The organism is Pseudomonas sp. C2B4, from assembly GCF_013359695.1.
In the GTDB taxonomy this organism is placed as follows: Bacteria; Pseudomonadota; Gammaproteobacteria; order Pseudomonadales; family Pseudomonadaceae; genus Aquipseudomonas.
In genome coordinates this window covers 1-57,671 of record NZ_JABFMU010000025.1, presented here as the reverse complement: position 1 = coordinate 57,671, position 57,671 = coordinate 1, and the positions used below count along the sequence as shown (strand labels likewise).

Annotated in this window: 50 protein-coding genes and 1 pseudogene (1 of these 51 running past the window's edge); 29 read left to right on the top strand and 22 right to left on the bottom strand. The window is 60.6% G+C overall.

The genetic code is table 11. From position 1 onward, the window contains the following. The 11 genes from hutI to HNQ83_RS17075 form a co-directional block, all read left to right on the top strand. A protein-coding gene (hutI, locus tag HNQ83_RS17125) for an imidazolonepropionase (RefSeq protein ID WP_175390015.1) crosses the window boundary here: on the top strand, window positions 1-284 show its end. The gene continues 922 nt to the left of window position 1, outside the view; only the last 284 of its 1,206 coding nucleotides appear in the window; the start codon falls outside the window, past its left edge; its stop codon occupies window positions 282-284. A gap of 10 nt (window positions 285-294) precedes the next feature. Next, on the top strand, window positions 295-1,098 hold the full coding sequence (gene hutG / locus HNQ83_RS17120) for an N-formylglutamate deformylase (RefSeq protein WP_175390014.1): 804 nt from the start codon (window positions 295-297) through the stop codon (window positions 1,096-1,098). 280 nt (window positions 1,099-1,378) lie between these two features. Continuing rightward, on the top strand, window positions 1,379-2,326 hold the full coding sequence (gene choX, locus HNQ83_RS17115; RefSeq protein WP_175390033.1) for a choline ABC transporter substrate-binding protein: 948 nt from the start codon (window positions 1,379-1,381) through the stop codon (window positions 2,324-2,326). Window positions 2,327-2,440: 114 nt separating this feature from the next. Further along, the gene (locus HNQ83_RS17110) at window positions 2,441-3,358 is read left to right on the top strand and encodes an alpha/beta hydrolase (RefSeq protein ID WP_175390013.1); all 918 of its coding nucleotides are present in this window, start codon (window positions 2,441-2,443) and stop codon (window positions 3,356-3,358) included. Window positions 3,359-3,462: 104 nt separating this feature from the next. Next, window positions 3,463-4,434, top strand: a complete 972-nt coding sequence (gene pip, locus HNQ83_RS17105; RefSeq protein WP_175390012.1) for a prolyl aminopeptidase — start codon at window positions 3,463-3,465, stop codon at window positions 4,432-4,434. Beyond that, window positions 4,431-4,868 (top strand): D-aminoacyl-tRNA deacylase, encoded by a 438-nt coding sequence (gene dtd / locus HNQ83_RS17100; protein ID WP_103397253.1) that lies wholly within the window; start codon window positions 4,431-4,433, stop codon window positions 4,866-4,868. Before pip ends, dtd begins: the two co-directional genes overlap by 4 nt. A gap of 320 nt (window positions 4,869-5,188) precedes the next feature. Further along, complete coding sequence (locus HNQ83_RS17095; RefSeq protein WP_175390011.1) at window positions 5,189-7,009, top strand: glucan biosynthesis protein; 1,821 nt, start codon at window positions 5,189-5,191, stop codon at window positions 7,007-7,009. Beyond that, a complete protein-coding gene (gene mdoH / locus HNQ83_RS17090; RefSeq protein ID WP_175390010.1) occupies window positions 7,002-9,572 on the top strand; it encodes a glucans biosynthesis glucosyltransferase MdoH in 2,571 nt (856 codons plus the stop codon). Before HNQ83_RS17095 ends, mdoH begins: the two co-directional genes overlap by 8 nt. Before the next feature lie 306 nt (window positions 9,573-9,878). Next, complete coding sequence (locus tag HNQ83_RS17085) at window positions 9,879-10,676, top strand: transporter substrate-binding domain-containing protein (protein WP_175390009.1); 798 nt, start codon at window positions 9,879-9,881, stop codon at window positions 10,674-10,676. Window positions 10,677-10,813: 137 nt separating this feature from the next. Further along, window positions 10,814-11,773, top strand: coding sequence for an amino acid ABC transporter permease (locus tag HNQ83_RS17080; protein ID WP_175390008.1), 960 nt, complete (start codon window positions 10,814-10,816; stop codon window positions 11,771-11,773). Further along, complete coding sequence (locus tag HNQ83_RS17075) at window positions 11,766-12,500, top strand: ATP-binding cassette domain-containing protein (protein ID WP_175390007.1); 735 nt, start codon at window positions 11,766-11,768, stop codon at window positions 12,498-12,500. The genes HNQ83_RS17080 and HNQ83_RS17075 overlap by 8 nt, the downstream gene beginning before the upstream one ends. 129 nt (window positions 12,501-12,629) lie before the next feature. Here HNQ83_RS17075 and HNQ83_RS31655 read toward each other — a convergent pair whose 3' ends face one another. The 11 genes and pseudogenes from HNQ83_RS31655 to ubiE all read right to left on the bottom strand — a co-directional run bounded on the left by HNQ83_RS31655 (window position 12,630) and on the right by ubiE (window position 20,798). Then, window positions 12,630-13,343 (bottom strand): methyl-accepting chemotaxis protein, encoded by a 714-nt coding sequence (locus HNQ83_RS31655; protein WP_372241912.1) that lies wholly within the window; start codon window positions 13,341-13,343, stop codon window positions 12,630-12,632. Between the two features lie 141 nt (window positions 13,344-13,484). Further along, a pseudogene (locus tag HNQ83_RS31650) lies at window positions 13,485-14,546 on the bottom strand (methyl-accepting chemotaxis protein); the annotation flags it as partial. A 209-nt stretch (window positions 14,547-14,755) separates the two neighbouring features. Further along, a complete protein-coding gene (locus HNQ83_RS17065; protein WP_175390005.1) occupies window positions 14,756-15,463 on the bottom strand; it encodes a 16S rRNA (uracil(1498)-N(3))-methyltransferase in 708 nt (235 codons plus the stop codon). Next, entirely contained in the window at window positions 15,460-16,254 is a 795-nt protein-coding gene (gene tatC, locus HNQ83_RS17060; RefSeq protein ID WP_178132011.1) for a twin-arginine translocase subunit TatC, read from the bottom strand. The genes HNQ83_RS17065 and tatC overlap by 4 nt, the downstream gene beginning before the upstream one ends. Further along, complete coding sequence (tatB, locus tag HNQ83_RS17055; protein ID WP_175390004.1) at window positions 16,251-16,679, bottom strand: Sec-independent protein translocase protein TatB; 429 nt, start codon at window positions 16,677-16,679, stop codon at window positions 16,251-16,253. Before tatB ends, tatC begins: the two co-directional genes overlap by 4 nt. 10 nt (window positions 16,680-16,689) lie before the next feature. Next, window positions 16,690-16,959, bottom strand: a complete 270-nt coding sequence (locus HNQ83_RS17050; RefSeq protein WP_175390003.1) for a twin-arginine translocase TatA/TatE family subunit — start codon at window positions 16,957-16,959, stop codon at window positions 16,690-16,692. A 25-nt stretch (window positions 16,960-16,984) separates the two neighbouring features. After that, window positions 16,985-17,317, bottom strand: a complete 333-nt coding sequence (locus HNQ83_RS17045) for a phosphoribosyl-ATP diphosphatase (RefSeq protein WP_007952422.1) — start codon at window positions 17,315-17,317, stop codon at window positions 16,985-16,987. Then, window positions 17,310-17,711, bottom strand: a complete 402-nt coding sequence (gene hisI / locus HNQ83_RS17040) for a phosphoribosyl-AMP cyclohydrolase (RefSeq protein WP_007899278.1) — start codon at window positions 17,709-17,711, stop codon at window positions 17,310-17,312. Before hisI ends, HNQ83_RS17045 begins: the two co-directional genes overlap by 8 nt. Before the next feature lie 92 nt (window positions 17,712-17,803). Then, window positions 17,804-19,408 carry a ubiquinone biosynthesis regulatory protein kinase UbiB gene (ubiB, locus tag HNQ83_RS17035; protein WP_175390002.1) on the bottom strand — a complete coding sequence of 535 codons (1,605 nt, stop codon included), beginning with the start codon at window positions 19,406-19,408 and terminating at the stop codon, window positions 17,804-17,806. Beyond that, window positions 19,405-20,028, bottom strand: a complete 624-nt coding sequence (locus HNQ83_RS17030; protein ID WP_175390001.1) for an SCP2 domain-containing protein — start codon at window positions 20,026-20,028, stop codon at window positions 19,405-19,407. The genes ubiB and HNQ83_RS17030 overlap by 4 nt, the downstream gene beginning before the upstream one ends. Then, entirely contained in the window at window positions 20,028-20,798 is a 771-nt protein-coding gene (ubiE, locus tag HNQ83_RS17025; protein WP_007989286.1) for a bifunctional demethylmenaquinone methyltransferase/2-methoxy-6-polyprenyl-1,4-benzoquinol methylase UbiE, read from the bottom strand. The genes HNQ83_RS17030 and ubiE overlap by 1 nt, the downstream gene beginning before the upstream one ends. A gap of 166 nt (window positions 20,799-20,964) precedes the next feature. Here ubiE and HNQ83_RS17020 point away from each other — a divergent pair, with 166 nt between their 5' ends. The 3 genes from HNQ83_RS17020 to HNQ83_RS17010 all read left to right on the top strand — a co-directional run bounded on the left by HNQ83_RS17020 (window position 20,965) and on the right by HNQ83_RS17010 (window position 22,762). Next, complete coding sequence (locus HNQ83_RS17020) at window positions 20,965-21,240, top strand: polyhydroxyalkanoic acid system family protein (RefSeq protein WP_175390000.1); 276 nt, start codon at window positions 20,965-20,967, stop codon at window positions 21,238-21,240. Between the two features lie 243 nt (window positions 21,241-21,483). Continuing rightward, on the top strand, window positions 21,484-21,906 hold the full coding sequence (locus HNQ83_RS17015; protein ID WP_175389999.1) for a phasin family protein: 423 nt from the start codon (window positions 21,484-21,486) through the stop codon (window positions 21,904-21,906). Window positions 21,907-21,916: 10 nt separating this feature from the next. Then, window positions 21,917-22,762, top strand: coding sequence for a phasin family protein (locus tag HNQ83_RS17010; RefSeq protein ID WP_175389998.1), 846 nt, complete (start codon window positions 21,917-21,919; stop codon window positions 22,760-22,762). A gap of 193 nt (window positions 22,763-22,955) precedes the next feature. On the opposite strand, the gene HNQ83_RS17005 is transcribed toward HNQ83_RS17010, so the two are convergent. The 9 genes from HNQ83_RS17005 to argS form a co-directional block, all read right to left on the bottom strand. After that, on the bottom strand, window positions 22,956-23,576 hold the full coding sequence (locus HNQ83_RS17005) for a TetR/AcrR family transcriptional regulator (protein WP_175389997.1): 621 nt from the start codon (window positions 23,574-23,576) through the stop codon (window positions 22,956-22,958). Between the two features lie 60 nt (window positions 23,577-23,636). Then, entirely contained in the window at window positions 23,637-25,319 is a 1,683-nt protein-coding gene (gene phaC, locus HNQ83_RS17000) for a class II poly(R)-hydroxyalkanoic acid synthase (RefSeq protein ID WP_175389996.1), read from the bottom strand. 114 nt (window positions 25,320-25,433) lie between these two features. Then, window positions 25,434-26,288: a poly(3-hydroxyalkanoate) depolymerase gene (gene phaZ / locus HNQ83_RS16995; RefSeq protein ID WP_175389995.1), complete on the bottom strand. Its 855-nt coding sequence runs from the start codon at window positions 26,286-26,288 to the stop codon at window positions 25,434-25,436. A 222-nt stretch (window positions 26,289-26,510) separates the two neighbouring features. Beyond that, window positions 26,511-28,190 carry a class II poly(R)-hydroxyalkanoic acid synthase gene (gene phaC, locus HNQ83_RS16990; protein WP_175389994.1) on the bottom strand — a complete coding sequence of 560 codons (1,680 nt, stop codon included), beginning with the start codon at window positions 28,188-28,190 and terminating at the stop codon, window positions 26,511-26,513. A gap of 260 nt (window positions 28,191-28,450) precedes the next feature. Beyond that, complete coding sequence (locus HNQ83_RS16985) at window positions 28,451-28,828, bottom strand: gamma-butyrobetaine hydroxylase-like domain-containing protein (RefSeq protein WP_175389993.1); 378 nt, start codon at window positions 28,826-28,828, stop codon at window positions 28,451-28,453. A gap of 143 nt (window positions 28,829-28,971) precedes the next feature. After that, entirely contained in the window at window positions 28,972-30,309 is a 1,338-nt protein-coding gene (gene hslU, locus HNQ83_RS16980; RefSeq protein ID WP_175389992.1) for an HslU--HslV peptidase ATPase subunit, read from the bottom strand. A gap of 52 nt (window positions 30,310-30,361) precedes the next feature. Beyond that, entirely contained in the window at window positions 30,362-30,901 is a 540-nt protein-coding gene (hslV, locus tag HNQ83_RS16975; RefSeq protein ID WP_175389991.1) for an ATP-dependent protease subunit HslV, read from the bottom strand. Window positions 30,902-31,131: 230 nt separating this feature from the next. Further along, window positions 31,132-31,842 (bottom strand): SPOR domain-containing protein, encoded by a 711-nt coding sequence (locus HNQ83_RS16970; RefSeq protein ID WP_175389990.1) that lies wholly within the window; start codon window positions 31,840-31,842, stop codon window positions 31,132-31,134. A 1-nt stretch (window position 31,843) separates the two neighbouring features. Then, window positions 31,844-33,580, bottom strand: coding sequence for an arginine--tRNA ligase (gene argS / locus HNQ83_RS16965; protein ID WP_175389989.1), 1,737 nt, complete (start codon window positions 33,578-33,580; stop codon window positions 31,844-31,846). Between argS and HNQ83_RS31225 the strand changes: the two genes are divergently transcribed. Then, window positions 33,579-33,701: a hypothetical protein gene (locus HNQ83_RS31225; protein ID WP_256669033.1), complete on the top strand. Its 123-nt coding sequence runs from the start codon at window positions 33,579-33,581 to the stop codon at window positions 33,699-33,701. The two genes, argS and HNQ83_RS31225, sit on opposite strands and share 2 nt — an antisense overlap. Before the next feature lie 90 nt (window positions 33,702-33,791). Here HNQ83_RS31225 and HNQ83_RS16960 read toward each other — a convergent pair whose 3' ends face one another. Next, complete coding sequence (locus HNQ83_RS16960; protein WP_175389988.1) at window positions 33,792-36,011, bottom strand: primosomal protein N'; 2,220 nt, start codon at window positions 36,009-36,011, stop codon at window positions 33,792-33,794. Between the two features lie 289 nt (window positions 36,012-36,300). Here HNQ83_RS16960 and rpmE point away from each other — a divergent pair, with 289 nt between their 5' ends. The 3 genes from rpmE (at window position 36,301) to HNQ83_RS16945 (ending at window position 38,795) form a co-directional block, all read left to right on the top strand. Further along, window positions 36,301-36,519: a 50S ribosomal protein L31 gene (gene rpmE / locus HNQ83_RS16955; protein ID WP_008047849.1), complete on the top strand. Its 219-nt coding sequence runs from the start codon at window positions 36,301-36,303 to the stop codon at window positions 36,517-36,519. A 35-nt stretch (window positions 36,520-36,554) separates the two neighbouring features. After that, window positions 36,555-37,343: a thermonuclease family protein gene (locus tag HNQ83_RS16950; RefSeq protein WP_175389987.1), complete on the top strand. Its 789-nt coding sequence runs from the start codon at window positions 36,555-36,557 to the stop codon at window positions 37,341-37,343. Window positions 37,344-37,526: 183 nt separating this feature from the next. Next, complete coding sequence (locus tag HNQ83_RS16945; protein WP_175389986.1) at window positions 37,527-38,795, top strand: malic enzyme-like NAD(P)-binding protein; 1,269 nt, start codon at window positions 37,527-37,529, stop codon at window positions 38,793-38,795. Between the two features lie 267 nt (window positions 38,796-39,062). Here the strand turns inward: HNQ83_RS16945 and HNQ83_RS16940 are convergent, their stop codons facing one another. Then, window positions 39,063-41,501 carry a penicillin-binding protein 1A gene (locus HNQ83_RS16940; protein ID WP_372241911.1) on the bottom strand — a complete coding sequence of 813 codons (2,439 nt, stop codon included), beginning with the start codon at window positions 41,499-41,501 and terminating at the stop codon, window positions 39,063-39,065. A 217-nt stretch (window positions 41,502-41,718) separates the two neighbouring features. Between HNQ83_RS16940 and HNQ83_RS16935 the strand changes: the two genes are divergently transcribed. The 11 genes from HNQ83_RS16935 (at window position 41,719) to hemE (ending at window position 57,529) form a co-directional block, all read left to right on the top strand. Continuing rightward, window positions 41,719-42,780 (top strand): type IV pilus assembly protein PilM, encoded by a 1,062-nt coding sequence (locus tag HNQ83_RS16935; RefSeq protein ID WP_175389984.1) that lies wholly within the window; start codon window positions 41,719-41,721, stop codon window positions 42,778-42,780. Further along, the gene (locus HNQ83_RS16930) at window positions 42,780-43,346 is read left to right on the top strand and encodes a PilN domain-containing protein (RefSeq protein ID WP_175389983.1); all 567 of its coding nucleotides are present in this window, start codon (window positions 42,780-42,782) and stop codon (window positions 43,344-43,346) included. Before HNQ83_RS16935 ends, HNQ83_RS16930 begins: the two co-directional genes overlap by 1 nt. Continuing rightward, the gene (gene pilO / locus HNQ83_RS16925; RefSeq protein WP_175389982.1) at window positions 43,343-43,966 is read left to right on the top strand and encodes a type 4a pilus biogenesis protein PilO; all 624 of its coding nucleotides are present in this window, start codon (window positions 43,343-43,345) and stop codon (window positions 43,964-43,966) included. Before HNQ83_RS16930 ends, pilO begins: the two co-directional genes overlap by 4 nt. Further along, window positions 43,963-44,490 carry a pilus assembly protein PilP gene (locus tag HNQ83_RS16920; RefSeq protein ID WP_175389981.1) on the top strand — a complete coding sequence of 176 codons (528 nt, stop codon included), beginning with the start codon at window positions 43,963-43,965 and terminating at the stop codon, window positions 44,488-44,490. Before pilO ends, HNQ83_RS16920 begins: the two co-directional genes overlap by 4 nt. 13 nt (window positions 44,491-44,503) lie before the next feature. Continuing rightward, on the top strand, window positions 44,504-46,573 hold the full coding sequence (gene pilQ / locus HNQ83_RS16915; RefSeq protein WP_175389980.1) for a type IV pilus secretin PilQ family protein: 2,070 nt from the start codon (window positions 44,504-44,506) through the stop codon (window positions 46,571-46,573). Between the two features lie 4 nt (window positions 46,574-46,577). After that, on the top strand, window positions 46,578-47,096 hold the full coding sequence (gene aroK / locus HNQ83_RS16910; RefSeq protein ID WP_056725695.1) for a shikimate kinase AroK: 519 nt from the start codon (window positions 46,578-46,580) through the stop codon (window positions 47,094-47,096). Between the two features lie 151 nt (window positions 47,097-47,247). Next, a complete protein-coding gene (gene aroB / locus HNQ83_RS16905) occupies window positions 47,248-48,348 on the top strand; it encodes a 3-dehydroquinate synthase (protein ID WP_175389979.1) in 1,101 nt (366 codons plus the stop codon). Window positions 48,349-48,358: 10 nt separating this feature from the next. After that, window positions 48,359-49,975 (top strand): AAA family ATPase, encoded by a 1,617-nt coding sequence (locus HNQ83_RS16900; protein ID WP_175389978.1) that lies wholly within the window; start codon window positions 48,359-48,361, stop codon window positions 49,973-49,975. Window positions 49,976-50,323: 348 nt separating this feature from the next. Then, window positions 50,324-54,769: a glutamate synthase large subunit gene (gene gltB / locus HNQ83_RS16895; protein WP_175389977.1), complete on the top strand. Its 4,446-nt coding sequence runs from the start codon at window positions 50,324-50,326 to the stop codon at window positions 54,767-54,769. A gap of 32 nt (window positions 54,770-54,801) precedes the next feature. Next, window positions 54,802-56,220, top strand: coding sequence for an FAD-dependent oxidoreductase (locus HNQ83_RS16890; protein ID WP_175389976.1), 1,419 nt, complete (start codon window positions 54,802-54,804; stop codon window positions 56,218-56,220). Window positions 56,221-56,461: 241 nt separating this feature from the next. After that, complete coding sequence (hemE, locus tag HNQ83_RS16885) at window positions 56,462-57,529, top strand: uroporphyrinogen decarboxylase (protein WP_175389975.1); 1,068 nt, start codon at window positions 56,462-56,464, stop codon at window positions 57,527-57,529. The last annotated feature ends 142 nt before the right edge of the window (window positions 57,530-57,671 follow it).

The following is a 57,671-nucleotide window of genomic DNA, read 5'->3' as shown; positions in this document are numbered from 1 at the left end:
TCGCCAGCGACCTCAACCCCGGCACCTCGCCGGCGCTGTCACTGCGCCTGATGCTGAACATGGCCTGCACCTGTTTCCGCATGACCCCGGAAGAAGCCCTGGCCGGCGCGACGATTCATGCCGCGACAGCGCTGGGCATGGCCGACACCCACGGTTCGATCGAGGCCGGCAAGGTGGCGGATTTCGTTGCCTGGCAAATCGATCGTCCGGCCGACCTGTCTTACTGGCTGGGCGGTGACCTGGAAAAACGCGTCGTGCGTCACGGCGTTGAAACAAGCCTGTAGGAGAGCAGTTGTGGATAAGGTTCTGAACTTCAAACAAGGCCGCGTACCGCTGCTGATCAGCATGCCCCACGCCGGTGTGCGTCTGACGCCAGCGGTCGAAGCCGGATTGATCCCTGAGGCCAAGAGCCTGCCGGACACCGACTGGCACATCCCGCAGCTGTACGACTTCGCTGCCGAACTGGGCGCCAGCACCCTGGCCGCCGAGTATTCGCGGTTCGTCATTGACCTGAACCGTCCGTCCGACGACAAACCTTTGTACGTCGGTGCGACCACGGGCCTGTACCCGGCGACGCTGTTCGACGGCGTTCCGTTGTTCCGCGAAGGGCTGGAGCCTTCCAAGGAAGAGCGCGCGACCTATCTGGAACAGATCTGGACGCCATACCACAGCACCTTGCAGCAGGAACTGGCGCGCCTTAAAGCCGAGTTCGGCTACGCGCTGCTGTTCGATGCGCACTCGATCCGCTCGCTGATCCCGCACCTGTTCGACGGCAAGCTGCCGGATTTCAACCTCGGCACCTTCAACGGCGCCAGTTGCGATCCGCAGCTGGCTTCGCAACTGGAAGCGATCTGCGCAGGGCACCCGAACTACAGCCATGTGCTGAACGGACGCTTCAAGGGCGGCCATATCACCCGGCATTACGGCAATCCGGCGGAAAACATCCATGCCGTGCAACTGGAGTTGGGCCAGTGCACTTACATGGAAGAGTTCGAGCCGTTCCGTTATCGGGCGGATCTGGCGGAGCCAACGCGGGTGGTGCTCAGGGAGTTGCTGCAAGGTCTGCTGGCCTGGGGCGAAAAGCACTACAACCGCTAAAACCTGGCGCATACCCTTGTGGGAGCGAGCCTGCTCGCGAAGAGGCCTTCACATTCAGCATTGATGTTGCCTGCTGATACGCCTTCGCGAGCAGGCTCGCTCCCACAGCTATTTTGTTTGGCCACAGATTTGTGCGGGCTGACAGTCGCCTCCGTGCAAAACACGGTCGCCACAGGTCGCTTTTACCGCTCGTCTGCTGCGTAATGTTCCGGATACGGTGCACCAAGACACCGATCCGACAATAATCCGCTGCCGCACGAGAATGCCCTCCATGACAAGCATCAAAGGTCTGTTCGCCCGCTGTCTCACAATCTTCTGCGGTACTGCTCTGTTAAGCGCCAGCGTCCTGGCTGCTGACGACCCTTCCTGTAAAACCGTGCGCATGGGCGTGGTTAACTGGACCGACGTCATCGCCACCAGCGGCATGGCGGATGTGCTGCTCAATGGCCTCGGCTACGAAAGCAAGCAAACCAGCGCCGTGCAGCAAATCATCTTTGCCGGTATCCGCGACAAGCGCCTGGACATCTTCCTCGGTTACTGGAAACCGGCGATGGACAAAAACATCGCCCCGTTCCTGGCCGCCAATCAAGTGAAAGTCATGGAAAAGTCAAGCCTGGCGGACGCCCAGGCCACCCTCGCGGTCCCTGACTATGTGGCCGCTGCCGGCCTGAAAACCTTCGCCGACATCGTCAGGTTCAAGGATCAGCTCGGCGGCAAAATCTACGGCATCGAGCCGGGCAGCGGCGCCAACACCACGATCAAGACCATGATCGAAACCAATCATTTCGGCCTGAAGGATTTCAAACTGATCGAGTCCGGTGAGGCCGGCATGCTCGCCGCCGTGCAACGGGCCGTGAACCGCAAGGAGTTCGTGGTGTTCGTCGGCTGGACCCCGCACCCGATGAACATCAACATGAACATCGCCTACCTGACCGGCAGTGAAGACGTCTATGGACCGAACGAAGGCGCGGCGACCGTTTCCTCCGTGACGGCCCCCGACTACGCCGAACGTTGCCCGAACGTCTATCGCCTGCTGGAAAACCTGACCTTCACCGCCGCCCAGGAAAGTCAGTTGATGGTGCCGATCATGGAGCGCCAGACACCTCAGGATGTCGCCAGAAAATGGCTGCGCGAGCATCCGCAGGATGTGCAGCGCTGGCTGGCCGGTGTCAGCAGTTTTGATGGCAAGGACGGTGTGGCCACGGTACAGGCCAGTTTGAAAAACTGACGGCTGCCGCAAAGCCTGTGGGAGCGAGCCTTGTGGCGAGGGGATAAATCCCCTCGCCACAAGGCTCCCGCAGGTTTAGTCCACCCATATTTCCCCTGAACGGGCACCAGGCTCATGGCTTCCTACCCGCTTTCTATACAGATGCAGGCTTTCATCGAGAAAACCGTCAGCTTCAACAGCACCGACAGCAGCCTCTCGGGATTGCGCCAGGCCTACAGCGACATGTGCCGGGCTTTCACATCGCCACGTCCCGCCGAGCTATACGTGGTCGATTTCGAGTTGGCGGGAGTTCCCGTTCGCTCGTATCAGCCGCCGGTTGCGCTCGCGACCGACGGCGCGCCGTGCATCGTCTATCTGCACGGCGGTGGTTGGGTGGTGGGGGATCTGGATTCCCACGACTTTATCTGTGCTGAACTGGCCTCGACGCTTGGCGTGTTGGTGATTGCCGTTGATTACCGTCTGGCGCCGGAGCATCCATTCCCGGCGGCGTTCGATGATTGCCTGGCTGTCTGGCGGGCGTTACGCACCGGTCCGTTTCGGCTCGACCCCAAGCGCACACTGGTGGCGGGTGACAGTGCCGGCGGCAATCTGGCCGCAGCATTGTGTCTGGCGCTTCGCGATGCCGGCGAGCCTGTGCCTTGTGCACAGGTGCTGATCTATCCGGGACTCGGGGGTGATCGCCACTTGGCGTCGCGCAGCGAATGCGTTGACGCTCCGTTGCTCGGCAGCAGTGACGTGGACTGTTATCAGGCGTTGTATTTGCGTGGCACGGAAAAACCGGGCGCCTATGCGATGCCGTTGCTGGCCGCGAATTACAGTGGATTGCCGCCGGCATTGATTGCCGTGGCGCAGTTCGACCCGTTGCGCGATGACGGCGTGCAGTATGCCGAACGCCTCAACGCCGCTGGAGTGCCCGCGACGCTGTACTACGGCAATGGATTGGTTCATGGCTGTTTACGGGCGCGCAGGCAGGCTGCCGAGGTCGATGCGCTTTACGAAACGTTGATCGATTATCTGGCGGCAAAACTCTGACTCTGCAAGGGCATGCTCATTGACGTAAATCGGGTTTATGATGCCGGACGGCTGAATAATAGAAGTCCCCCCAGGGATGAACTCGACCCCTTACGGAGCGCGCAATGCAGACTTTGTACCCGCAGATCAAACCCTACGCCCGGCACGATCTGGCCGTCGACGAAACTCACACGCTGTATGTCGACGAAAGCGGTTCACCGCAAGGTTTGCCGGTGGTGTTCATTCACGGCGGCCCCGGCGCCGGGTGCGATGCGGCGAGCCGCTGCTACTTCGATCCCAATCTTTACCGCATCGTGACCTTCGACCAGCGTGGTTGCGGTCGCTCCACGCCCCACGCCAGCCTGGAAAACAACACCACCTGGGATCTGGTGGCCGACCTTGAGCGAATCCGCCAGCACCTGGGTATCGACAAGTGGGTGCTGTTCGGTGGCTCCTGGGGTTCAACCCTGGCGCTGGCTTACGCGCAAACCCATCCGGAGCGCGTGCACGGTTTGATCGTGCGCGGGATTTTTCTCTGCCGTCCGCAGGAAATCGAGTGGTTCTATCAGGCCGGTGCCAGCCGTCTGTTCCCCGACTACTGGCAGGACTACATCGCGCCGATCCCGCTGGACGAGCGCGACGACTTGCTCACGGCGTTCCACAAACGCCTGACCGGCAACGATCAAATCGCCCAGATGCATGCCGCCAAGGCCTGGTCCACGTGGGAAGGCCGGACCGCGACCCTGCGCCCGAACCCGCTGGTGGTCGATCGTTTCTCCGAGCCTCAGCGCGCGCTGTCGATCGCCCGAATCGAATGCCACTACTTCACCAACAATGCGTTCCTTGAACCTAACCAGCTGATTCGCGACATGGGCAAGATCGCCCATTTGCCCGGCGTGATCATCCATGGTCGCTATGACGTGATCTGCCCGCTGGACAATGCCTGGGAACTGCACCAGGCCTGGCCGAACAGCGAACTGCAAATCATCCGTGACGCTGGCCATGCCGCCGCCGAACCGGGGATTACCGATGCCCTGGTTCGCGCTGCCGATCGCATGGCACGGCGCCTGCTCGACCTGGCCCCCGACGAAGCATGAAGGGGCTGCTGCAGCGCGTGCGTGGCGCGCGAGTCGAGGTTGCGGGCGAGGTGGTAGGGGCGGTTGATCAGGGGTTGCTGGTGCTGGTGGCCGTTGAGCCCGATGACACTCGGGCCAGCGCCGACAAACTTCTCAATAAGCTGCTTAACTATCGGGTGTTCAGCGATGCCGAGGGCAAGATGAATCTGTCCCTGGCGGATGTGGGCGGCGGGTTACTGCTGGTCTCCCAGTTCACCCTGGCCGCAGACACCAAGAGCGGGTTGCGCCCGAGTTTCTCGACGGCGGCTCCCCCGGCCCTGGGTGAGGAGCTGTTCGACTATCTATTAAGCAAAGCGAAACAGGTGCATGGCACTGTGGCATCAGGTAGATTCGGCGCGGATATGCAGGTGCACCTGGTCAATGATGGCCCGGTAACCTTTCTGTTACAGACCTGAAAGCCCGTGAAACATCTTTTTACGGGTTTTTCGGCTGAAAACAGGCATTTTTCGCGATAAATACTTTGTTACCCCTGATGCGTTGTAACGCGGCCTACTAGATAATCGCGCGCTACGGGGATCAGCGTTCGTTGGTCCATTTTGACTTAGGTAGAGACTTGTCCTGAACCGTTTGGGGAATCATTTAGCCCCATCGGAGTCGGAACAATGCTCGCCAACTTGGCAAGAGTGGTCTGCAAGGCCGGTTTTTCGTACCGGGAACCTTACAGACCCTTCAACTGGCCGTTGGTTTTTTGATCTGTTTTCGGCGAGGGTTGCTCGTGATTGTTAGTCCCTGTAACGCACCAAAATTGTCTGCCAAACGGTTACGTAGCGCTCTGGTAGCAGGTTCGGCACTCCTGTGCCTGCTCAGCGCCGGCCAGCTTTGGGCATTCAACCTGGATGATGTATCGGCCAAGGCAAAAGAGCTGGCCGGGCAGAAGTACGAAGCGCCGCGCAGTAACCTGCCGAACGAATTTCGCGAGATGAAGTTCGCGGACTATCAGAAAATTCGTTTCCTGACGGAAAAGGCCGAGTGGGCGGATCAGAAAACCCCGTTCAAACTGTCGTTCTATCACCAGGGCATGCACTTCGATACGCCGGTGAAAATCAACGAAATCACCGCGAACACCGTCGAAGAGATCAAGTACGACCCGAGTCGTTTCGATTTCGGCGACCTCAAGTTCGACCCCAAGGCCACTGAGCAACTGGGCTACGCCGGTTTCCGCGTGCTGTACCCGGTCAACAAGGCCGACAAGCAAGACGAAATCATGACCATGCTCGGCGCGAGCTACTTCCGCGTTGTCGGCAAGGGGCACGTCTATGGTCTGTCCGCACGCGGCCTGGCGCTCGATACCGCCTTGCCGTCCGGCGAAGAATTCCCGCGCTTTCGCGAGTTCTGGATCGAACAGCCGAGACCAGGCGACAAACACCTGGTGATCTTCGCACTGCTGGATTCGCCACGGGCAACCGGCGCCTATCGTCTGACCCTGCGTCCGGGCAGCGACACCATTGTCGACGTCAAGGCGCAGATGTACCTGCGCGACAAGGTCGGCAAACTGGGCATCGCCCCGTTGACCAGCATGTTCCTGTTCGGTGCCAACCAGCCGTCGAAAGTCCTCAACTACCGTCGTGAGCTGCACGATTCCAGCGGCCTGGCGATCCATGCGGGCAATGGCGAGTGGATCTGGCGTCCGCTGAACAACCCGAAACACCTGGCCGTGAGCAACTTCTCCGTGGAGAACCCGCGCGGTTTCGGCTTGCTGCAGCGTGGCCGTGACTTCAGCCACTACGAAGACCTCGACGACCGCTACGACAAGCGTCCGAGCGCCTGGATCGAACCGAAAGGCGACTGGGGCAAGGGCACCGTCGATCTGGTCGAGATTCCGACCGCCGACGAAACCAACGACAATATCGTGGCTTTCTGGAGCCCGGAAAAGATGCCGGAGCCAGGCCAGCCGCTGGACTTCGCCTATCGCATGCACTGGACCATGGACGAAGCCGCGTTGCACGCGCCGGACAGCGCCTGGGTCAATCAGACCCTGAAATCCACGGGTGACGTCAAGCAGTCCAACCTGATTCGTCAGCCGGATGGCAGCGTTGCCTACCTGGTCGATTTCGAAGGCCCATCCCTGGCGGCATTGCCAGCGGATACCGATGTGCGCAGTCAGGTCAGCGTCGGCGACAACGCCGAACTGGTCGAGAACAGCGTGCGCTACAACCCTGAAACCAAGGGCTGGCGCCTGACCCTGCGCATGAAGATCAAGGACCCGAGCAAGTCCACCGAGATGCGTGCGGCACTGGTGCAGAACATCGTGCCTGCCGACCTGGCCAAGACGTCGATTCCAGCGTCCACTTCTTCCGTTGCCAAGGCCGACAAGGTCGCCGCCAAGCAAGCGGAAAAAGCGGACAAGGACGCGAAGGCCGCCGCCGAAGCCAACAAGGCTGAAGCCAAGCCGGTCGCAGATGCCAAGGACAAGGCGAACAACAATGACGCCAAGCAGCCAGCAGCTGCCGAAGCGGCCCCAGCCACACCGGTATCGGCACCGACTGAAGAAGTCCTGACCGAGACCTGGAGCTATCAGTTGCCTGCCGATGAGTAATTCTCAAGTACAGCCAGAGACGCTTTCCGAGTATCTGGCACATCTGCCGATGACCGACCAGCAGCGCGCGGAGCTCGCGGGCTGCAAGTCTTTCAGCGAACTGCATGAGCGTCTGTCGTCTTCGACGTTCGACGCGCCGACCGAGGCCGCCCAGGCTTCGGTGGGCAAGCGCCTGACACTCAGCACCGCCGAAGAATTGCAGGACGCCGAAATGCTGGCGCTCGACGCCAGCGGTCGGGTCTGTCTCAAGGCGACCCCACCGATTCGGCGGACCAAGGTCGTGCCGGAGCCATGGCGCACCAACATTCTGGTGCGCGGCTGGCGTCGCCTGACCGGTCGCACCAACCCGCCGAAGCCGCCGAAAGACGAGAACGTGCTGCCGGCGGCGCGCTGGCGTACGGTCGGCTCGATCCGCCGCTACATTCTGCTGGTGCTGATGCTCGGCCAGACCATCGTCGCCGGCTGGTACATGAAAGGCATCATGCCGTACCAGGGCTGGTCGTTCGTCGACCTCGAAGAGGTCCTGCATCAACCGCTGCTGCAAACCGCCACGCAAGTGCTGCCATATGCGTTGCAGACCAGCATCCTGATTCTGTTCGGGATTCTGTTCTGCTGGGTGTCGGCCGGTTTCTGGACGGCGCTGATGGGCTTCCTCGAGCTGCTCACCGGCCACGATAAATACCGCATTTCCGGTGCCAGCGCCGGTAACGAGCCGATTCCGAAAGACGCGCGCACCGCACTGGTGATGCCAATCTGCAACGAAGACGTGCCGCGGGTGTTTGCCGGTCTGCGGGCGACCTTCGAGTCGGTCGCGGCCACCGGTGACCTGGATCGTTTCGACTTCTTCGTCCTCAGCGACAGTAACGACGCCGACATCTGCGTCGCCGAGCAGCAGGCCTGGCTGGACGTCTGTCGCGAAGCCAAGGGCTTTGGCAAGATCTTCTATCGCCGCCGCCGTCGTCGCGTAAAACGCAAGAGCGGCAACCTCGACGACTTCTGCCGTCGCTGGGGCGGTGACTACAAGTACATGGTCGTCCTCGACGCCGACTCCGTAATGAGTGGCGAGTGCCTGACCAGCCTGGTGCGCCTGATGGAAGCCACACCGGACGCGGGGATCATCCAGACCGCGCCACGTGCCTCGGGCATGGACACCCTGTATGCGCGCATGCAGCAGTTCGCCACCCGTGTGTACGGTCCGCTGTTCACGGCGGGTCTGCACTTCTGGCAGTTGGGCGAATCGCACTACTGGGGCCACAACGCGATCATCCGCATGAAGCCGTTCATCGAGCACTGCGCCCTGGCGCCGCTGCCCGGTAAAGGCGCGTTCGCCGGCGCAATCCTCTCCCACGACTTCGTTGAAGCCGCGCTGATGCGCCGTGCCGGCTGGGGCGTGTGGATTGCCTACGACTTGCCGGGCAGCTATGAAGAACTGCCGCCGAACCTGCTGGACGAGCTCAAGCGTGACCGTCGCTGGTGCCACGGTAACCTGATGAACTTCCGCCTGTTCCTGGTCAAGGGCATGCACCCGGTGCACCGCGCCGTGTTCCTGACCGGCGTGATGTCCTACCTGTCGGCCCCGCTGTGGTTCTTCTTCCTCGTGCTGTCGACGGCGCTGCTGGCGGTCAACACGCTGATGGAGCCGCAATACTTCCTCGAGCCGCGCCAGCTCTATCCGTTGTGGCCACAATGGCACCCGGACAAGGCGATCGCGCTGTTCTCGACCACAATCGTGCTGCTGTTCCTGCCGAAGCTGTTGAGCATCATCCTGATCTGGGCCAAGGGCGCGAAAGAGTTCGGCGGCAAGTTCAAGGTGACGCTGTCGATGCTGCTGGAGATGCTGTTCTCCATGCTGCTGGCACCGGTGCGGATGATTTTCCACACCCGTTTCGTCCTCGCCGCGTTCCTCGGCTGGGCCGCGACCTGGAACTCGCCACAGCGTGACGACGACTCCACGCCATGGAGCGAAGCGGTCAAGCGCCACGGTCCGCAAACCTTGCTGGGCTTCTTCTGGGCCCTGCTGGTGATCTGGCTGAACCCGAGCTTCCTGTGGTGGCTGGTGCCGATCGTCGGTTCGTTGATGCTGTCGATCCCGGTGTCGGTGATTTCCAGCCGTGTCGGTCTGGGTCTCAAGTCCCGTGACGAGAGCCTGTTCCTGATCCCTGAGGAATACAATCCGCCACAGGCGTTGCTGGCAACCGACCAGTACACCCACGAAAACCGCTGGCACGCGCTGAACGACGGCTTCGTCCGTTCGGTGGTCGATCCACAGCAGAATGCCTTGGCATGCTCGCTGGCGACTTCCCGTCACCGCGAGGCCGAGCCGATCGAATGGCTGCGGATCGAGCGGGTACGGCACGCGATGAAGGTCGGACCTGAGGGGCTGACCAACAATGAGCGTGTGCAATTGCTGAGTGACCCGGTGGCATTGGCCCGCTTGCATGAGCAAGTCTGGAACGAAGGCCACCCTGAGTGGTTGGGCGCATGGCGCAAGTCGGTCAAGGCCGACCCCCATGCACCGTTGCTGCCGCTCAAGCCGCTGAGCGTACAGCCTCAGTTGGCATGATGAAAAACCCTGTAGGAGCGAGCTTGCTCGCGATGGACTCAAGAGCGCCGTGTCTAATGAGTAAACACGCGTAATCGTTAACGATCATCGCGAGCAAGCTCGCTCCTACATAGCCCCGCCAGCCAGCGGGGCTTTTTATTTGTTCCTGCCAACAAATCCCGCCTAAACCTTTGTGCAATCGAGCGAGTGCGTTAGCATCCGTCCCCGAATTGGTGCGCCCGGACAACTTTGTGTCCGTATCTATCGGTTTTCTCAGGAAAACGGTCGATTTCGCGCCGCAAATGCAATGGTTTTGGGGACTTGAAGATGAAGAAGTATCTGTCGATGCTGCTGGTCGGCGTCACGGCATTGGTTGCAGTCAGCGCGGCGCAGGCCGGTGCCATCGATGACGCGGTCAAGCGCGGCACGTTGAAAGTCGGCATGGATCCGACCTACATGCCGTTCGAAATGACCAACAAGCGTGGCGAGATCATCGGTTTCGAAGTCGACATCCTCAAGGCCATGACCAAGGCCATGGGCGTCAAGCTGGAATTGGTGTCCACCGGGTACGACGGCATCATCCCGGCCCTGTTGACCGACAAGTTCGACATGATCGGCAGCGGCATGACCCTGACCCAGGAACGCAACCTGCGCCTGAACTTCAGCGAACCCTTCATCGTGGTCGGCCAGACGCTGCTGATCCGCAAGGAGCTGGAAGGCACCATCAAGTCCTATAAAGACCTGAACACCGCCGACTACCGCATTACCTCCAAGCTCGGCACCACTGGCGAAATGGTTGCCAAAAAGCTGATTTCCAAAGCCAAGTACCACGGCTACGACAACGAGCAGGAAGCAGTGCTGGACGTGGTCAACGGCAAGGCTGACGCCTTCATCTACGACGCGCCTTACAACGTCGTTGCAGTGAACAAGGTCGGCAACGGCAAGCTGGTGTTCCTCGACAAGCCGTTCACCTACGAACCCCTGGCCTTTGGTCTGAAGAAGGGTGACTACGACAGCATCAACTTCATCAACAACTTCCTGCACCAGATCCACGAAGACGGCACCTACGATCGCATCCATGACAAGTGGTTCAAGAGCACCGAGTGGCTCAAGGACATGGAGTAAACACTCGGTCTGATAGACCGGGTTGCCCCATTCGCGAGCAGGCTCGCTCCCACATTTGATCTCGGTCCCATGTGGGAGCGAGCCTGCTCGCGAAGGCGGCCTCCTTCGCGACACAGAATTCGGAAACCTCAGAGCAAATGAAACATAAAACAGCCCAATGGCCCTGGCACGTATTGACCGTGCTGGTGCTGATCGGCCTGGCCGGCGCGCTGTACTACGCCACCTCGCTGATGTCCTACGAATGGCGTTGGAACCGCGTGCCGCAATACTTCGCCTACCACGCCGAAGAGTCCCAGCGCGCCGCCGACATCTCTACCGTCAGCGAACTGGTGCGCAAGGGCGACAAGGCTGAAGTCACCCTGCGCAACGAGACCGGTGACGAGCAACACCTGACCGTCGACGAAAACAGCCTGCAAGTCGCCCAGGGCGATGATGTGGCCGAGGGTGATGTCATCGGTGTGACCCGCCATTGGGCGGCGGGACCGTTGATGTGGGGACTTTGGACGACCTTGTGGCTGTCTGTGGTTTCAGGTGTGCTGGGTTTGTTGATCGGCCTCGCTACCGGCCTGTGCCGGCTGTCGAACAACCCGACCCTGCGTGACCTCTCGACCATCTACGTCGAGCTGGTGCGCGGTACGCCGCTGCTGGTGCAGATCTTCATTTTCTACTTCTTCATCGGCACGGTGATGAACCTGTCCCGGGAATTCGCCGGGATCGCCGCGCTGTCGCTGTTCACCGGTGCCTATGTGGCGGAAATTATCCGTTCCGGCGTGCAGTCGATCGCCCGTGGCCAGAACGAAGCCGCGCGCTCCCTGGGGTTGAGCGCAGGCCAGTCGATGCGTCACGTGGTGCTACCGCAAGCGTTCAAGCGCGTGCTGCCGCCGTTGGCCGGGCAGTTCATCAGCCTGGTGAAGGACACGTCGCTGGTGTCGGTGATCGCGATTACCGAACTGCTTAAAAGCGGTCGTGAAGTCATCACCACCTCGTTTTCGCCGTTCGAAATCCTGTTCTGCGTTGCAGGACTGTATTTGTTGATCAACCTGCCGTTGTCGAAAATCGCCGGCCGACTTGAGCGGAGGCTCGCGCAAAGTGATTGAAGTTCGCGATCTGGTAAAAGTCTTCGACACCCGCGGCCACGTGGTGCGCGCGGTGGATAACGTTTCCACCAACGTTGCCAAGGGCGAAGTGCTGGTGGTGATCGGTCCGTCCGGTTCCGGTAAATCGACCTTCTTGCGTTGCCTCAATGGCCTGGAAGCGTTCGACTCCGGCTCGGTGAGCATCGACGGGTTGCAACTGGCTGACCCGAAAACCGACGTCAACGCCTATCGCCGCGAAGTCGGCATGGTGTTCCAGCACTTCAACCTGTTCCCGCACATGACCGTGCTGGAGAACCTGTGCCTGGCGCAGAAAGTCGTGCGCAAGCGCGGCAAGAAAGAGCGCGAGGCCAAGGCGATGGCGCTGCTGGAAAAGGTCGGGATTGCGCAGAAGGCTCACGAATTTCCATCGCGCCTGTCCGGCGGCCAGCAACAGCGCGTGGCCATTGCCCGGGCGCTGGCGATGGAGCCGAAGGTCATGCTGTTCGACGAGCCGACTTCGGCACTCGACCCGGAAATGGTTGGTGAGGTGCTGGACGTGATGAAGAACCTGGCGCTGGAGGGCATGACCATGGTCTGTGTCACCCACGAAATGGGCTTTGCCCGGGAAGTGGCGGACCGGGTGCTGTTCTTCGACCACGGCAAGTTGCTGGAAGATGCTTCGCCGGCGGAGTTCTTCGATGCACCGAAGGATCCGCGGGCGCAGGCGTTTTTGCGGCAGGTTCTCTGACCTCAGCGCCTGAAGAATTGCCTTCGCGAGCAGGCTCGCTCCCACAGTTGATTGCTTACTCCTGTGGGAGCGGGCTTGCCCGCGAAGGCATCACCTCGGTCCCATGCGAACCGAGACCCTCGCATCACCTCAAACCCTGAACTTGCCCACCAGCATCTGCAAATGCGTCCCCAGCCGCGCCAGCTCAACACTGGACGCCGCTGTCTCTTCACTTGCTGCCGACGTCTGATCCGACACATCCCGCACATTAAGCACGCTACGGTTGATCTCTTCGGCCACGGCGCTTTGCTGCTCAGCCGCCGCCGCAATCTGCTGGTTCATGGCCTGGATGGCCGAGACGGTGCGGGTGATGCTTTCCAGCGAACCACCGGCGCGGCGGGTCAGCTCGACGCTGCTGTCGGTCAGGGTGCGGCTGTTGTCCATGATGGTCGCCACTTGCTGGGTGCCGTTTTGCAGGCCGACGATCAGCTCTTCGATTTCTTCGGTTGATTTCTGGGTGCGCTGGGCCAGGCTGCGGACCTCGTCGGCGACCACGGCAAATCCGCGTCCGGCTTCACCGGCGCGGGCGGCTTCGATGGCGGCGTTGAGCGCCAGCAGGTTGGTTTGCTGGGCCACGGACTTGATCACGTCGAGCACGCTGCCGATCTTGTCGCTTTCACGCTTGAGTTCGCCCATGGCTTCGGTGGAGTTACCCACTTCCTTGGCCAGGCGCTCGATCTGGGCGATGGCTTCGCCGACCACCTTGTCGCCTTCGCGGGCCTGCTGGTCGGCGGCGACGGCGGCTTCGGAGGCTTCCTCGGCATTGCGCGCGACTTCCTGCACGGTCGTCGTCATTTCGTTCATGGCGGTGGCCACCTGATCGGTCTCGACCTTCTGGCTGTTGACCCCGGCGCTGGTTTGCTCGGTGACGGCGGACAACTCTTCGGCGGCGCTGGCGATCTGGGTAACACCATCGCTGATCCCACCGATCAGTTCGCGCAAACCCTTAGTCATGCTCTGAATGGCGCGTTGCAGCTGGCCCAATTCGTCCTGACGCTTGGAAACCAGGTTGTGGGTCAGGTCGCCAGCGGCGATGCGCTCGGCCACTTTGAGAGTCTGGTTCAGGGGGACCACGATCTGCCGAGTGATGGCCCAGGCGGCAAACAGGCCAAATGCCAATGCGAGCAGGGTGGCCAGCAACAGCATGTTCTTGGCATGCGCCACGTCGGTATCGCGTACGACGGTTTGTGAGAGGGTCAGCTTCGTGCTGACGTCGAGCAGGATTTCGCCTTGGGCGGCCATGCGCTTGAGTGCGTCGGCGCTGGCGACCTGGGAGTCACGGTACTGGCTGACGGCGGCACGGTAGGCCTTGAGCGAGTCGGTGGCTTGCTGCAGGTTGGCGATGTGTTGTTCCGGCAGTTTCGACGGCAGGCTTTCGAGGTATTTCAGGGCGTTGTCGATGGCGTCCAGTGCAGGCTGCTCGGCCTCGGTCTTGCCGCTGTAGGTGTAGCCACGCACCTGGAAGCGCGCCTGCTGGATCAGTTTGCTCAGGTCGATCACGCTGTTGAACTGCGCAACACTGTCGCCTTGCAGCATCGATTTTTCGACTTCGGCCACTTTTGCCACGGCATTGTCGGCGGTGGCGCCGAGTTTACTGCGGGCGTCTTCACGGTTGGCGCCGGCCTGGGTCATGGCGGCGAACGCTTGCTTGTACTGGCTGACGGCGGCGAGTTGCTGGTCGATCATGGCCGCGTCGGCGGGTTGCTCGATCATCTGGCGAGCGGCTTGCAGGCCGGTGTCGAGCTTGCCCAGCAGTTCGTTGACGGCGGCGGGACCTTGCTCGCCGCGACGCATTTCATAGTCCAGGCGGGCGATGCGCAGGTCCTTGGTCAGGCTGTTGATATCGGAAATGAACCCCAGCTTATCGCCGCGACTCGTCACGTCACTCAGGCCGGTCCAGCCAGTGACGGTGATCAGCAGTGTCAGCAGCAACACGAGGCCGAAGCCGACGCCCAGTTTGCGATTGACGCTTACGTTCCCCAGTTTATCGGCCAGCCATTGGTACATGCTGCAACTCCCTTGGACCATTCATTGGTTTTATGGGGGGTATATCGGCAGGGGGGCGGGGTTCTGTAGGAGCTGTCCGATATACGGACTAGAGCGAATGATGACCTGTGGGAGCGGGCTTGCTCGCGAAAGCGGTGTTTCGGTCACATCAGTGTTGACTGACCCACCGCTTTCGCGAGCAAGCCCGCTCCCACAGGAATTTCGTATTGTTAGAAAAGGCGCGCCAGCAGCGCCGTAACGGCCGTTTCAACTCGCAGGATGCGCTCGCCCAGCTGCACCGGTTGCAGGCCGGACTTGCCGAGCAAATCGATTTCGTAAGGAATCCAGCCACCTTCGGGGCCGATGGCCAGGGTCACCGGTTCGCTCAGTGCGCGAGGGCAGGGCGGGTAGTTGCCGGGATGGCCAACCAGGCCAAGGGTGCCTTCGGTGATGGCAGGCAGACGGTCTTCGACGAACGGCTTGAAGCGCTTCTCGATGATGACCTCCGGCAGCACGCTGTCCCGGGCCTGTTCGAGGCCGAGGATCAACTGCTCGCGAATCGCTTCCGGCTCCAGGAACGGCGTTTGCCAGAAGCTCTTCTCGACGCGATAGCTGTTCACCAGGACGATGCGTGGCACACCCATGGCGGCCACCGTCTGAAACACCCTGCGCAGCATTTTGGGCCGTGGCAGGGCCAATACCAGGGTCAACGGCAGCTTGGCGGGCGGCGGCTGGTCGAGGGTGACGCGTAGCTCCGCTTCAGCGGTGTCCAGGCGCAACACCTCCGCCGAGCCCATCAGTCCGCCGATCCGGCCCACGCGCATGCTGTCACCGACTTCGCAGCGATGGACTTCCTGCATGTGGGTCAACCGGCGATCGCGCAGGATCACCCGGTCGGCCGCAATGAAGTCGGCCTCTTCGAGGAGCAGCAGGTTCACGCTTGGGTCGCTGGCGGCTGGTCGTTGTGATCGTCAGCCGGCTGGTCGTCCGGATGTTCACCGCGCTTGCTGATCAAGCCGCCAAACAGGATGCCGATTTCGAACAGCAGCCACATCGGTACGGCCAGCAGCGTCTGAGAAAAGATGTCCGGTGGCGTCAGGATCATGCCGACCACGAAGCAGCCGATGATCACGTAAGGGCGGATTTTCTTCAGGTATTTGACGTCGACCACACCAATCCAGACCAGCAGCACCACGGCCACCGGAATCTCGAACGCCACGCCGAAGGCGAAGAACAGTGTCATGACGAAGTCGAGGTAGCTGGTGATGTCGGTCATCATTTCCACGCCGGCCGGGGTCGCGGCGGCGAAGAACTTGAAGATCAGCGGGAATACCAGGAAGTAGGCGAACGCCATGCCGGCGTAGAACAGCACGATGCTCGATACCAGCAAGGGCACGGCGATGCGTTTTTCATGCTTGTACAGGCCCGGCGCGATGAAACCCCAGATCTGGTGCAGGATCACCGGGATCGCCAGGAACAGCGACACCATCATCGTCAGCTTCAACGGTGTCAGGAACGGCGACGAGACGTCGGTCGCGATCATCGTCGCTCCCGCGGGCAGATACTGGCGCAGCGGCGTGGAGACGAAGGTGTAGATCTGCTGGGTGAAGGCGAACAACCCGGCGAAGATGATGAACACCGCGGCTACGCAGCGCAGCAGTCGGGTACGCAACTCGGTGAGGTGCGAAACCAGCGGCATGTGCTGGTCGTTTTCTGGGAGATCGCTCATGGGGCTCGCGGCGGCAATGTTGGGTCTTGAGGGGCCGGCACGACAGGCGCAGCCGCAGGTGTAACGGGTTCAACCGGCGTCACTGCAGCAACAGGCGCCGGTGCGGCAGGTGCGGCTTCGGCGGCAGGCGCATGAATCGTCGGCGTCGCCACAGGCTCAACCGGTGTTGGCTCCTGCTGGGTCGGCGTGAAAATCTTCCGCGCCTCCTGTTCCAGCGACAGAATGTGCTCGTTGTGCAGCTGCCGACGAATCTCGTCGGCCCCGATTTCACGTTCAACTTCCTGTTTGATCGCATTGAAGCTGCGCTTCAGGCGCCCGACCCACAGGCCGGCGGTGCGAGCAGCATGCGGCAGGCGCTCGGGACCCAGCACCAGCAGGGCAACGAGGCCGACGAGCAGCAGTTCAGAGAAGCTGATACCAAACATTAGTCAGTGCTCACACGTCTTTGCGGATCGGCTCTTCGACTTTTTGCGCCTGCACGTCGATGGTGTGCGGCTGGTTCACGGACTGTGTGGCTTGTGGCTGAGCAGGCGGAACCGGGGTGGCCGTTGGATCGGCGGGTTTCTCGTCGTCGTTCATGGCCTTGCGGAAGCCCTTGATCGATTCGCCAACGTCGGTGCCGAGGTTTTTCAGTTTCTTGGTGCCGAACACCAGTACGACAACCACCAGGATGACGATCCAGTGTTTCCAGTCAAAAATGCCCATGGTGCTGCTCCTCTCTAATAGTTATTCAGGCGGACGGACGCGAGGCTTTCTCGACGTGTCCGGAGAGACCGAAACGACGGTCCAGTTCATCGAGTACAGCCTGTGGATGCTGCCCCAATTGGGCGAGCATGACCATGCTGTGGAACCACAAATCGGCGGTTTCGTAGATCACATCGCTGCAGTCGCCGCTGACGGCGGCATCCTTGGCGGCAATGATGGTTTCGACCGACTCTTCGCCGACTTTTTCCAGAATCTTGTTCAAGCCCTTGTGGTACAGGCTGGCGACATACGAGCTGTCGGCGGCGGCGCCTTTGCGCTCTTCCAGTACCTGGGCCAGACGGGTCAGTGTGTCACTCATGTGTGTGTCCTGCGGAGTAAATGGCATGCGGATCTTTCAGGACCGGATCGACGGTTTTCCAGTCGCCGTTCTCGAAAACGCGATAGAAGCAGCTTTGGCGGCCTGTATGGCAGGCGATGTCACCGATCTGCTCGACCATCAGGATGATGACGTCGGCGTCGCAATCCAGGCGCATCTCATGCAGGGTCTGCACGTGACCGGACTCTTCGCCCTTGCGCCACAACTTGCCACGGGACCGCGACCAGTAGATGGCGCGGTTCTCGGCAGCGGTCAGTTCCAGCGCTTCACGGTTCATCCAGGCCATCATCAGGACGCGCCCGGTCTTGTGATCCTGGGCAATTGCCGGCACCAGGCCATCGGCGTCCCACTTGATCTCGTCCAGCCAGTTTTTCATCTACGACTCCGAGGCGGCCCGCACTTCAATAGCCGTGGCCTAAATTACAAATCAGGGCGTTGAAACAGTGTGCCAGTCGTTCACACAACTGGCTATCGGCGCACGACCAGATACAAACCGACGGCCATCATGATGCCTGCTGGCCAATAGGCCAACTGGTTCAGCGGTCCTCCGGCGGCGAGGATGGCGCCACCCGCCAGGTGGGCGGTACCGAGCAGCCGAAGGAACCAGTCGTCGCGGCGTCGGTGCCAAGGTGGCAGTGGATCGCTGGCGTGGGGCTGAGACAGGCGTTCCAGCAGGTCACGGGTCATGTTGGCCAGGTGCGGAATCTGCTCGATCTGGCTCTGCACGTTGCCGAACAAGGCCTTGGGGCTGACACGCTCGCGCATCCAGCGCTCAAGGAAAGGCTGCGCGGTGTTCCACAGGTCGAGGTCGGGGTACAGCTGGCGACCCAGGCCTTCGATGTTCAACAGGGTTTTTTGCAGCAGCACGAGTTGTGGCTGAACTTCCATGTTGAAGCGGCGCGCGGTCTGGAACAGGCGCATCAGTACCTGACCGAAGGAAATATCTTTTAACGGTTTTTCGAAGATCGGCTCGCACACCGTGCGGATAGCCGCTTCGAATTCGTTGAGTTTGGTTTCCGCCGGCACCCAGCCCGAATCGATGTGCAACTGCGCCACGCGGCGGTAATCGCGCTTGAAGAAGGCGAACAGGTTGCGCGCCAGGTAATCCTGGTCTTCCGGGGTCAGGCTGCCGACGATGCCGCAGTCGATCGCAATGTATTGCGGGCTCCACGGCTGCACGGTGCTGACAAAAATGTTGCCGGGGTGCATGTCGGCGTGGAAGAAGCTGTCGCGGAACACCTGGGTGAAGAAGATCTCCACGCCGCGTTCGGCAAGCATTTTCATGTCGGTGCGCTGGTCGGCCAGGGTCGCGAGGTCGGTGACCTGGATGCCGTAGATGCGCTCCATCACCAGCACTTTCGGCCGGCACCAGTCCCAATAGACTTGCGGCACGTAGAGCAGCGGCGAACCCTCGAAGTTGCGCTTCAACTGGCTGGCGTTGGCCGCCTCGCGCAGCAGGTCAAGTTCGTCGTAGATGGTTTTTTCATAGTCGCTGACCACGTCCACCGGGTGCAGCAGGCGCGCATCGGCGGAGACTTTTTCCGCGGCGCGGGCCAGGATGAACAGCCACGCCAGGTCCTGTGCGATCACCGGCTTCAGGCCCGGCCGGATCACCTTGACCACCACTTCTTCACCGGTCTTCAGTTGCGCGGCGTGCACCTGCGCCACCGAGGCCGAGGCCAGCGGTTCAACGTCGAATCGGCTGAACACCTCGCTGATCTTCTTGCCGAGCTGCTCTTCGATCAGCTTGACCGACACTTGTGAGTCGAACGGCGGCACGCGGTCCTGCAGCAGCATCAACTCATCGGCGATGTCTTCGGGTAGCAGGTCACGACGGGTGGACAGAATCTGCCCGAACTTGATGAAGATCGGCCCCAGGTCCTGCAGTGCCAGGCGCAGTCTCGCGCCTCGGCTCAGATCCAGGGTCTTGCGCGGGAACCAGCGCCACGGCAAGGCGTATCGCAGCACCAGGAGAAACCAGGGCAGCGGCAGGGCGAACAGCAGGTCATCGAGGCGGTAGCGGATCACGACGCGCTGGATGCGCAACAGACGGCGGACGGCAAGCAGCTTCATGCGTTATCGCTTGGGTCGAGGGATCGGGAAAGGCGCTCGAATCGCGCCTCAAGACGTTCCAGATCGAGTTTGATCTGGTCCAGTTCACTGAATCGGGCTTCGGCTTCGCGCTGGCCGACGAGGCTGCGCGATTCTTCGGCCAGGTATTCGCCCAGATTCTGGCCCAGGCTGGCAAAGCCTTGCTGATACCAGCGGGCGCGGCTGCGCAGGTGACCACCCACCAGTTGCGTGGCGACGGGGCCGAGCCAGCGCGAGAGTTCATATTCCCAGTCCAGCTCAAGGTCCTGGAGGATGGCCGACAGTTCCAGCAGCACGCCGCTGTCGCCGTCGAGCTCGACTTCCGGTCCGTGCAGGACAGACGTCTTGTCCTTGCTCATCGCCAGTTTCAACAGGCTGGAGGCCGGCGCGCGCAAGGTGCAATCGGCGCCGGTTTCCCACTGGGAGGCGAGCATCAGGCCTTCATCGCTGGGCAGGATGAACAATTTCAGCGCCGGACTGCGGCAATCGACGGCAATGACTTTGCCGCTCAAATGCGCGAGACGCGGCAGCGCCGTGCTGTCGAGACGCAGCACCCGGTTCAGGCCGAGTTCAACGCTGGCGAGCAGACCGGCGAGCAGCATCAGGGCTTGATGCCGCGATGCAGGGCGACGATACCTGCGGTCATGTTGTGATAGGTCACGCGGTCGAAACCGGCCTCGACCATCATCGACTTCAGGGTTTCCTGATTCGGGTGCATGCGGATCGACTCGGCCAGGTAGCGATAGCTTTCCGAATCGTTGGTGATCAGCTTGCCCATCAACGGCATGAAGGCGAACGAGTAGGCATCGTAGGCCTTGGACATCAGCGCGTTGGTCGGCTTGGAGAACTCCAGCACCAGCAGGCGGCCGCCAGGCTTGAGCACGCGCAGCATCGAGCGCAGGGCATCTTCCTTGTGCGTCACGTTGCGCAGGCCGAAAGCGATGGTCACGCAGTCGAAGTGGTTGTCCGGGAAGGGCAGTTTTTCGGCGTCGGCCTGGACGAATTCAACGTTGCCGGCCACACCCAGGTCCAGCAGGCGGTCGCGACCGACCTTGAGCATGGATTCGTTGATGTCGGCCAGCACGACCTGACCGGTCGGGCCTACAAGATGCGAGAACTTGCGGGTCAGGTCGCCGGTGCCACCGGCGATGTCCAGCACGCGGTTGCCGGTGCGGACGCCCGACAGTTCGATTGCGAAACGCTTCCACAGACGGTGCATGCCGCCCGACAGGAGGTCGTTCATCAGGTCGTACTTGGCGGCTACCGAATGGAAAACTTCAGCGACTTTTTCCGCTTTCTGGCTTTCCGGAACGTTTTTGAAGCCGAAGTGAGTGGTGGGTTCGGCATCGCTGCCTTTGCGCTGATCAGTCATATCGCTGTCACCAAAAGAGAATGCGCGACATTCTAATCCCCAAGGGATGCTTTGTCTTGGCATGGCTGAAGGTAAGATGGATCACCCTCGGGACGTTTTGCCGCAGGCGGTCAGGATTCTCCGAGCAACATTCAAAGAGCGGCAGTCATAAAACAGGAGTCATTCGATGGCCCGTATTAGTGTTGAGCGTGCCCACGGCCTGGGTAAGGAAGCGGCGCGCGAGAAGGCCGACAAGCTGGCGCAGAAACTCCGCGACCAATATGGCCTGGAGCCGCAATGGTCCGGCGACACCCTGAACCTCAAGCGTTCGGGTGTGAAAGGTGCTGTGCATGTGAGCGATGATTCGATCCGCGTCGATGTGGAACTGGGCCTGATGATGTCGGCCATGAGCGGCATGATCAAAGCGGAGATCGAAAAGGCGCTCGACAAGGCCCTGGTCTGATTCCCGATTGAAATCACATCCCTTGTAGGAGTGAGCCTGCTCGCGATAGCGGTGGAACAGTCAGCATTGATGTCGACTGATACTCCGCAATCGCGAGCAGGCTCACTCCTACATTTTTATGTGGCGAATCCGAAGGTTTGTGTCAGTTGTTAGGGTGCCGTTTCTAATTTTTCTCCCTACTTTGTGCCAGAGCCCGACACTTACCCGGGCAGTTCCTCAAACCTTCTGCGCGTGAGGTGCACCATGGCCAAAGTTATTTTGAAGAAAAAAATCGACGCTTCGACCACTGCTCTGAGTGACGTCAAATCCTATGCCCGCAAGATCTGGCTGGCAGGCCTGGGTGCCTACGCCAAGGTTGGCCAAGAGGGCAGCGACTACTTTCAAGAGCTGATCAAGGCGGGTCAAGCTGTTGAAACCAAAGGCAAAAAAGTGGTTGCCGAGAAACTCGAAGCAGCCAATGCCGAGATCGATGAAGCCAAGAATGAAGTGAGCTCTTTCAAGGGCCGTGTCGAAGTTCAGCTCGACAAGGTCGAGAAGGCGTTCGACTCGCGTGTCGCAAGTGCCTTGAATCGTATCGGCATTCCGTCTAAACATGACGTTGAGACACTCTCTGTCAAGCTCGATGAGTTGACGGCATTGCTCGAACGCGTCGCGCGTAAATCTTAAGGAGAACGGGATGGCTGTTAAAAAGAACACCGAAAAAAGCAGCTCGTGGGCCGGGAAAATTGAAGAATATTCCCGCAAGATCTGGCTGGCTGGTTTAGGCGTGTACTCGAAGATCGACACTGACGGCAGCAAAGTCTTCGAGGCATTGGTCAAGGATGGCGAGAAAGCCGAGAAGGCCATTGGCAAGAAAGTCGACACTGCCAAGGACAGCGCCAAGGACTCCGCCTCTTCGGCCAAATCACGCATCAGCGGCGTGAAAGACCGCGCACTGGGCAAGTGGGACGAGCTGGAAGGGGCTTTCGACAAGCGCCTGAACAGCGCCATTTCGCGTCTGGGCGTGCCGAGCCGCAGTGAAGTCAAGGCGTTGCACAGCAAGGTCGACACACTGACCAAGCAAATCGAAAAACTGACCGGTGCCAAGGTTGCGCCTGTTGCGGCGAAAACCGCCGCAGCCAAGCCAGCTGCCAAACCGGCCGCCAAGACCGCAGCCAAGCCACTGGCCAAGGCTGCCGCCAAACCTGCTGCCAAGACTGCCGCTGCAAAACCTGCAGCTGCCAAGCCAGCGGCTAAACCTGTAGCAGCAAAAACTGCCGCTAAACCGGCTGCGAAGCCTGCTGCCAAGCCTGCCGCTAAAACGGCAGCGGCCAAGCCTGCAGCCAAACCCGCTGCCGCGAAGAAACCAGCAGTGAAAAAACCGGCCGCTGCAAAAGCCGCCGCACCGAAACCAGCAGTGGCAGCCGTCAAACCGGCAACACCTGCCGCCCCGGTCAGCCCGGCGAATTCCGCCGCTGCACCAGCCCCTGCTGTAACCCCGACTGCCGCGCCAGCTCCATCGACGCCAACCAGTCAGTCCTGATTCATCAGGGCTCAAAAAAACGCCCGGCCTGCCAAGGTCGGGCGTTTTTGTTTGTGCGTAGACTTGGCACCACCAGGGAACCACTGTGGGAGCGAGCCTGCTCGCGAATGCGGTATTCCATTCAGCATTGATGGCAACTGTCACACCGTTTTCGCGAGCAGGCTCGCTCCCACAGGATGTGTGGTGGTCAGGGTTATTCGTGTTCTTCCAGGTATTGAAGGGCCATCTTTTCCGTCGCCACCTTGATCGGTGGCAACAGGTGCGGCGCCACCAGCATCATGATCTGGTACACCACCAGCCGGACTTCACCTTCGCGATCGAGAATCCGCTGATAGTCCAGTGAGAACAGCAGGGTCATGGTGATTTGCTCCACCAGTTGCCCCAGGGCCTGGGTGTCGCTGACCAATTGCCCCTGCGCCTTCAATTGCGCCAACAACGACGCCAGCGTGCGCTTGAGCCCATTGAGCAGGTTGCGAATGCCCTTGGCGAGTTTCGGCAATCGCCCGGCCAGGTTGGACAGGTCCTGAAACAGAAAACGATAGTGAGCCAGGCGCTCGACGATCAGGTGCAGGAACAGCCAGTAATCCTCGGGGGCCAGTTCGACGTCCGCCGGTGGATCGAGCAGCGGCGCCAACTCGGCTTGAAAACGTTCGAACAGCCCGAGTATCAACGGCTCCTTGCCGTGGAAGTGGTAGTAGAGATTGCCCGGGCTGATGCCCATTTCGTTGGCAATTTCCATGGTGGAGACGTTCGGCTCGCCCTTCTGATTGAACAACTGCAGGGCACATTCGAGGATGCGGTCGCGGGTTTTCATCCAGTCTTCTTAATGTTCGGGTCATGCCACGGCCGACGGCGGCCGTGGGTCGTTTGAACGTCAGCGTACGCGCACGTAAGTGCCGGGCGCCGCCTCCATGGGTGGATAGTTCTGGTTGCCGAGGGCCGTGTGGGTTTCCTTTTGCGCGCCTGAGCGTTCCTGAATCCAGCTCAGCCATTGCGTCCACCAGCTGCCGTCGACCTGCTTGGCGTCGTAGTACCAGGCCCGTGGATCGCTGCTCAGTTTGGCGCCCTCGACGTAGTTGGCTTTCGGATTGCTCGGCGGGTTCAGAATGCTCTGCACGTGACCGCTATTGGACAGTACGAAGCGGCGATCGCCTCCCAGCAGCAGCGTCGATCGATACACCGCATCCCACGGCGTGATGTGATCGTTGATGCCGGCCACGCTGAAGCTGTCGACGGTGACCTTCTGCAAGTCGATCGGCGTGCCGCACACTTCGAGGCCACCGGGGTGGCTCAGCGGGTTGTGCTTGAAGAAGTCCAGCAAGTCGCCATGCAGGGCTGCCGGCAGGCGCGTGTTGTCGTTGTTCCAGTAGAGGATGTCGAATGCCGGCGGCTCCTTGCCCAGCAGGTAGTTGTTGACGAAGTAGCTCCAGATCAGGTCGTTGGGGCGCATCCAGGCAAAGACCTTGGCCATGTCCCGGCCATCGAGGACACCTTTTTGATAAGAGCGGCGCTTGGCGGCTTCCAGGGTCTGCTCGTCAGCGAAGAGAGTGGCGGGCGTGTCCAGTTGGCTGTCGAGCAGGCTGACCAGGTAGGTCGCACTCGACACCCGACGCAGCTGCCGCTTGGCTTGCAAGTGGCCTTGCAGCGCGGCAATGGTCAACCCGCCAGCGCAGGCGCCCATCAAGTTGACCTCGCGCGCACCGGTGATCGCCCGGCAAACATTCATGGCTTCTTCGACCGCTTCAACGTAGGTCGACAGGCCCCACTCACGGTGGCGCACATCCGGATTGCGCCAACTGATCACGAAGGTTTGCAGGCCATTCTTGAGCGCGAACTGAACGAAGCTGTTGTGGGGGCTCAGGTCGAAAATGTAGTACTTGTTGATCTGCGGTGGCACCACCAGCAGCGGCTTGGAGTACTGCTTTTCACTCATCGGCTTGTACTGGATCAGCTCCAGCAGTTCGTTGCGAAACACCACGGCACCTGTGGTGGTGGCGACGGTCTTGCCGACCTCGAACGCCTGCTTGGTGACTTGCCGGGGCAGGCCATCGTTGTGCAGGAAGTCGTCCACCAGATGGCTGATCCCGCGTACCAGACTATTACCGCCGGAGTTGAAGATTTCCTTGATGGCCAATGGATTGAGCAGGCTGTTGGACGGCGACACGGCATCGTTGAGCAATGCAAACGCGAAATGCGCGCGAGCACGGTCATCCGGGGTCATGTTGCTCTCGTCGATCCAGCTTTTGACTTGCTTCTGCCAGCTCAGGTAGGCCTGCAGGCTGCGACGATAAAACGGGTTGAGGCTCCAGGCCGGATCGGCGAAACGACTGTCCTGCGGATTGGTCGGGTGCAGGGTTTCACCCAGCAACACTCGACCCAATTGACCGCCCAGTTTCAAGGCGTGCCGGGCGCTGTGCACAGGATTGCGCAAACCATGGGCGGCAACGCTGCGCAGGGTTGAAAACAGATCCCGGCCGCGCAGGCCGGTAATCGCACTCTGTGCATTGATGAACGCGGCGGGAGTCGGTAGAGATTCCCTCGCTGGTTTGTCGCGCATGAGTCAACACTCCTTCGTCTTCAGGCCAAATACAAACACATCGAACCAGAACACCATAGACGCTGTAGCGGGTTGTTGCGCGGCGCGGCCTCCTGCCGACCGATGATGAGCCGATTAACCGCCCAATGGCGACGGATGCGGATGCATCACCGCTCGCTGCCGTTCCTCCTGGAGAAACTTCATGATGATCGGCGCCACCGCCTCGGCCCGGGTAATCAGAAACAGATGCCCGTCATCGATTATGTGCAGCTGGGCGTTGGGAATCCGCCACGCCAGCAAGCGCATGTTGACCAGCGGAATCAGCGGATCGTCATCGCCGGCCAGGACCAGGGTCGGCTGGTTGATCTTGTGCAACCAGTGAATGCTGGTCCAGCCGAGTCCGGCGAACAGCTGCCAGTAGTAACCAAGCTTGCCTGCCGAACGCACCTTGGCTGCGTGGTTCGCAGCCAGCGTCGGATCTCGACGGAACGAGCCGCCGTAGATCATCGGCGCAATGCGGATCACGTGCGAAGGCTGGATGTAGCGTCGCGGGCTGGCCATCATCCACAGCACTTTCGGCTTGCCCGGCACCATCACCGCGCCCGCCGCCGTGGCGGCCAGCACCAGCTTCTTGCAGCGCTCCGGATAGTCGTAGGCGAACTGCTGGGCCAGCGCGCCACCCCAGGACACACCGATCACATTGACCTGCCCGTAATCGAGGTAATCGAGCATGCGCGCCGTGAGTTTCGCCAGGCTCGGAAACCGATACGGGCGATTCGGCGTCGACGAACCGCCGACACCGGGCACGTCGAAAGCGATGACTTCCAGGTCCGGGTCCAGCGCCGCGACGAAGGGGAACACCAGCTCCAGGTTGGCGCCAATGCCGTTGAAAATCAGCAAGGGCGTCAAGTGAGGCTTGCCGGGACGCACCGCCGTACGGAGGGTCTGGCCATCCAGGTCGACAGTACGGAATATGAACGGTTGCGGCATGCTTCAAGCCCTGTTTATGAATTCATCCCCGACCCCTCCTGTAGGAGCGAGCTTGTGGCGAGGGGATTTATCCCCGTTCGGCTGCGCAGCAGTCGTAAAACCATTTCACTCGGTGTACCTGATACACCGCGATTCCAGGTTTTGGGGCGGCTTCGCCACCCAACGGGGATAAATCCCCTCACCACAAAAGCCCGCTCCCACAGTGGAGTGGGGGTGTGTCAGTTACCGCTCGTGGACGTAAGTACCCGGCGATGCTTCGCCCGCCGGATAAGCCTTGCTGCCAAGCTTCACAGGCGCTTTTTTCAGCTCGCCCGAACGCTGGGCCTGCCACGCCTGCCAATGCAACCACCAGGAATCAGTGTGCTTGGTGGCGTTTTCCTGCCACTCATCGGCACTGTCCGCCATTTCGGCACCGGTCATGTAGCGGGATTTCGGATTGCCCGGAGGGTTCAGGATGCTCTGGATATGTCCGCTGCTGGACAGCACGAATTCAACGTTGCCGCCGAACAGCTGCGCCGATTTGTAGCAGGACTTCCACGGGGTGATGTGGTCGTTGGTACCGGCCAGGGAAAAGATATCGGCCGTCACCTGCTTGAGGTCGATGGCGGTACCGCACACTTCCAGTGCATTCGGGCGAATCAGTGGGTTGTTTTTGAACATCTCGATCAGGTCGCCGTGGAACGCTGCCGGCAGCCGCGTGGTGTCGTTGTTCCAGAACAGGATGTCGAAAACCGGTGGCTCGTTGCCCAGCAAATAGTTGTTGACCCAGTAGTTCCAGATCAGGTCGTTGGGGCGCATCCAGGCGAAGACCTTGGCCATGTCCCGCCCTTCCAGCACACCGGCCTGGTACGAGTGGCGCTTGGCGGCTTCGAGGGTTTGCTCGTTGACGAACAGGGCGACGTCGCTTTCCAGGGTCGTGTCGAGCACGCTCACCAGCAGGGTGAGGGCGTTGACCTTGTTCTCGCCGATCGCGGCGTAGTGGCCCAGCAGAGCGGTGCAGGTGATGCCGCCGGAGCAGGCACCCAGCATGTTCACGTCTTTGCTGCCGGTGATGGCGGTGACCACGTCGACCGCTTCCTTGAGCGCCTCGATGTAGGTCGACAGGCCCCACTCGCGCTGCTCCTTGGTCGGGTTGCGCCAGCTGACGATGAAGGTCTGCACGTTATTGCGCAGGCAGAACCGCGCCAGGCTCTTGTCCGGGCTCAGGTCGAAAACATAGAACTTGTTGATCTGCGGCGGCACCACCAGCAGCGGGCGCTCGTGGACTTGCTCGGTGATTGGCTTGTACTGGATCAGCTCCAGCACGTCATTGCGGAACACCACCGCGCCTTCGGTCACGCCCAGGCTTTTGCCGACCTCGAATGCGCCCATGTTGACCTGGCTCGGCATGCCGCCGTTGTGCACCAGGTCCTTGGCCAGGTGCGAGAGCCCGTCGAGCAGGCTCTTGCCGCCGGTTTCGAAAAAGCGTTTGACGGCTGCCGGGTTGGCCGCCGTGTTGGTCGGGGCCATGGCTTCGGTCATGAGGTTGATCACGAAGTGCCCGCGGGCGACGTCGCTGGCCGCCAGGTTGCTCTCGTCGATCCAGTTGTGGAGCTCCTTGCGCCACGCCAGGTAGGTTTGCAAATAACGTTTGTAGAGCGGGTTCTGGCTCCAGGCCGGGTCGGCAAACCGACGATCATCGCTGGTCGGTTGCAGCTCGGATTTGCCGAACAGTACGTTCTTGAGTTCAAGGCCAAAATGCGCGACGTGTTTGGCGCTGTGCACAGGCTGTTTGATTGCCTGCCTGAGCACCATTCGAGCAGAAGCCAGTAGATCCTTTCCACGCAGCCCAACGACAGGATTCAGTCCCAAGGTGTTTTCCGAGGCCTGATACTTCAAGTCATCGTTATTCTTGTTACTCATCTACGACGCTCCATTGTCCTGACACGAGTACCCGGGTCCTGCTGCGCAAGTCACACAGCCAATTCCAGGTACTACTGCCCAGGTGACCGTTAATTCTGCATCGCTGCTTTTTCTTCGCAGAGAGCACTGCAGGGAACTTGCCAGCTCCATTGGTTACCCGAGTTTAATTTTTTTCGCAAGCAGGCCAATCACCGGCATCGAAGCGGAGCATTCAAACAGATGGAATTAGAAAATGCCTTCTAAAGAGCAAGAGGCTCAGGCTAGAGCATCAGCTTGACGACAGATTCGTTCGGGTCGCGGGTTTTACCGGCGGCTTTGAGCTCGGCCAGATAATCCTCCCAGAGTGCGTCATAACGTCGCCCCAGTTCATAGAGGTATTCCCAGGTGAACAGGCCGCTGTCGTGGCCGTCGTCGAAGGTCAATTTCAGTGCGTACTGACCGGCCGGTTCTACTTTGCTCAGGCCGACATTGATCTTGCCGAATTGCAGGATAGGTTTGCCGTGGCCCTGGACCTCGGCGGAAGGAGAGTGCACGCGCAGGAACTCGGCGGGCAGGGTGTATTCCTCGCCGGACGCGTACTTGAGCGTCAGGGTTTTCGAGGCTTTGTGCAGCTTGATGTCGGTGGGGAGTTGGGTCATGGCTGGGCGTCCGTTTTGTGTGGGACTTTGTGGGAGCGAGCCTGCTCGCGAAGGCGTCATAACATTCAACATAACCTTTGAATGTCAGACCGCTTTCGCGAGCAGGCTCGCTCCCACAGGTCCATCACCGCTGTAAGTATGGCTTACAGGATATAACGGGACAGGTCTTCGTTCTGCGCCAATTCACCCAGGTGGTTGTTGACGTAGTCGGCATCGATCTGGATCGCCTTGTCATCGTGGGCGCTGGCCAGGTCGCCGGCGCTGAACGATACCTCTTCGAGCAGGCGCTCAAGCAGGGTGTGCAGGCGACGCGCACCGATGTTTTCGGTTTTCTCGTTGACCTGCCATGCGATCTCCGCGATGCGTTTGATGCCGCTTGGCTGGAACTCGATGGTCAGGCCTTCGGTTTTCAGCAGCGCGCAATATTGCTCGGTGAGCGACGCGTGGGGTTCGCTGAGAATGCGTTCGAAGTCCTGTGGGGACAGAGCCTTGAGTTCAACGCGAATCGGCAGGCGACCTTGCAGCTCGGGCACCAGGTCGCTCGGCTTGCTCAGGTGGAACGCGCCGGAAGCGATGAACAGGATGTGGTCGGTCTTGACCATGCCCAGCTTGGTGTTGACGGTGCAGCCCTCGATCAGCGGCAGCAGGTCGCGCTGCACGCCTTCACGGGACACGTCGGCGCCACCGACATTGCCGCGCTTGGCGACCTTGTCGATTTCGTCGATGAACACGATGCCGTGCTGCTCGACCGCTTCCAGTGCCTTGGCCTTCAACTCTTCATCGTTGACCAGGCGGCTGGCTTCTTCGTCGCGCACCAGCTTCAGCGCTTCCTTGACCTTGAGCTTGCGGCTCTTGCGTTTGCCCTTGCCCATGTTGGCGAACAGGCTCTGCAACTGGTTGGTCATCTCTTCCATGCCGGGTGGCGCGGAGATATCGACGCCGGACATTTCGGCGACTTCGATTTCGATTTCCTTGTCGTCCAGCTGGCCTTCACGCAGGCGTTTGCGGAACAGCTGGCGGGTGTTGGAGTCGGACGTCGGAGCGTCGTCGTTGCTGAAACCCATGCGTGCAGGAGGCAGCAGCGCGTCGAGGATGCGCTCTTCGGCGGCGTCTTCGGCGCGGTGGCGAACCTTGGTGATTTCCTGTTCGCGCAGCAGCTTGATGGCGGCATCGGCCAGATCACGAATGATTGATTCGACGTCACGGCCGACATAGCCGACTTCGGTGAACTTGGTCGCTTCGACCTTGATGAACGGGGCGTTGGCCAGTTTGGCCAGGCGACGGGCGATCTCGGTTTTACCGACACCGGTCGGGCCGATCATCAGGATGTTTTTCGGGGTGACTTCAACGCGCAGTTCTTCAGGCAGCTGCATCCGGCGCCAGCGATTGCGCAGGGCAATGGCGACGGCGCGCTTGGCATCGTCCTGGCCGATGATATGGCGATTGAGTTCGTGGACGATTTCACGGGGAGTCATGGACATAATATTTGACGGACCTTAAACAAATGAGTCGTGGCATGCAGCCGAAACAGACTTACTCGTCGCCTTTGGCGCAGTCCTGCTCCTCAATGGTCTGGGTGTGGTTGGTGAATACGCAGATGTCGCCAGCGATGCCGAGGGCGGTCTCGACGATTTCCCGGGCCGACAGGTCGGTTTTTTGCAGCAGTGCGCTGGCGGCAGCCTGGGCATAGGCGCCACCGGAGCCCATGGCGATCAGGCCGTGCTCAGGTTCGACCACGTCGCCATTGCCGGTGATGATCAGGGAGGCATCCTTGTTGGCAACCGCGAGCATGGCTTCGAGGCGGCTCAACGTGCGGTCGGTGCGCCATTCTTTAGCGAGTTCCACGGCGGCACGAACCAGATGGCCCTGGTGTTTCTCCAGCTGACCCTCGAAACGTTCGAAAAGGGTAAAGGCGTCAGCCGTGGCGCCGGCAAAACCGGCAAGGACTTCGCCGTGGTACAGGCGACGAACTTTCTTGGCGTTGCCTTTCATCACGGTATTGCCGAGAGAAACCTGGCCGTCGCCGCCCATGACGACTTTGCCTTGGCGGCGAACTGAAACGATGGTGGTCAAGGGAAGAGTCTCCACGCAGCGGGGCGAAAGTGCCTTATGCCGATACATATGGGGGTGGTGGAGAGGATTTCAACTGTGCGGCGTGACGGGGGACGAGCGGTGTTCTTGCGGAGGAGGTTGCGGTGTCTGTGCTGACGCCTTCGCGAGCAGGCTCGCTCTCACAGGGGTGACGCCAATCCTGTGGGAGCGAGCCTGCTCGCGAAGAACGATAACGCGGAGGTCTTGGTGAATCAGCGGCTCTGGCGTTGTTGTAACAACAGATTGCTGAACCCGGCCCCGGACAGTTGTTTCTGCGCGGTGGTCAATTGTTCGCGATTGCTGAACGGACCGACCAATACCCGATACCAGGTCTCGTCCTTCACCGTGCCGGATTCAACCGCCACCGCCTGGCCGAGCAGGATGATCTGCGCGCGTACCTTGTCCGCGTCAGACTCCTTGCGGAAAGAACCGGCCTGCAGGAAGAACTTGGTCACCGGTGCGGCCTTGGTGACGGGCGGCGCGGGCGGTGGCGTGATGCCAGCCAGGGCGGCCTGGGCGCGAGCCGTGTCGATCTTTGCCGCTTCCGCCGGGGTTACCGGTGTGGTTGGAACGGCCGGCACCTGTGGCGTCGGCAACGTTTTTTCCGGCACGGCATCCGGCGGCACGATGACTTCCGATTCCGGCAGCAGGGTGTAGAAGTCGTACTTCGGCTTTACCGGTTGCGTCGGGCTCGGCGGGGTCTTGTTGGCCTCGGCGATCTTGGTGGCTTTCTGTTGCTGCTCGACCTTCTCGCGCTTGACCGTGTCGCTGCCCTTGCCTGGCTCCAGCTTCATCAGGAATACGATGAAGGCACCGACCGTCAGGCCGATGGCCATCCACAACCAACCCGGGATCGGTTGCTTCGCTGGAGCTTGGTAACGGCTGGCGCCACGCTTGGGTGCAGGTTTTTTCTTGGCAGCCAACTTACATGCGCTCCAGAGTTTCCAGACCCAAGAGTTCCAGGCCTTGCTTGAGGGTGCGTCCGGTCAGCGCGGCGAGGCGCAGACGGCTCTGCATTTGTTCCGGGGTGTCGGCGGCGAGGATCGGGCAGTTCTCGTAGAAGCTGGAGAACAGGCCGGCGACGTCGTACAGGTAAGTGCAGAGGATGTGCGGCGTACCTTTCTCGGACACGTTGTTCAGCACTTCGCCAAATTGCGCGAGTTTCGCCGCCAGTTCGTGTTCGTGCGGCGCTTCGAGAACGATCTGGCCTTCGACTTCGCTGAAGTCCTTGCCCAGTTTGCGGAACACGCCGGCCACGCGGGTGTAGGCGTACAGCAGGTACGGCGCGGTATTGCCTTCGAAATTCAGCATCAGGTCGAAGTTGAAGCTGTAGTCGCTGGTGCGGTGCTTGGACAGGTCGGCGTACTTCACCGCGCCGATGCCCACGACCTTGGCGATGTTGCGCAGGTCGGCTTCGGCCAGTTCCGGGTTCTTGTCTTTCACCAGGGTGTAGGCGCGTTCCTGGGCCTCGGTCAGCAGGTCGATCAGCTTCACGGTGCCACCGTCACGGGTCTTGAACGGACGGCCATCGGCGCCGTTCATGGTGCCGAAGCCCATGTGTTCCATTTCCATCGGGTGCGTCACGAAGCCGGCCTTGCGGGCAACTGCGAAGACTTGCTGGAAGTGCAGGGCCTGGCGCTGGTCAACAAAGTACAACGCACGATCGGCCTTGAGCTTGCCACTGCGGTAGCGCACGGCGGCCAGGTCGGTGGTGGCGTAGAGGTAGCCGCCGTCCGCCTTGACGATGATCACTGGCAACGGATCGCCGTCGGCGTTCTTGAACTCGTCGAGGAACACGCATTGGGCGCCGTTGCTTTCGACCAGCATGCCGGCGGCTTTCAAATCGTTGACCACGTTGATCAGGTCGTCGTTGTAGGCGCTTTCGCCCATCACGTCGGCCATGGTCAGCTTGACGTTCAACAGCTCGTAGATTTTCTGGCAGTGGGACAGCGAGATGTCCTTGAACTTGGTCCACAGCGCCAGGCAGTCAGGGTCGCCAGCCTGCAACTTGACCACCAGGCCACGGGCGCGGTCGGCGAATTCTTCGGATTCGTCGAAGCGTTGCTTGGCGGCGCGGTAGAAGTTTTCCAGGTCCGACAGCTCGTCGCTGGTGATCGGGTTTTCCTGCAGGTAAGCCATCAGCATGCCGAATTGGGTGCCCCAGTCGCCGACGTGGTTCTGACGAATCACGGTATCGCCGAGGAATTCCAGCACGCGAGCCACGCCGTCGCCGATGATGGTCGAGCGCAAGTGGCCGACGTGCATCTCCTTGGCCAGGTTCGGAGCCGACAGGTCGACCACGGTGCGCTGTACCGGGCCGGCCTTGCGCACGCCGATGTGGGCGTCGGCCAGGGCGGCGTCCAGGCGCGCGGCCAGGGCGTCGGTGTTCTGGAAGAAGTTCAGGAAGCCAGGGCCGGCGATTTCGGTCTTGGAGACGTTTTCGTCAGCCGGCAGTGCGGCAATGATTTTTTCCGCCAGGTCGCGGGGCTTCATGCCGGCCGGCTTGGCCAGCATCATGGCGATGTTGCTGGCGAAGTCGCCATTCTTCTTGTCGCGGGAGTTTTCCACCTGGATCGCCGGCGACAGGCCTTCAGGCAACACACCTTCGTTGACGAGTTGGGTGATGGCTTGTTGGATCAGCTGGCGAATGGTGTCTTTCATGGTCTTCTCTTTCGACCGCAGGCGCGGCGGGCGCTTCGATGCGCTGGTGGAAAAACTGGGCATTATCCGTTGCCGAGGCGGGCTTGCCAACTATAGCGGGCAGGTTATGGATATGTGGTGACAAATCGAGCCTCTTCGCGAGCAGGCTCGCTCCCACATTGGAATGTCGGCATTTGTGGGAGCGAGCCCGCTCGCGAAGGCAATCTTCAAATCAATACAAATCGACCGGATCGACATCCAAAGACCAACGCACCGCCCGCCCGCTCGGCATTTGTTCCAGCACCAGCAACCAACTGGCCAGCAATCGGTGCAGCGACGCCCGAGCGGTTGCCTGCAGCAACAATTGCGCCCGGTAGCGCCCGGCCCGGCGTTCCATTGGCGCTGGCACTGGCCCGAGCAACTCGATCCCGGTTAAACCCTGTTCGGCCAGCAAACGCTCGGCCTCGCTGCACGCCTCATCGAGAAAGCCTTCAGCCTGACCCGGTTTGTGCGCTTCGGCCCTCAACAGCGCCAAGTGGGCAAATGGCGGCAGGCCCGCCGCACGACGTTCACTCAAGGCCTGTTCGGCAAACGCGAAATAGCCCTGCTCGGTCAATTGCACCAGCAGCGGATGGTCGGCCAGGTGCGTCTGGATGATCACTTTGCCGGGCTCTTCCGCCCGACCGGCGCGTCCGGCGACCTGAACAATCAATTGCGCCATCCGCTCGCTGGCGCGGAAGTCACCGGAGAACAACCCGCCGTCGGCATCGAGGATCGATACCAGCGTCACCCGTGGAAAGTGGTGGCCCTTGGCGAGCATTTGCGTGCCCACCAGGATGCACGGTTGGCCCTTTTGAATGGTGGCGAACAGCTGATTCATCGCGTCCTTGCGCGAGGTGCTGTCGCGGTCGACCCGCAGTACCGGGTAGTCCGGGAACAGAATCCCCAAGCGCTCTTCGGCCCGCTCGGTGCCAGCTCCCACCGGGCGCAAATCGACCTTGTTGCACTTCGGGCACTGGCGTGGAACACGTTCGACGTAGCCGCAATGGTGGCAGCGCAGTTCGCCATATCGTTGATGCACGGTCATGCGCGCATCGCAGCGCTGGCACTCGGACATCCAGCCGCAGTCATGGCAAAGCAGGGTAGGGGCGAAGCCGCGGCGATTGAGGAACACCAGGACTTGCTGGCCGGCAGCCAGGGTCTGGCCGATGGCTTGTTGCATCGGTCCGGAAATACCGCTGTCCAGTGGACGGCTTTTTACGTCCAGGCGCAGGAAGCGCGGTTGCTTGGCGCCACCCGCGCGTTCATTCAGTCGTAATAGGCCGTAGCGGCCGGTGTAGGCGTTTTGCAGGCTTTCCAGTGACGGCGTGGCCGAGCCGAGCACAATCGGGATGTTTTCCTGCCGGGCGCGCACCAGTGCCAGATCGCGAGCGTGGTAGCGCAGGCCTTCCTGCTGCTTATAAGAACCGTCGTGTTCTTCATCGATAATGATCAGCCCCGGGTTTTTCATCGGCGTGAACAGTGCCGAGCGGGTGCCGATAATGATGTCGGCCTCGCCGTCACGGGCGGCGAGCCAGGCGTCGAGGCGCTCGCGATCGTTGACCGCCGAATGGATCAAAGCGATGCGTGCATTGAAGCGTTGCTCGAAGCGCGCCAGGGTTTGCGGGCCCAGGTTGATTTCCGGGATCAGCACCAATGCCTGTTTGCCGGCCTCCAGAGTTTCGCGAATCAGTTGCAAATACACTTCGGTCTTGCCGCTGCCGGTCACGCCGGCCAGCAGGAACGCGTGATAGCAGTCGAAACCGGCGCGAATCGCTTCATACGCGGCGCGTTGCTCCGTGTTGAGCGGCAGCTCCGGTTGGGCGAGCCAGTGCTCGTGTCGGGCGCCTGGAGCATGCTTGCGGACTTCGACTTGCACCAGGTCCTTGGCCAGCAGCAGATCGAGGCTGTCCTTGCTCAGCATCAGTTTGCTCAGCAACTGATGGGCGACGCCGTGGGGGTGCTGGGCCAGCGTCGCGAGGGCTTCACGCTGGCGCGGGGCGCGGGCGATACGCGGGTCGTCGAGGCTGGCGCCGGGGGCCGCGGACCAGAAGCGTTCCTGGCGTGCTTCGGCCAGTTCGCCCTGGCGTAGCAGTACTGGCAGAGCCCAGCTCAGGGTGTCACCAAGGCTGTGCTGGTAATACTGGGATGTCCACAGGCACAGCTTGAACAGCGTGGGTGGCAGCGGTGGCGTGGCGTCCAGTAGTGCCAACGCCGGTTTGAGTTTCTCCGCTGGCACTTCGCTGGTATCGGTGACTTCGACCAGAATCCCGATCATCTCCCGGCGCCCGAATGGCACCCGCAGACGCATGCCGGGGTGCAGTTGCGCGCGCAACACGCCGGCTGGCGCGCGGTAGTCGAACAGGCGGCGCAGGGGCGAAGGCAGGGCGAGGCGCAAAATGGCGTCGGGCACGCGGGGGATTCTCGATCAGCGGACAATAGAAGCAGGGATTGAGCACATGACCTGTGGGAGCGAGCCTGCTCGCGAAATCGGTGTGTCAGACTAAAAAATGCTGACTGGCACTCCGTCTTCGCGAGCAGGCTCGCTCCCACAGGGGGGTACATTGGCCGGGAGCCTAGCAGACGGTCGGTCTCAGTGACAGCTTGCGTGAATGGGATTGTCTGGTAGAATCCGCGGCCTAATTACGTGCGGTATTCAACAATAGTGTTGGGTGGCGGCACGCTAGCCTGAGGAAGACACCATGAAAGCTGATATCCATCCAGAATACCCAGCAGTTGCTGTTACCTGCAGCTGCGGCAACAAGTTCGAAACCCGTTCGACCTTCGGCAAAGCCCTGGCGATCGACGTTTGCAACGAATGCCACCCGTTCTACACCGGTAAGCAAAAGACTCTGGACACTGGCGGCCGCGTTCAGCGCTTCGCCGACCGTTTCGGTGCTTTCGGCGCGAAAAAGGCCTAAGGCCTGTCAACTTGGGAAGCCGTTCCGGTTTTTCCATGCTGATGAAAAAGGCGTCCCTTGCGGGCGCCTTTTTTGTGTCCGTGATTTGGCTTTCCACTGCCCAGGCCCTCTGTCCGGTACCGGGAGGCCTGGCATCCGTCGAGGTTCAGCGGGTGGTGGATGGCGATACGCTGCGCCTGAGCGATGGCCGCAGTGTACGCATGATCGGCTTGAATACGCCGGAGCTGGGCAAGAAAGGGCGCTCCGACGAACCCTTTGCCGTGGCCGCCCGTAAACGTCTCGAAGCCTTGGTGGCGGCGAGCGATGGGCAGGTCGGCTTGCTGCCCGGCAAAGAAAGCAAAGACCGCTATGGGCGGACCCTGGCCCATGTCTATGGCGCGGACGGCGCCAATCTTGAGGCGCAAATGCTCGCCGAAGGCCTCGGCTTTCTGGTGGCGGTCCCTCCGAATGTCGATCTGTTGGGCTGTCAGCAGGCTGCGGAGCGCAGTGCCCGGCAGTCCGGGCGCGGCGTGTGGCGCCAGTCACCTGTACTGAAAGCGGATCAGATCAGTACGGCCGGTTTTGCTGTGCTCAGCGGTCGTGTGAGCAAGGTTCAACGCAATCGCGGCGGGGTTTGGATCGAATTGCAGGATTCGGTTGTATTGCGCGTTGCACCCAATGTGCTCGCCCGTTTCGATTCGGCCTTACTCGAAAACCTCAAGGGCAGGCAAATCGAGGCGCGTGGCTGGGTGCTGGATCGTTCGCGCCGTGGCGGACTCAAGGACGGTCAGGCGCGCTGGATGTTGCCGCTCACGGATCCGGCAATGCTCGAAGTGGCGCCCTGATAAAAAGTTGTAGACATTTTTTCGTTAGATTGTGAACAGTCGTATCCCTTGTGTTTCGCGGCTCTTGGCCCAAAGTCGTAGGGCAGGGCGCTTGACAGGGATGACCGGCCAGTCTTGTGGGGATTTTGCGAGGCGCGTATCCTCGCTGACCAGTCTGTCCAACAGTAAAAGCGGAATGCCCACATGTCTGATTTGAAAACTGCCGCTCTCGAATATCACGCCAATCCTCGTCCAGGGAAGCTGAGCGTCGAGCTCACCAAGGCCACCGCTACTGCCCGCGACCTGTCGCTGGCCTACAGCCCCGGCGTAGCCGAACCCGTACGCGAAATCGCCCGCGACCCGGAACTGGCCTACAAATACACCGGCAAAGGCAACCTGGTTGCAGTCATTTCCGATGGCACCGCGATTCTCGGCCTGGGTAACCTCGGCCCATTGGCTTCCAAGCCAGTGATGGAAGGCAAGGGCGTGCTGTTCAAGCGCTTCGCAGGCATCGACGTATTCGACATCGAAGTTGACTCCGAAAGCCCGCAAGCCTTCATCGACACCGTCAAGCGCATCTCCATCACCTTCGGTGGCATCAACCTGGAAGACATCAAGGCACCTGAGTGCTTTGAGATCGAACGTGCCCTGATCGAACAGTGCGACATTCCAGTGTTCCACGATGACCAGCACGGCACCGCCATCGTGACCGCGGCCGGCATGATCAACGCCCTGGAAATCGCCGGCAAAACCCTGCCGGAAGCCAAGATCGTCTGCCTGGGCGCCGGTGCGGCCGCCATCTCCTGCATGAAGTTGCTGGTGAGCATGGGTGCCAACATCGAAAACATCTACATGGTCGACCGTACCGGTGTGATTCACTCCGGCCGTGACGACCTGAACCAGTACAAGGCTGTCTTCGCTCACGCGACTGACAAGCGCACTCTGGCTGACGCCCTGAAGGGTGCAGACGTGTTCGTTGGCCTGTCCGGCCCGAACCTGCTGAGCGCTGAAGGCCTGCTGTCGATGGCGGCTAACCCGATCGTCTTCGCCTGCTCGAACCCGGATCCGGAAATCTCCCCGGAACTGGCGCACGCTACCCGTAGCGACGTGATTATGGCCACCGGTCGTTCCGACTACCCGAACCAGGTCAACAACGTGCTGGGCTTCCCGTTCATCTTCCGTGGTGCCTTGGACGTTCGCGCCAAGCGCATCAACGAAGAAATGAAAGTGGCTGCGGCCAATGCCCTGCGTGAGCTGGCCAAGCTGCCAGTGCCTCAGGAAGTGTGCGACGCCTACGGCGGCATCAAGCTGGAATTCGGTCGTGAGTACATCATTCCGAAGCCAATGGATGCCCGTCTGATCACCCTGATCTCCGACGCAGTGGCCAAGGCCGCCATCGAGACCGGTGTGGCGACCCTGCCGTATCCGAAGAACTACCCGCTGAAAAGCGTGGATGACGTGTTCAACGGCTAAGTCGTTGTAGCGCTTCAACCAAAAACCCTGGCTCGTATTGAGTCAGGGTTTTTTATTGTCTGCAGATTAGGCGGTGTCTGTCCGGCCGTCTTCGCGAGCAGGCTCGCTCCCACAAGGGTGGTGGTGTGCACGGGATTTCCTGAGCAACAGAGAAACCTGTGGGAGCGGGCTTGCCCGCGAAGGGGACTGATCAATCACCGCAAAAAAACGGCAGGCACAAAAAAGCCCTGCAACTCTCTCGAGGGCAGGGCCATTTTTCGACTCCGATCAGAACAAATCGATCGGTGCCGCTTCGTCCGCCGGCAGCGGGCTGCCGGGTGCGTTGCCGTTGCCCAGTTCATTCACCGACGGTGGTGTGTCTTCGGCCTTGAACAGCTCGAAATAAGCCCCTGGCGTGCCTGGGGTCGCGGCGCGGCCGCTGATCGGGTCGACGCGCAGGCTCAGGATGCCTTCCGGTTCTGGCTGCGTGTGAGGCGGCAGGCCTTTGAGCGCGGCGCCCATGTAGTTCATCCAGATCGGTAGCGCGACCGTGCCGCCGAACTCCTTGCGGCCGAGGCTTTCGGGCTGGTCGAATCCGGTCCAGACAGTGGTCACGTAGTCAGCGTTGTAGCCGGAGAACCAGGCGTCCTTCGATTCGTTGGTCGTACCGGTCTTGCCGGCGATGTCGCTGCGGCCCAGGGCCAGGGCGCGACGACCGGTGCCGAGTTTGATCACATCCTCGAGCATGCTGTTGAGGATGTAGGTGGTGCGGCCATCGACGATGCGTTCAGCCACCGCGGGTGCCTGAGGTGTCGGTTGGGCGCTCAGTGTATCGCCTGGCGTCGCGTTGACCGTAAAGGCCTCGGCTGCGGGCGCAGCGATACCGTCGCTGGCGGCGCCACCCTTCGGAACGCTCGCCGGATTGGCGACAAACAGCGTATCGCCATTGCGGCTTTCGACCTTGTCGATGATGTACGGGGTGATCTTGTAGCCGCCGTTGGCGAAGGTACTCCAGCCCGTGGCGATTTCCATTGGGGTCAGGGTTGCGGTACCCAGCGCCAGGGACAGGTTGCGCGGCAGGTCCTGCTTGTTGAAGCCGAACTTGCTGATGTAGTCGATGGTGCGGTCGACACCCAACGCTTGCAGCAGGCGGATCGACACAAGGTTGCGCGACTTGTACAGCGCTTCGCGCAGGCGGATCGGGCCGAGGAAGGTGTTGGTGTCGTTCTTCGGGCGCCAGACCTTGTCCAGGTACTCGTCGACGAACACGATCGGCGCGTCATTGACCAGGCTGGCGGCGGTGTAACCGTTATCCAGCGCGGCGCTGTAGACGAAAGGCTTGAAGCTCGAACCTGGCTGGCGCTTGGCCTGCAATGCGCGGTTGTAGTTGCTCTGTTCGAAGGCAAAGCCGCCGACCAGCGAGCGGATCGCGCCGTTTTGCGGGTCGAGGGACACCAGTGCACCCTGGGCTTGGGGAATCTGGCTGAATTTTAATGAATTGTCCGGCTGGCGCTGAACGCGAATCAGGTCGCCGACCTGAGCCACGTCCGATGGCTGCTTCGGATTGGCGCCCATGCTGTTGGTGTTCAGGAACGGGCGAGCCCATTTCATGGTGTCCCAGCCCACATGCTCGCTGCCAGTGCGGGTCAGGACCTGCAGGCCGTTCTTGTCGACCTGGGTGACGATGGCCGGCTCAAGACTGCTGATGGTGCGCTGCTTGGTCAGTTCGGTCGCCCACGCCTCGCGGGTCTTGCCCGGCAGGCGCGACTCTGGCCCGCGATAGCCGTGACGCTGGTCGTAAGTCATCAGGCCTTCGTGGAGGGCGGTATTGGCCATCTCCTGAAGGTTGCTCGGCACCGTGGTGGTGACGCGGAAACCTTCGGTGTAGGCGTCGCTGCCATAGCGACCGACCATCTCGGCTCGGGCCATTTCGGCGATGTACGGGGCGTTCACTTCCGGCGTCGGCACGTGGTAGCTGGCGTTCAGCGGCTCGTTGATTGCGGCGGTGTAGTCGGCTTCGGTGATTTTGCCGAGTTTGTACATGCGTCCAAGGATCCAGTCGCGGCGCTCCTTGCTGCGTGCCGGGTTAGCGAGCGGGTTGAAGCGCGACGGGGCCTTTGGCAGGCCGGCAATCATCGCCATCTGCGCCAGGCTGACGTCACGAATCGACTTGCCATAGTAAACCTGTGCTGCCGCCTCGATGCCGTAGGCACGGTTGCCCAGATAGATCTTGTTGACGTACAGCTCAAGGATTTCGTCCTTGGTCAGCTGTCGTTCGATCTGCAGTGCCAGGAGGATTTCGGTGGTTTTGCGCGAGAAGCTGCGTTCGCTGGTCAGGAAGAAGTTCTTGGCCACCTGCATGGTGATCGTGCTGCCGCCGGACTGGATATGCCCGCTTTTGACCAGTTGGGTGGCGGCGCGCATCAGGCTGCTGGGGTCGACGCCATAGTGATTGGCGAAGTTATCGTCTTCAGCACTTAGTAACGCATTGATGAAATTGGGGGGAATGTCGGCGAAACGGATAGGAGTACGGCGCATTTCGCCAAATTCTGCGATCAACTTGTTGTCGCTGCTGTAGACCCGCAACGGAATCTGCAACTGGATGCTTCTCAGTGCCTCCACGGACGGTAATCCGGGGCTAAGGTAAAGAAACGCCCCGCTCAGACCCAGAAGCAGTCCGCAGAAAACCGCGACGATGGACCAACCGAGAAATTTCAGCAGACGAATCAAGGCTTTTGGATATCCAGGGTAAAAATTGAATGAGGCATCAGGGTTCAGGTTAAAGGCGAACGACCCGCGCTTGAGAAAAAGCGGAAAAAAACGCTGGGCATTATAAGCATTTTTCCGTCGCAGGCGTCATTGGCGGCTGCTGTCAAGACGGGTGGAGGGAACGCAACACACATTACAGAGTCCGTAACTCACGGATAGTCATAGGGAATTGATAGTGCCAGGACTCTTCAATAAAAAAGCCAATACGCTTTTAGGTATCGACATTAGCTCCACCTCGGTGAAACTCCTGGAGTTGAGCCGCCAGGGCGACCGCTACAGGGTTGAGGCCTACGCGGTCGAGCCGCTGCCCGCCAGCGCCGTTATCGAAAAAAATATCGTCGAGCTCGAAGGTGTGGGCCAGGCCCTCTCTCGGGTGCTGATCAAGGCCAGGACCAGCCTCAAGAACGTTGCCGTTGCCGTGGCCGGATCAGCCGTGATCACCAAGACCATCGAGATGGATGCCGGCCTTTCTGACGACGAGATGGAAAGCCAGCTGAAGGTCGAAGCCGATCAATACATCCCTTATCCGCTGGATGAAGTCGCCATCGATTTCGAAGTCCAGGGCGAGTCGGCGCGCAATCCCGAGCGGGTCAATGTGTTGCTCGCGGCCTGTCGCAAGGAAAATGTCGAGGTTCGTGAAGCGGCCCTGGCCCTGGCCGGCCTGACGGCTCGTGTGGTCGATGTGGAAGCCTATGCCCTGGAGCGATCCTTTGGCTTGCTGGCGAATCAGTTGGCGGTCTCCCGGGAGCGATTGGTGGCAGTGGTCGACATCGGTGCGACCATGACCACCCTGAGCGTGCTGCTGGGCGGGCGGATCATCTACACCCGTGAACAATTGTTCGGCGGTCGCCAATTGACCGAGGAGATTCAGCGTCGATACGGCCTGACCCTCGAGCAGGCGGGGCTGTCGAAGAAGCAGGGCGGTTTGCCTGCCGATTACACCAGCGAAGTGTTGCAGCCGTTTCGCGAGGCGCTGGTTCATCAGGTCTCGCGTTCGTTGCAGTTTTTCTTTGCCTCGGGTCAGTACCACTCGGTCGATCACATTTTGCTGGCAGGCGGCACGGCCTCTGTCCCCGGGCTGGATCGGTTGATCGAACAGCAGTTGGGTACGCCGACGCAGGTGGCCAATCCGTTTTCCGAAATGACCCTGAGTCACAAGGTCAACGCCGCGGCGCTGACCAGCGATGCGCCGGCCCTGATGATCGCCTGCGGTCTCGCCCTCAGGAGTTTCGACTGATGGCGCGGATCAATCTTCTACCCTGGCGCGAAGAGCTGCGCGAGCAGCGTCGCAAGCGCTATTTGCTGATTCTGCTCGGTGTACTGCTGGGTGCGGCGGGCGCGGTGCTGATCGCCAATCAGGCGATCGATAATGCATTAGCCCGGCAGGTTGCGCGTAACGATTACATCGGCAAGCAGATCGCCGTCGTCGACGAGCGGATCAAGCAGATCAGCGATCTCAAGGCTCGTCGCCAGCAATTGGTCGAGCGCATGCGCATCATCCAGGACTTGCAAGGCAATCGACCGATCAGCGGGCGAATTTTTGACCAGTTGGCACGGACCCTGCCCGATGGGGTGTATTTCACGGAAGTGAAAATGGCCGGCAAGACCTTATCCATTACCGGTGCGGCAGAATCCAATAATCGTGTTTCCGACCTGATGCGCAATCTGGAAGCATCGGACTGGTTCGATGCGCCCAGCCTGACGGAAGTCAAGGCAACCACCGCCGGCCAGCTGGACCAGGCCAACGTCTTTCAGTTGACCGTTCGTCAGGCTCAGCCTGCCGCCGTGGAGGACGGAAAATGAGCCTGTCCGCATGGATCGAAGGACTGCGCGGGATCGACATCAACGAGCTGGACACCCACAACATCGGTTCATGGCCGCCTGCGATCAAGGTGTTGGTGGGCGCATTGGTCATGCTGCTGGTGCTGGCGCTCGGTTACAGCTTTTCCACGAGCGAGCTTGAGAGCCAGCTACAGCTCAAGCGCGAGGAAGAGTCGCCCCTCAAGGAACAGTTCGCCACCAAGGCGCATATGGCGGCGAATCTGGAGCTTTACTCCCAGCAGATGAGGGAGATGGAAAACTCCTTTGGCGTGCTGTTGCGGCAACTGCCCAGTGATACCGAAGTGCCTGGCCTGCTGGAAGACATCACCCGAACCGGCCTGGGCAGCGGCCTGGAGTTTGAGGAAATCAAGCTGTTGCCCGAGGTTGCCCAGCCGTTCTACATCGAGCTGCCGATCCAGATTACCGTCACCGGCACCTATCACGACCTGGCCACTTTCGTCAGTGGCGTGGCCGGACTGCCGCGCATTGTCACCCTGCATGATTTCGACCTGGCGCCGGTCAATCCCGACGGCGGACCCAAATTGCGCATGAGCATCCTGGCCAGGACCTATCGCTACAACGACAAGGGGCTGCATCCATGAGCCCGATTCGTGTTGTTTTCACGGTCGTGGCGTTGGCTGTCCTTGCGGGATGTGGTGGCAGTGATGACTTCAGTGATCTGGACGCCTACATGAACGAAATGCGCCTGCGTGCGCCGGGCAGGATTGAACCAACGCCGACATTCCGGTCTTACCCGACATTCACCTACAACGCCGCCAACCTGCGCAGTCCGTTTTCGCAGCAGGTCAGGGTTGACCTGGCGGGTCAGAAGCACGGCTCGCGCAACGTCAAACCCGATCCCTCACGGGTCAAGCAGTACCTCGAAGGTTTCAACATCGAGCAGTTTGAAATGGTCGGCACGATCTCCAATGCATCGGGCTCCTTTGCGCTGTTGCGCGGGGTAGGCGGGGTGCATCGGCTGAAAGTCGGAGATTACCTGGGGCGCAACGACGGACGGATCGTCGCCATCAATGCCTCGCAAGTCGATGTGATCGAAATTGTCCCTGATGGCGAAGGTGCCTGGCTGGAGCGACCGCGGACCATCCCCTTGAAAGAACACTCATAGTGGAACCCGAAAAATGAACAGGATTTTCTCCACCCTCGGAATGTCGCTATGGATAGCGCTGCTGTCGCCGATGGTACTAGCGGCCAACCTCAAGGCGCTGGATGTCGCCGCGCTACCTGGGGACCGCGTCGAGTTGAAGCTGGCGTTCGATGAGCAACCACCGACGCCTCATGGGTACACGACGGAGTCCCCTGCGCGGATCGCGCTGGATCTGCCCGGTGTCGTCAATCAACTGGCGAGCAAGACTCGCGACCTCGGTAACGGCAATGCCCGAAGTGCGACAGTGGTCGAAGCCGAGGGGCGCACGCGGCTGATCATCAATCTGACCCAGTTGAGCCCCTACGACACGCGTGTCGAAGGCAACAACCTGTTTGTGGTGGTGGGACAAGGCGCGAAAACCACGGTATCCAGGCCATCCACCGCCGTTGTGCCGACCCCCGCTCGCGCGCCTGCGCCAACCGCGAAGGCCATTCGGGCGGTGGATTTTCAGCGTGGCACGCAGGGCGAAGGCAATGTTGTGATCGACTTGTCGGATCCGTCCATCGCGCCAGACATTCAGGAGCGCGAGGGCAAGATCGTCCTGAATTTCGCCAAAACCCGATTGCCCGAGCCGCTGCGCGTGCGCCTGGATGTCAAGGATTTCGCCACGCCGGTGCAGTTCGTCAATGCCAATGCCACGGGTGACAGGACCACGATCACGATCGAACCCAGCGGTGCCTTCGATTACTCCACTTATCAGACCGACAACAAACTGACCGTCAGTATCCGTCCGATGACTGTCGACGACCTGCAGAAACGTAACGCCGAGCGCTATGCCTACAGGGGTGAAAAGCTCTCGCTGAATTTCCAGGACATCGATGTGCGTTCGGTGCTGCAACTGATCGCCGATTTCACCAATCTCAATCTGGTGGCCAGTGACACAGTCCAGGGTGGAATCACGTTGCGACTGCAAAATGTGCCGTGGGATCAGGCGTTGGACCTGGTGTTGAAAACCAAGGGGCTGGACAAGCGCAAGGTTGGTAACGTCCTGCTGGTGGCCCCTGCCGATGAAATCGCCGCCCGCGAACGCCAGGAACTGGAGTCGCAGAAGCAGATCGCCGACCTGGCGCCGTTGCGACGGGAGTTGTTGCAGGTCAATTACGCCAAGGCGGCTGATATCGCCAAACTGTTCCAGTCGGTGACCAGCGCCGAGGCGAAAGTCGACGAACGGGGTTCGATCACCGTTGATGAGCGTACTAACAACATCATTGCCTACCAGACCCAGGACCGGCTCGACGAATTGCGGCGAATCGTGGCGCAACTGGATATCCCGGTGCGCCAGGTGATGATCGAGGCGCGGATTGTCGAAGCCAACGTCGATTACGACAAGAGCCTTGGCGTGCGCTGGGGCGGTTCGATCCAGAACAAGGGCAACTGGAACACCTCGGGCGTCAGCAACGGCGCCAACGGGTCGTCGACCATCGGCACGCCGGGAAGCACCAGTACCAATGCGCCGTTCGTCGACCTGGGCGCTGCGGGCAACACTTCAGGGATCGGCATCGCGTTCATCACCGATAACGTCTTGCTGGACCTGGAGCTGACTGCCATGGAGAAAACCGGCAACGGCGAAATCGTCTCGCAACCCAAGGTGGTCACCTCCGACAAGGAAACCGCGAAAATCCTCAAGGGCACGGAAATTCCCTATCAGGAAGCCAGCTCCAGTGGCGCTACCTCGGTGTCGTTCAAGGAGGCTTCGCTGTCGCTGGAGGTGACGCCGCAGATCACCCCGGACAACCGGATCATCATGGAGGTCAAGGTCACCAAGGACGAACCGGACTACCTCAACAAGGTGCAGGATGTGCCGCCCATCAAGAAAAATGAGGTCAACGCCAAGGTCCTGGTCAACGATGGCGAGACCATCGTAATCGGTGGTGTTTTCTCAAATACTCAAAGCAAGGTTGTAGATAAGGTGCCATTTCTTGGCGATGTGCCGTATCTTGGCCGCCTTTTCCGGCGTGACGTGGTTTCGGAGAAAAAATCCGAGCTGTTGGTGTTTCTCACTCCGCGTATCATGAATAACCAGGCGATTGCTGTGAGTCGTTGATTCTGTGCGAAATTTGATTCTTGTAGGACCGATGGGGGCTGGAAAAAGCACCATCGGCCGGTTGCTGGCCAAAGAGCTGCGCTTGCCATTCAAAGATTCCGATAAGGAAATTGAATTACGCACGGGCGCCAATATCCCATGGATCTTCGACAAGGAAGGCGAACCGGGCTTTCGTGATCGCGAGCAGGCAATGATTGCCGAGCTGTGCGATTACGATGGCGTGGTACTGGCGACCGGTGGTGGTGCTGTCATGCGCGAAGCCAATCGTCGGGCACTGCATGCCGGTGGGCGGGTGGTCTATCTGCATGCCTCTGTCGAGCAGCAGGTTGGCCGTACGTCCCGCGACCGCAACCGGCCCTTGTTGCGCACTGCCGATCCGGCCAAGACCCTTCGGGATCTGCTGGCGATCCGTGATCCGCTGTATCGGGAAATCGCCGATCTGGTGGTGGAAACCGATGAGCGGCCGCCGCGTATGGTCGTGCTCGATATTCTCGAACGCTTGCAGCAGCTGCCTCCCCGTTAATGCACAGCGCGAAATGCGCTATCCTCGGCGTCCTGCCACGACTGCTCAAGGTTGTGGCGAACGGCTAAGGAACGGCGTCACACCAGCAGAGGCCGTGGACATTCGTTAACTTTAGGCAGGATGCCTGATTCCATCTTCACTGTGGGGACACATGCAGACACTCAAGGTCGATCTAGGCGAGCGCAGCTACCCGATTCATATTGGCGAAGGTTTGTTGGATCAGCCTGAGCTGCTGGCTCCGCATATTCGCGGACGGCAAGTGGCGATTATTTCCAACGAAACCGTAGCGCCGCTCTATCTCGAACGTCTGACCCGCAGCCTCGCGCAGTTCTCGGTGATTTCCGTGGTACTGCCCGACGGCGAAGCCTTCAAGACCTGGGAAACCCTGCAACTGATTTTCGATGGTTTGCTGACCGCACGGCATGACCGCCGCACCACAGTGATCGCCCTCGGTGGCGGCGTCATTGGTGACATGGCTGGTTTTGCGGCGGCCTGCTACCAGCGCGGCGTCGATTTCATTCAGGTCCCGACCACCTTGCTGTCGCAAGTCGACTCGTCGGTGGGTGGCAAGACCGGCATCAACCATCCCCTGGGCAAGAACATGGTCGGCGCCTTCTATCAGCCGAACGTGGTGCTGATCGATACGGCTTCCCTCAAGACCCTGCCTCCCCGTGAGCTGTCCGCCGGCCTGGCGGAAGTCATCAAGTACGGGCTGATCTGCGACGAGCCGTTCCTGACCTGGCTCGAAGACAATGTCGATCGCCTGCGCAATCTCGATCAGCAAGCCCTGACCTATGCCATCGAGCGCTCTTGCGCGGCCAAGGCAGCGGTGGTCGGGGCCGACGAAAAAGAGACCGGCGTGCGTGCCACGCTCAATCTGGGTCATACCTTTGGTCACGCCATCGAAACCCATATGGGCTACGGTGTCTGGCTGCACGGCGAAGCGGTGGCTGCTGGCACCGTGATGGCGCTGGAAATGTCTGCGCGCCTGGGCTGGATCAGTGAACAGGACCGCGACCGCGGCATTCGCCTGTTCCAGCGCGCCGGTCTGCCGGTTATCCCGCCTGAAGAGATGACCGAAGCCGATTTCCTCGAACATATGGCAATTGATAAAAAAGTGATCGACGGTCGTTTGCGCCTGGTGCTGCTGCGCCGGATGGGTGAAGCGGTGGTGACCGACGATTATCCGAAAGAGGTTCTACAGGCCACGCTGGGAGCGGATTACCGCGCTCTGGCTCAGCTTAAAGGTTAATAAGAACACGATGACTAGTTTGCATGCCGACGAGGCTTTCCTCGGCCATTACCAGTTGAACCATGACCCTTTTGCTCCACGGGTGCCTGGCTTCAAGTTTTTCCCGGCCCAGCGCAAACCGGTGCTGGGACAGTTGCATCACCTGGCGCGCTACAGCCAGTTGCTGCTGGTGGTCACGGGGCCGCAGGGCAGTGGCAAGACCCTCCTGCGCCAGGCCCTGGTGGCCAGCACCAACAAGCAGTCGGTGCAGAGCGTGGTGGTTTCCGCCCGTGGCGCTGGCGATTCGGCTGGCGTACTGCGCCAGGTCGCCCAGGCGCTGGACATTGCCCAGGCCGAGATCGGCGCCATTCTGGATCAGGTGGTGCAGCTTGCTCTCACGGGACAGGAAGTCTATCTGCTGGTGGACGATGCCGAGCAACTCGACGAGTCCGCGCTTGAAGCCTTGATGGCGCTGGCCGCCGGTGCACCGGAAGGTCGCCCGCATGTATTCCTGTTTGGCGAGTCGTCGCTGATTGCTCAGCTTGAGGCTTTGCATCTCGAGGAAGAGCGCTTCCACGTTATCGAACTACAGCCTTACACCGAAGAAGAAACCCGCGAATATCTAGACCAGCGGCTTGAAGGTGCAGGTCGGGGTATCGAACTTTTCACCGCGGATCAGATCTCTGATATTCACGAAAGCTCCGAGGGTTGGCCTGGAAACATCAATCAGGTGGCCCGCGATGCGATGATCGAAGCCATGATTGCCAGCCGCTCAGCGGTCAAGCGTCCAAGTATGGGGTTCAATATGCCGAAGAAACACGTATTGGCGATTTCCGCCGTCGTTGTGGTCGCGGTAGCCGCCGCCTGGTTGATGCCGGGTCGCAGCAAGGCACCGACCACGGGTGCACCGGCCAACGAACAGGCACAGCTGCCGCTTGGCCAGGGCCAGCCACAAAGTGGCGGTGCTCCGGCGGTCGAATTCGCGGGTAACACCCAGCCTATGCCATTGCCGTTGGTCGGTAATTCGCAACCGGTCATGCGTGGCCCGCTCGCCGAAGCCGCCGGTGGCATTACCGAGGGTGACGATGGCGTACCGGTGGAAGGTTCCACCGCGACACCGCCGACCGTGACCACGATTGCGCCGCCTGCGGGTGTCCCGGCGGGCCCGGCGCCAACACCAACGCCAGCAGCCAAGCCGACACCTGCGCCGACTCAGGTTGCTACCGCCAAACCGGCACCGGTTCCGGCTCCAGCAGCAACGCCTGCCGCCAAGCCAGCTCCAGCCGCAGCGCCAGCCAAACCAGCTGTTGCCGCGGCTGCCAAGCCCGCCGAGAAGCCGGCCGCCGCAGCCAAAGCCGCTGGTGGTACCTGGTACGCCGGTCAGGCTCCAGGGAACTATGTGGTGCAAATCCTCGGTACCAGCTCCGAGGCGACCGCGCAAAGCTTCATCAAGGAGCAGGGCGGCGAGTACCGTTATTTCAAGAAAGTCCTCAACGGCAAACCGCTTTACGTCATCACCTACGGTAACTTCGCCAACCGCGATGCAGCCGTAACTGCCATCAAGGCCTTGCCAGCGAAGGTTCAGGCTGGTAAACCTTGGCCTCGCACTGTCGCCAGCGTCCAACAGGAACTGGCAACAACTCGCTGAAGATTCGGCGGCCTTACCCAGGCCGCCTCTCCCGGCACCTCAAAATTTCTGCAAGGCATGCCGCCCTCAAGGCCGCGTGCCTTGTGGTGTCTGCGTCACAGTAGTCTTTGAGTCGTTGCGGTCAAAATTAAAAAAGTTTTGACTAGCACAGCAGATCGCTTTAAACCTTTCACAAATGCGACATAGATTTGCGACATTTCGTCGTCAAATTTGTGAGGCCAAGTGTCGGTGTGTACAATGACCTCCCTTTTGCCCCCGCAAAGCTGGCGTACGTTCGGCGCGGATGGCAAGTGGTTGAATTGAAAAGAAATTTGCCTCGATAAGAGGCAGCCTGGTGAGAAAGTGTCTATGAAAGCAGGTCTGTACCAACCAGATGAATTCAAGGATAACTGCGGTTTCGGCCTGATAGCGCATATGCAGGGCGAGCCCAGTCATACCCTTTTGCAAACGGCCATCGAGGCCCTGACCTGCATGACCCACCGCGGTGGGATTAATGCCGACGGCAAGACCGGTGACGGTTGCGGTCTGCTGATTCAAAAGCCGGACGTGTTCCTGCGAGCCATCGCCCAGGAAACCTTCGGCGTCGAACTGCCCAAGCAATACGCCGTGGGCATGGTTTTCTTCAACCAGGACCCGGTCAAAGCCGAAGCCGCTCGCGAGAACATGAACCGCGAGATCCTGGCCGCCGGCCTGCAGTTGGTCGGCTGGCGCAAAGTGCCGATCGACACCAGTGTCCTCGGCCGCCTGGCCCTTGAGCGCCTGCCGCAGATCGAACAAGTGTTCATCGGTGGTGAAGGCCTGAGCGATCAGGACATGGCCGTCAAGCTGTTCACCTCTCGTCGTCGCTCGTCCGTGTCCAACGCCGCCGACACCGACCACTACGTGTGCAGCTTTTCCCACAAGACCATCATTTACAAAGGCCTGATGATGCCGGCGGACTTGACCGCCTTCTATCCGGACCTGAGCGATGAGCGCCTGCAAACCTCGATTTGCGTGTTCCACCAGCGCTTCTCCACCAACACCCTGCCGAAATGGCCGCTGGCCCAACCGTTCCGCTTCCTGGCGCACAACGGCGAGATCAACACCATCACCGGTAACCGCAACTGGGCTGTTGCCCGTCGCACCAAGTTCACCAACGACTTGATGGACCTGGAAGAACTCGGCCCTCTGGTCAACCGTGTCGGTTCCGACTCCTCCAGCATGGACAACATGCTCGAGCTGATGGTCACCGGCGGTATCGACCTGTTCCGTGGCGTGCGGATGATCATTCCGCCAGCGTGGCAGAACGTCGAAACCATGGACCCGGACCTGCGTGCGTTCTACGAGTACAACTCGATGCACATGGAACCGTGGGACGGCCCGGCCGGCGTGGTAATGACCGACGGTCGCTACGCGGTGTGCCTGCTCGACCGTAACGGTCTGCGTCCGGCGCGCTGGGTCACCACCAAGAACGGTTTCATCACCCTGGCGTCGGAAATTGGCGTCTGGAATTACCAGCCTGAAGACGTGATCGCCAAAGGTCGCGTTGGCCCGGGCCAGATCTTTGCCGTGGACACCGAAACCGGTCAGATCCTCGACACCGACGCGATCGACAACCGTTTGAAGTCCCGTCATCCGTACAAGCAATGGCTGCGCAAGAATGCCCTGCGCATCCAGGCGACCATGGAAGACAACGACCACGGTTCGGCGTTCTACGACGTCGATCAGCTCAAGCAATACATGAAGATGTACCAGGTCACGTTCGAAGAGCGCGACCAGGTGCTGCGTCCGCTCGGCGAGCAAGGCTACGAAGCCGTGGGCTCGATGGGTGACGATACGCCGATGGCCGTGCTGTCCCAGCGCGTGCGCACGCCGTACGACTATTTCCGCCAGCAGTTCGCGCAAGTCACCAACCCGCCGATCGACCCGCTGCGCGAAGCCATCGTCATGTCGCTGGAAATCTGCCTCGGTGCCGAGCGCAACATCTTCCAGGAATCGCCGGAACACGCCTCGCGTGTGATCCTCAGCTCGCCGGTCATTTCCCCGGCCAAGTGGCGCTCGCTGATGAACCTCGATCGTCCGGGCTTCGAGCGCGCGATCATCGACCTCAACTACGACGAAAGCGTCGGCCTCGAAGCGGCGATCCGCAACGTTGCCGATCAGGCTGAAGAAGCCGTGCGCGCCGGTCGTACCCAGGTTGTGCTGAGTGACCGTCACATCGCGCCGGGCAAGTTGCCGATCCACGCTTCCCTGGCCACCGGCGCGGTACACCACCGCCTGACCGAAAAAGGCCTGCGTTGCGACTCCAACATCCTGGTGGAAACCGCGACCGCTCGCGATCCGCATCACTTCGCGGTGCTGATCGGTTTCGGCGCCTCTGCCGTTTATCCGTTCCTCGCTTATGAAGTGCTGGGCGACCTGATCCGTACCGGTGAAGTGCTGGGCGACCTCTATGAGGTGTTCAAGAACTACCGTAAAGGCATCACCAAGGGCCTGCTCAAGATCCTGTCGAAGATGGGTATCTCGACTATCACTTCGTACCGCGGTGCGCAGTTGTTCGAGGCCATCGGTCTGTCCGAGGAAGTCTGCAACCTGAGCTTCAAGGGCGTGCCGAGCCGCATCAAGGGTGCGCGTTTCGTCGACATCGAAGCCGAGCAGAAAGCCCTGGCCACCGAAGCCTGGAGCCCGCGCAAGCCGATCCAGCAAGGCGGCCTGCTGAAGTTCGTCCACGGTGGCGAGTACCACGCCTACAACCCGGACGTGGTCAACACCCTGCAAGCGGCTGTGCAGCAGGGCGACTACAGCAAGTTCAAGGAATACACGTCGCTGGTGGACAACCGTCCGGTGTCGATGATCCGCGACCTGCTGAAAGTCAAAACCCTCGACACTCCATTGGATATGAGCGAAGTCGAGCCGCTGGAATCGGTGCTCAAGCGCTTCGATTCCGCCGGTATCTCGCTGGGCGCCCTGTCGCCGGAAGCTCACGAAGCCCTGGCCGAAGCCATGAACCGCCTCGGTGCGCGTTCCAACTCCGGCGAAGGCGGTGAAGACCCGGCGCGCTACGGCACCATCAAGAGCTCGAAAATCAAGCAGGTTGCCACTGGCCGCTTCGGTGTAACCCCGGAATACCTGGTCAACGCCGAAGTGCTGCAGATCAAGGTCGCCCAGGGCGCCAAGCCTGGCGAAGGCGGTCAACTGCCAGGCGGCAAGGTCAACGGTCTGATCGCCAAGCTGCGTTACGCAGTACCGGGCGTGACCCTGATTTCGCCACCGCCGCACCACGACATCTACTCGATCGAAGACTTGTCGCAGCTGATTTTCGACCTGAAGCAAGTCAACCCGCAGGCGCTGGTCTCGGTGAAACTGGTCGCAGAAGCGGGCGTTGGTACCATCGCCGCCGGTGTGGCCAAGGCCTATGCGGACCTGATCACCATTTCCGGCTACGACGGCGGTACCGGTGCATCGCCGCTGACCTCGATCAAATACGCGGGCGCACCGTGGGAACTCGGCCTGGCCGAAACCCACCAGACTCTGCGTGGCAACGACCTGCGCGGCAAGGTTCGGGTACAGACCGACGGCGGCTTGAAAACCGGTCTCGACGTGATCAAGGCTGCGATCCTCGGCGCTGAAAGCTTCGGTTTCGGCACCGCGCCAATGATCGCCCTGGGTTGCAAATACCTGCGTATCTGCCACCTGAACAACTGCGCCACCGGCGTCGCGACTCAGAACGAGAAGCTGCGCAAGGATCACTACATCGGTACCGTCGACATGGTGGTGAACTTCTTCACCTACGTCGCCGAAGAAACCCGTGAGTGGCTGGCCAAGCTGGGCGTGCGCTCCCTCGAAGAGCTGATCGGCCGTACCGATCTGCTGGAAGTCATCGAAGGGCAGACCGCCAAGCAGCATCACCTGGACCTGACCCCGTTGCTGGGCAGTGATCACGTGCCGGCGGACAAGCCGCAGTTCTGTGGTGTGGACCGCAACCCGCCGTTCGACAAGGGCCTGCTGGCCGAGAAAATGGTCGACATGGCCACCTCGGCGATCAATGACCTGAGCGGCGCCGAATTCGCCCTGGATATCTGCAACTGCGACCGTTCCATCGGCGCGCGGATCTCCGGCGAAATCGCCCGTAAGCACGGCAACCAGGGCATGGCCAACGCGCCGATCACCTTCCGCTTCAAGGGCACCGCTGGCCAGAGCTTCGGCGTGTGGAACGCCGGTGGCCTGAACATGTACCTGGAAGGCGACGCCAACGACTACGTCGGCAAAGGCATGACCGGCGGCAAGCTGGTCATCGTTCCGCCGAAGGGCAGCGTCTACAAGACTCAGGACAGTGCCATCATCGGCAACACCTGCCTGTATGGCGCCACGGGCGGCAAGCTGTTCGCCGCTGGCACCGCGGGTGAGCGTTTCGCCGTGCGTAACTCCGGTGCCCACACTGTGGTGGAAGGCACTGGCGATCACTGCTGCGAGTACATGACCGGTGGTTTCGTCTGCGTCCTGGGCAAGACCGGTTACAACTTCGGCTCTGGCATGACTGGCGGTTTCGCCTACGTGCTCGACCAGGACAACACCTTCGTTGACCGGGTCAACCACGAACTGGTGGAAATCCAGCGGATCAGCGGCGAGGCGATGGAAGCCTACCGTAGCCATTTGCAACGCGTGCTGAACGAGTACGTCGAGGAAACCGACAGCGAGTGGGGTCGTGAACTCGCCGAAAACCTCGATGATTACGTGCGTCGTTTCTGGCTGGTCAAGCCGAAGGCTGCCAACCTGAAATCGTTGCTTTCCAGCACCCGTGCCAACCCGCAGTGATATGCGCCTGAAGAGTTTGATGAGGTTTTAAAATGGCTGAACGTCTGAATAATGACTTCCAGTTCATCGAGGTCGGGCGCAAGGATCCGAAGAAGAAACTGTTGCGTCAACGCAAGAAAGAGTTCGTGGAAATCTACGAACCCTTCAAACCCCAGCAGTCGGCCGACCAGGCCCACCGCTGCCTGGGTTGCGGTAACCCGTACTGCGAATGGAAGTGCCCGGTGCACAACTTCATTCCCAACTGGCTGAAGCTGGTGGCCGAGGGCAACATCCTCCAGGCCGCCGAGCTGTCGCACCAGACCAACACCCTGCCGGAAGTCTGCGGCCGGGTGTGCCCGCAGGACCGTCTGTGCGAGGGTGCCTGCACCCTCAACGACGGGTTCGGCGCGGTGACCATCGGTTCGGTCGAGAAGTACATCACCGACACCGCATTCGCCATGGGCTGGCGTCCGGACATGTCCAAGGTCAAGCCGACCGGCAAGCGTGTCGCGATCATCGGTGCAGGTCCGGCGGGCCTGGGCTGTGCCGACGTGCTGGTGCGCGGTGGCGTGACCCCGGTGGTGTTCGACAAGAACCCGGAAATCGGTGGCCTGCTGACCTTCGGCATCCCCGAGTTCAAGCTGGAAAAGACCGTGTTGAGCAATCGCCGCGAAGTCTTCACCGGCATGGGCATCCAGTTCCGCCTCAACACTGAGGTGGGCAAGGACGTCACCATGGAGCAACTGCTCGAAGAATACGATGCCGTATTCATGGGCATGGGCACCTACACCTACATGAAGGGCGGTTTCGCCGGTGAAGACCTGCCGGGCGTTTACGACGCGCTGGACTTCCTGATCGCCAACGTCAACCGCAACCTGGGCTTTGAAAAGTCGCCGGAAGATTTCGTCGACATGAAAGGCAAGAAGGTCGTGGTCCTCGGTGGTGGCGATACGGCGATGGACTGCAACCGTACCTCGATCCGCCAGGGCGCCAAGTCGGTGACCTGCGCCTATCGTCGTGACGAAGCCAACATGCCCGGCTCGCGCAAAGAGGTGAAGAACGCCAAGGAAGAAGGCGTGAAATTCCTCTACAACCGCCAGCCGATTGCCATTGTTGGCGAAGACAAGGTCGAAGGCGTGAAGGTGGTCGAGACCCGTCTCGGCGAGCCGGACGCCCGTGGCCGTCGCAGCCCCGAGCCGATCCCGGGCTCCGAAGAGATCATCCCGGCCGACGCCGTGGTCATCGCCTTCGGCTTCCGCCCGAGCCCGGCGCCGTGGTTCGAGCAGTTCAGTATCCAGACCGACAGCCAGGGCCGCGTCGTGGCACCGGAACAAGGCCAGTACAAGCACCAGACCAGCAACCCGAAAATCTTCGCCGGTGGCGACATGGTGCGCGGTTCCGACCTGGTGGTGACGGCGATCTTCGAAGGCCGTAATGCGGCGGAAGGGATCCTGGATTACCTGGGCGTCTAACCAGCGACACAAAACCTTGTGGGAGCGAGCCTGCTCGCGAATGCGGTGGATGAGTCAACAGAGATGTTGAATCTGATGCCCTCTTCGCGAGCAGGCTCGCTCCCACATTGGTTTCAAGGTGTTGCTGAAATCGGTGTACCCCCCGCGACAAATTGACCCGATAGACAAAAGGTGCGGCGCTTGCCGTGCCTTTTGCGTCCGGCTCTGAGAAAATGCCCGCACTTTTTTTCCGGATGCCGACATGACTGCCCTGAAGAACGACCGTTTCCTTCGCGCCCTGCTCAAGCAACCCGTAGACGTCACCCCTGTGTGGATGATGCGTCAGGCCGGTCGCTACCTGCCGGAGTATCGCGCCAGCCGTGCCAAGGCCGGCGATTTCATGAGCCTGTGCATGAACCCGGCGTTCGCTTGCGAAGTCACGATGCAGCCCCTCGACCGCTATCCACAGCTGGATGCGGCGATCCTCTTCTCCGACATCCTCACCATTCCCGATGCCATGGGCCAAGGCCTGTACTTCGAAACCGGCGAAGGTCCGCGCTTCAAGAAAGTCGTCAGCACCCTGGCCGACATCGAAGCCCTGCCGATTCCTGACCCGCAGAAAGACCTGGGCTACGTGATGGATGCGGTCAGCACCATCCGCCGCGAACTCAATGGCCGCGTGCCGCTGATCGGCTTCTCCGGCAGCCCATGGACCCTGGCCACCTACATGGTCGAAGGCGGTTCGTCGAAAGACTTCCGCAAGACCAAGGCCATGCTCTACGACAACCCGCAAGCCATGCACCTGCTGCTGGATAAACTCGCGCAGTCGGTCACCAGCTACCTCAATGGCCAGATCATGGCCGGCGCGCAAGCCGTGCAGATCTTCGACACCTGGGGCGGCAACCTGTCGGCGGCGGCCTATCAGGAATTCTCCCTGGCCTACATGAAGAAAATCGTCAGCGGCCTGATCCGTGAGCACGAAGGTCGCAAGGTGCCGGTGATCCTGTTCACCAAGAACGGCGGCCTGTGGCTGGAAAGCATTGCCGATGCTGGCGCTGACGCGTTGGGCCTGGACTGGACCTGCGACATCGGCAACGCCCGTGAGCGCGTCGGCGGCAAAGTCGCCCTGCAAGGCAACATGGACCCGACCGTGCTCTACGCCAAGCCTGAAGCGATCCGCGCCGAAGTCGGCCGCATCCTCGCCAGCTATGGCAAGGGCAGTGGCCACGTGTTCAACCTGGGTCACGGCATCACGCCGGAAGTCGATCCGGAACATGCAGGTGCTTTCTTGCGCGCGGTGCATGAGTTGTCGGCGCAGTATCACGAGTGATCACTGCCCCATAAAAAACGCCCGGCAAATGCCGGGCGTTTTTGTATGAGGAGTACACAGTCATTTGTGGGAGCGGGCTTGCTCGCGAAGAGGGAGTGTCAGGCGACAGAGTTTTTGTGAGGGCCACCGCAATAGCGAGCAA

Excerpts from the sequence above, each read along its gene's own strand:
- HNQ83_RS16890 (WP_175389976.1), top strand. The coding sequence starts at position 54,802 with ATGGCTGAACGTCTGAATAATGACTTCCAGTTCATCGAGGTCGGGCGC.
- argS (WP_175389989.1), bottom strand. The coding sequence starts at position 33,580 with ATGAAAGACACCATTCGCCAGCTGATCCAACAAGCCATCACCCAACTC.
- ubiE (WP_007989286.1), bottom strand. The coding sequence starts at position 20,798 with ATGACTGATCAGCGCAAAGGCAGCGATGCCGAACCCACCACTCACTTC.
- HNQ83_RS17080 (WP_175390008.1), top strand. The coding sequence starts at position 10,814 with ATGAAACATAAAACAGCCCAATGGCCCTGGCACGTATTGACCGTGCTG.
- hisI (WP_007899278.1), bottom strand. The coding sequence starts at position 17,711 with ATGAAAAACTGGCTGGACGAGATCAAGTGGGACGCCGATGGCCTGGTG.
- HNQ83_RS31655 (WP_372241912.1), bottom strand. The coding sequence starts at position 13,343 with ATGAACGAAATGACGACGACCGTGCAGGAAGTCGCGCGCAATGCCGAG.
- HNQ83_RS16920 (WP_175389981.1), top strand. The coding sequence starts at position 43,963 with ATGAGCCCGATTCGTGTTGTTTTCACGGTCGTGGCGTTGGCTGTCCTT.
- HNQ83_RS17010 (WP_175389998.1), top strand. The coding sequence starts at position 21,917 with ATGGCTGTTAAAAAGAACACCGAAAAAAGCAGCTCGTGGGCCGGGAAA.
- HNQ83_RS17005 (WP_175389997.1), bottom strand. The coding sequence starts at position 23,576 with ATGAAAACCCGCGACCGCATCCTCGAATGTGCCCTGCAGTTGTTCAAT.
- dtd (WP_103397253.1), top strand. The coding sequence starts at position 4,431 with ATGAAGGGGCTGCTGCAGCGCGTGCGTGGCGCGCGAGTCGAGGTTGCG.
- phaZ (WP_175389995.1), bottom strand. The coding sequence starts at position 26,288 with ATGCCGCAACCGTTCATATTCCGTACTGTCGACCTGGATGGCCAGACC.
- mdoH (WP_175390010.1), top strand. The coding sequence starts at position 7,002 with ATGAGTAATTCTCAAGTACAGCCAGAGACGCTTTCCGAGTATCTGGCA.
- HNQ83_RS17020 (WP_175390000.1), top strand. The coding sequence starts at position 20,965 with ATGGCCCGTATTAGTGTTGAGCGTGCCCACGGCCTGGGTAAGGAAGCG.
- tatC (WP_178132011.1), bottom strand. The coding sequence starts at position 16,254 with ATGAGCGATCTCCCAGAAAACGACCAGCACATGCCGCTGGTTTCGCAC.
- hslU (WP_175389992.1), bottom strand. The coding sequence starts at position 30,309 with ATGTCCATGACTCCCCGTGAAATCGTCCACGAACTCAATCGCCATATC.
- HNQ83_RS31225 (WP_256669033.1), top strand. The coding sequence starts at position 33,579 with ATGGTCTTCTCTTTCGACCGCAGGCGCGGCGGGCGCTTCGATGCGCTG.
- phaC (WP_175389994.1), bottom strand. The coding sequence starts at position 28,190 with ATGAGTAACAAGAATAACGATGACTTGAAGTATCAGGCCTCGGAAAAC.
- ubiB (WP_175390002.1), bottom strand. The coding sequence starts at position 19,408 with ATGAAGCTGCTTGCCGTCCGCCGTCTGTTGCGCATCCAGCGCGTCGTG.
- gltB (WP_175389977.1), top strand. The coding sequence starts at position 50,324 with ATGAAAGCAGGTCTGTACCAACCAGATGAATTCAAGGATAACTGCGGT.
- pip (WP_175390012.1), top strand. The coding sequence starts at position 3,463 with ATGCAGACTTTGTACCCGCAGATCAAACCCTACGCCCGGCACGATCTG.
- HNQ83_RS16945 (WP_175389986.1), top strand. The coding sequence starts at position 37,527 with ATGTCTGATTTGAAAACTGCCGCTCTCGAATATCACGCCAATCCTCGT.
- HNQ83_RS16950 (WP_175389987.1), top strand. The coding sequence starts at position 36,555 with ATGCTGATGAAAAAGGCGTCCCTTGCGGGCGCCTTTTTTGTGTCCGTG.
- tatB (WP_175390004.1), bottom strand. The coding sequence starts at position 16,679 with ATGTTTGGTATCAGCTTCTCTGAACTGCTGCTCGTCGGCCTCGTTGCC.
- HNQ83_RS16985 (WP_175389993.1), bottom strand. The coding sequence starts at position 28,828 with ATGACCCAACTCCCCACCGACATCAAGCTGCACAAAGCCTCGAAAACC.
- HNQ83_RS16930 (WP_175389983.1), top strand. The coding sequence starts at position 42,780 with ATGGCGCGGATCAATCTTCTACCCTGGCGCGAAGAGCTGCGCGAGCAG.
- hemE (WP_175389975.1), top strand. The coding sequence starts at position 56,462 with ATGACTGCCCTGAAGAACGACCGTTTCCTTCGCGCCCTGCTCAAGCAA.
- HNQ83_RS17110 (WP_175390013.1), top strand. The coding sequence starts at position 2,441 with ATGGCTTCCTACCCGCTTTCTATACAGATGCAGGCTTTCATCGAGAAA.
- HNQ83_RS17085 (WP_175390009.1), top strand. The coding sequence starts at position 9,879 with ATGAAGAAGTATCTGTCGATGCTGCTGGTCGGCGTCACGGCATTGGTT.
- pilQ (WP_175389980.1), top strand. The coding sequence starts at position 44,504 with ATGAACAGGATTTTCTCCACCCTCGGAATGTCGCTATGGATAGCGCTG.
- aroB (WP_175389979.1), top strand. The coding sequence starts at position 47,248 with ATGCAGACACTCAAGGTCGATCTAGGCGAGCGCAGCTACCCGATTCAT.
- HNQ83_RS17045 (WP_007952422.1), bottom strand. The coding sequence starts at position 17,317 with ATGAGTGACACACTGACCCGTCTGGCCCAGGTACTGGAAGAGCGCAAA.
- HNQ83_RS16900 (WP_175389978.1), top strand. The coding sequence starts at position 48,359 with ATGACTAGTTTGCATGCCGACGAGGCTTTCCTCGGCCATTACCAGTTG.
- HNQ83_RS17030 (WP_175390001.1), bottom strand. The coding sequence starts at position 20,028 with ATGCTGCTCGCCGGTCTGCTCGCCAGCGTTGAACTCGGCCTGAACCGG.
- pilO (WP_175389982.1), top strand. The coding sequence starts at position 43,343 with ATGAGCCTGTCCGCATGGATCGAAGGACTGCGCGGGATCGACATCAAC.
- rpmE (WP_008047849.1), top strand. The coding sequence starts at position 36,301 with ATGAAAGCTGATATCCATCCAGAATACCCAGCAGTTGCTGTTACCTGC.
- phaC (WP_175389996.1), bottom strand. The coding sequence starts at position 25,319 with ATGCGCGACAAACCAGCGAGGGAATCTCTACCGACTCCCGCCGCGTTC.
- HNQ83_RS17050 (WP_175390003.1), bottom strand. The coding sequence starts at position 16,959 with ATGGGCATTTTTGACTGGAAACACTGGATCGTCATCCTGGTGGTTGTC.
- HNQ83_RS17015 (WP_175389999.1), top strand. The coding sequence starts at position 21,484 with ATGGCCAAAGTTATTTTGAAGAAAAAAATCGACGCTTCGACCACTGCT.